Annotated in this window: 48 protein-coding genes (1 of these 48 cut by a window edge); 40 read left to right on the top strand and 8 right to left on the bottom strand. The window is 53.1% G+C overall.

What is annotated here, in order from left to right; translation table 11 throughout:
* The 15 genes from GWA01_RS09690 to GWA01_RS09760 all read left to right on the top strand — a co-directional run.
* On the top strand, positions 1-389 hold the final stretch of the coding sequence (locus GWA01_RS09690) for an efflux transporter outer membrane subunit (RefSeq protein WP_146797004.1). It extends 1,060 nt beyond the left edge of the window; only the last 389 of its 1,449 coding nucleotides appear in the window; its start codon lies beyond the left edge, outside the window; the stop codon is at positions 387-389.
* Positions 386-949 carry a metal-dependent hydrolase gene (locus GWA01_RS09695; RefSeq protein ID WP_146797007.1) on the top strand — a complete coding sequence of 188 codons (564 nt, stop codon included), beginning with the start codon at positions 386-388 and terminating at the stop codon, positions 947-949. The genes GWA01_RS09690 and GWA01_RS09695 overlap by 4 nt, the downstream gene beginning before the upstream one ends.
* Entirely contained in the window at positions 946-2,523 is a 1,578-nt protein-coding gene (purH, locus tag GWA01_RS09700; protein WP_146797010.1) for a bifunctional phosphoribosylaminoimidazolecarboxamide formyltransferase/IMP cyclohydrolase, read from the top strand. Before GWA01_RS09695 ends, purH begins: the two co-directional genes overlap by 4 nt.
* On the top strand, positions 2,520-2,891 hold the full coding sequence (locus GWA01_RS09705; protein ID WP_146797013.1) for a hypothetical protein: 372 nt from the start codon (positions 2,520-2,522) through the stop codon (positions 2,889-2,891). Before purH ends, GWA01_RS09705 begins: the two co-directional genes overlap by 4 nt.
* Positions 2,892-3,003: 112 nt before the next feature.
* The gene (locus tag GWA01_RS09710; RefSeq protein WP_146797016.1) at positions 3,004-4,320 is read left to right on the top strand and encodes a hypothetical protein; all 1,317 of its coding nucleotides are present in this window, start codon (positions 3,004-3,006) and stop codon (positions 4,318-4,320) included.
* Positions 4,321-4,332: 12 nt separating this feature from the next.
* Entirely contained in the window at positions 4,333-5,067 is a 735-nt protein-coding gene (locus GWA01_RS09715; RefSeq protein WP_146797018.1) for a flagellar hook assembly protein FlgD, read from the top strand.
* Positions 5,068-5,244: 177 nt separating this feature from the next.
* Positions 5,245-6,912: a flagellar basal-body MS-ring/collar protein FliF gene (fliF, locus tag GWA01_RS09720; RefSeq protein WP_146797019.1), complete on the top strand. Its 1,668-nt coding sequence runs from the start codon at positions 5,245-5,247 to the stop codon at positions 6,910-6,912.
* A gap of 2 nt (positions 6,913-6,914) precedes the next feature.
* Entirely contained in the window at positions 6,915-7,922 is a 1,008-nt protein-coding gene (locus GWA01_RS09725) for a flagellar motor switch protein FliG (RefSeq protein ID WP_371858438.1), read from the top strand.
* On the top strand, positions 7,919-8,584 hold the full coding sequence (locus GWA01_RS09730; protein WP_146797023.1) for a FliH/SctL family protein: 666 nt from the start codon (positions 7,919-7,921) through the stop codon (positions 8,582-8,584). Before GWA01_RS09725 ends, GWA01_RS09730 begins: the two co-directional genes overlap by 4 nt.
* Before the next feature lie 10 nt (positions 8,585-8,594).
* Complete coding sequence (gene fliN, locus GWA01_RS09735) at positions 8,595-8,930, top strand: flagellar motor switch protein FliN (RefSeq protein WP_146797026.1); 336 nt, start codon at positions 8,595-8,597, stop codon at positions 8,928-8,930.
* 164 nt (positions 8,931-9,094) lie between these two features.
* Positions 9,095-11,134 (top strand): flagellar biosynthesis protein FlhA, encoded by a 2,040-nt coding sequence (flhA, locus tag GWA01_RS09740; protein ID WP_146797799.1) that lies wholly within the window; start codon positions 9,095-9,097, stop codon positions 11,132-11,134.
* 31 nt (positions 11,135-11,165) lie between these two features.
* Positions 11,166-12,206 (top strand): flagellar biosynthesis protein FlhF, encoded by a 1,041-nt coding sequence (locus GWA01_RS09745; RefSeq protein WP_186819531.1) that lies wholly within the window; start codon positions 11,166-11,168, stop codon positions 12,204-12,206.
* Positions 12,199-13,065 (top strand): nucleotide-binding protein, encoded by an 867-nt coding sequence (locus GWA01_RS09750; RefSeq protein WP_186819532.1) that lies wholly within the window; start codon positions 12,199-12,201, stop codon positions 13,063-13,065. The genes GWA01_RS09745 and GWA01_RS09750 overlap by 8 nt, the downstream gene beginning before the upstream one ends.
* A 92-nt stretch (positions 13,066-13,157) precedes the next feature.
* Entirely contained in the window at positions 13,158-13,997 is an 840-nt protein-coding gene (locus tag GWA01_RS09755; RefSeq protein ID WP_146797032.1) for a carbon-nitrogen hydrolase family protein, read from the top strand.
* A 4-nt stretch (positions 13,998-14,001) separates the two neighbouring features.
* Positions 14,002-14,760 (top strand): NAD kinase, encoded by a 759-nt coding sequence (locus tag GWA01_RS09760; RefSeq protein WP_146797035.1) that lies wholly within the window; start codon positions 14,002-14,004, stop codon positions 14,758-14,760.
* A 3-nt stretch (positions 14,761-14,763) separates the two neighbouring features.
* Here the strand turns inward: GWA01_RS09760 and GWA01_RS09765 are convergent, their stop codons facing one another.
* From GWA01_RS09765 to GWA01_RS09775, 3 genes are read right to left on the bottom strand one after another with little or no spacing between them, the layout of a single operon-like run.
* Positions 14,764-15,699: a 2-hydroxyacid dehydrogenase gene (locus GWA01_RS09765; RefSeq protein WP_146797038.1), complete on the bottom strand. Its 936-nt coding sequence runs from the start codon at positions 15,697-15,699 to the stop codon at positions 14,764-14,766.
* A 23-nt stretch (positions 15,700-15,722) separates the two neighbouring features.
* Positions 15,723-16,193, bottom strand: a complete 471-nt coding sequence (locus GWA01_RS09770) for a low molecular weight protein-tyrosine-phosphatase (protein WP_146797040.1) — start codon at positions 16,191-16,193, stop codon at positions 15,723-15,725.
* Positions 16,190-17,170: an AEC family transporter gene (locus tag GWA01_RS09775; RefSeq protein WP_146797043.1), complete on the bottom strand. Its 981-nt coding sequence runs from the start codon at positions 17,168-17,170 to the stop codon at positions 16,190-16,192. Before GWA01_RS09775 ends, GWA01_RS09770 begins: the two co-directional genes overlap by 4 nt.
* Positions 17,171-17,325: 155 nt before the next feature.
* Here GWA01_RS09775 and GWA01_RS09780 point away from each other — a divergent pair, with 155 nt between their 5' ends.
* From GWA01_RS09780 to GWA01_RS09810, 7 genes are all read left to right on the top strand, one after another.
* Positions 17,326-17,637, top strand: coding sequence for a hypothetical protein (locus GWA01_RS09780; protein ID WP_146797045.1), 312 nt, complete (start codon positions 17,326-17,328; stop codon positions 17,635-17,637).
* 925 nt (positions 17,638-18,562) lie between these two features.
* Complete coding sequence (locus GWA01_RS09785) at positions 18,563-20,692, top strand: AfsR/SARP family transcriptional regulator (protein ID WP_146797048.1); 2,130 nt, start codon at positions 18,563-18,565, stop codon at positions 20,690-20,692.
* A 146-nt stretch (positions 20,693-20,838) separates the two neighbouring features.
* Positions 20,839-21,354: a DUF3576 domain-containing protein gene (locus tag GWA01_RS09790; protein ID WP_146797803.1), complete on the top strand. Its 516-nt coding sequence runs from the start codon at positions 20,839-20,841 to the stop codon at positions 21,352-21,354.
* Positions 21,355-21,365: 11 nt separating this feature from the next.
* The gene (gene leuS, locus GWA01_RS09795) at positions 21,366-23,969 is read left to right on the top strand and encodes a leucine--tRNA ligase (RefSeq protein WP_146797051.1); all 2,604 of its coding nucleotides are present in this window, start codon (positions 21,366-21,368) and stop codon (positions 23,967-23,969) included.
* 2 nt (positions 23,970-23,971) lie between these two features.
* On the top strand, positions 23,972-24,652 hold the full coding sequence (locus GWA01_RS09800) for a hypothetical protein (RefSeq protein WP_146797054.1): 681 nt from the start codon (positions 23,972-23,974) through the stop codon (positions 24,650-24,652).
* On the top strand, positions 24,652-25,653 hold the full coding sequence (holA, locus tag GWA01_RS09805; RefSeq protein WP_146797057.1) for a DNA polymerase III subunit delta: 1,002 nt from the start codon (positions 24,652-24,654) through the stop codon (positions 25,651-25,653). The genes GWA01_RS09800 and holA overlap by 1 nt, the downstream gene beginning before the upstream one ends.
* Positions 25,654-25,787: 134 nt before the next feature.
* Entirely contained in the window at positions 25,788-26,474 is a 687-nt protein-coding gene (locus GWA01_RS09810) for a Fe2+-dependent dioxygenase (protein WP_146797060.1), read from the top strand.
* 53 nt (positions 26,475-26,527) lie between these two features.
* Here the strand turns inward: GWA01_RS09810 and GWA01_RS09815 are convergent, their stop codons facing one another.
* Positions 26,528-29,035, bottom strand: a complete 2,508-nt coding sequence (locus tag GWA01_RS09815) for a TonB-dependent receptor plug domain-containing protein (RefSeq protein ID WP_146797063.1) — start codon at positions 29,033-29,035, stop codon at positions 26,528-26,530.
* A 185-nt stretch (positions 29,036-29,220) separates the two neighbouring features.
* Here GWA01_RS09815 and GWA01_RS09820 point away from each other — a divergent pair, with 185 nt between their 5' ends.
* Entirely contained in the window at positions 29,221-30,435 is a 1,215-nt protein-coding gene (locus tag GWA01_RS09820; RefSeq protein ID WP_146797066.1) for an SMP-30/gluconolactonase/LRE family protein, read from the top strand.
* 112 nt (positions 30,436-30,547) lie between these two features.
* Here GWA01_RS09820 and GWA01_RS09825 read toward each other — a convergent pair whose 3' ends face one another.
* The 4 genes from GWA01_RS09825 to minC all read right to left on the bottom strand — a co-directional run bounded on the left by GWA01_RS09825 (position 30,548) and on the right by minC (position 32,973).
* Complete coding sequence (locus GWA01_RS09825) at positions 30,548-30,904, bottom strand: YidB family protein (RefSeq protein ID WP_146797069.1); 357 nt, start codon at positions 30,902-30,904, stop codon at positions 30,548-30,550.
* A gap of 78 nt (positions 30,905-30,982) precedes the next feature.
* The gene (gene minE / locus GWA01_RS09830) at positions 30,983-31,279 is read right to left on the bottom strand and encodes a cell division topological specificity factor MinE (protein ID WP_146797072.1); all 297 of its coding nucleotides are present in this window, start codon (positions 31,277-31,279) and stop codon (positions 30,983-30,985) included.
* A complete protein-coding gene (minD, locus tag GWA01_RS09835; RefSeq protein ID WP_146797075.1) occupies positions 31,276-32,094 on the bottom strand; it encodes a septum site-determining protein MinD in 819 nt (272 codons plus the stop codon). Before minD ends, minE begins: the two co-directional genes overlap by 4 nt.
* Before the next feature lie 144 nt (positions 32,095-32,238).
* Positions 32,239-32,973, bottom strand: coding sequence for a septum site-determining protein MinC (minC, locus tag GWA01_RS09840; RefSeq protein WP_228118489.1), 735 nt, complete (start codon positions 32,971-32,973; stop codon positions 32,239-32,241).
* Between the two features lie 77 nt (positions 32,974-33,050).
* On the opposite strand from minC, the gene fzlA reads away from it, so the two are divergent.
* The 17 genes from fzlA to rpsG all read left to right on the top strand — a co-directional run bounded on the left by fzlA (position 33,051) and on the right by rpsG (position 57,670).
* The gene (gene fzlA / locus GWA01_RS09845) at positions 33,051-33,719 is read left to right on the top strand and encodes an FtsZ-binding protein FzlA (protein ID WP_146797078.1); all 669 of its coding nucleotides are present in this window, start codon (positions 33,051-33,053) and stop codon (positions 33,717-33,719) included.
* A gap of 10 nt (positions 33,720-33,729) precedes the next feature.
* Positions 33,730-34,905, top strand: coding sequence for a BaiN/RdsA family NAD(P)/FAD-dependent oxidoreductase (locus GWA01_RS09850; protein ID WP_146797082.1), 1,176 nt, complete (start codon positions 33,730-33,732; stop codon positions 34,903-34,905).
* Positions 34,906-35,039: 134 nt separating this feature from the next.
* Positions 35,040-35,285, top strand: coding sequence for a hypothetical protein (locus tag GWA01_RS09855; RefSeq protein ID WP_146797085.1), 246 nt, complete (start codon positions 35,040-35,042; stop codon positions 35,283-35,285).
* 58 nt (positions 35,286-35,343) lie between these two features.
* Complete coding sequence (locus GWA01_RS09860) at positions 35,344-36,579, top strand: DNA recombination protein RmuC (protein ID WP_146797088.1); 1,236 nt, start codon at positions 35,344-35,346, stop codon at positions 36,577-36,579.
* A gap of 160 nt (positions 36,580-36,739) precedes the next feature.
* A complete protein-coding gene (locus tag GWA01_RS09865) occupies positions 36,740-37,468 on the top strand; it encodes a response regulator transcription factor (protein ID WP_146797091.1) in 729 nt (242 codons plus the stop codon).
* A complete protein-coding gene (locus GWA01_RS09870; RefSeq protein ID WP_146797094.1) occupies positions 37,455-38,876 on the top strand; it encodes a sensor histidine kinase in 1,422 nt (473 codons plus the stop codon). Before GWA01_RS09865 ends, GWA01_RS09870 begins: the two co-directional genes overlap by 14 nt.
* Before the next feature lie 171 nt (positions 38,877-39,047).
* The gene (locus GWA01_RS09875; RefSeq protein ID WP_146797097.1) at positions 39,048-42,215 is read left to right on the top strand and encodes an efflux RND transporter permease subunit; all 3,168 of its coding nucleotides are present in this window, start codon (positions 39,048-39,050) and stop codon (positions 42,213-42,215) included.
* Between the two features lie 8 nt (positions 42,216-42,223).
* On the top strand, positions 42,224-43,498 hold the full coding sequence (locus GWA01_RS09880; RefSeq protein ID WP_146797807.1) for an efflux RND transporter periplasmic adaptor subunit: 1,275 nt from the start codon (positions 42,224-42,226) through the stop codon (positions 43,496-43,498).
* On the top strand, positions 43,498-45,120 hold the full coding sequence (locus tag GWA01_RS09885; protein WP_146797100.1) for an efflux transporter outer membrane subunit: 1,623 nt from the start codon (positions 43,498-43,500) through the stop codon (positions 45,118-45,120). The genes GWA01_RS09880 and GWA01_RS09885 overlap by 1 nt, the downstream gene beginning before the upstream one ends.
* A gap of 109 nt (positions 45,121-45,229) precedes the next feature.
* Positions 45,230-45,664, top strand: a complete 435-nt coding sequence (rplK, locus tag GWA01_RS09890; protein WP_146797103.1) for a 50S ribosomal protein L11 — start codon at positions 45,230-45,232, stop codon at positions 45,662-45,664.
* A gap of 4 nt (positions 45,665-45,668) precedes the next feature.
* The gene (gene rplA / locus GWA01_RS09895; protein ID WP_146797106.1) at positions 45,669-46,364 is read left to right on the top strand and encodes a 50S ribosomal protein L1; all 696 of its coding nucleotides are present in this window, start codon (positions 45,669-45,671) and stop codon (positions 46,362-46,364) included.
* Between the two features lie 312 nt (positions 46,365-46,676).
* Positions 46,677-47,201, top strand: coding sequence for a 50S ribosomal protein L10 (gene rplJ / locus GWA01_RS09900; RefSeq protein ID WP_146797109.1), 525 nt, complete (start codon positions 46,677-46,679; stop codon positions 47,199-47,201).
* A 61-nt stretch (positions 47,202-47,262) separates the two neighbouring features.
* On the top strand, positions 47,263-47,634 hold the full coding sequence (gene rplL, locus GWA01_RS09905; protein WP_146797112.1) for a 50S ribosomal protein L7/L12: 372 nt from the start codon (positions 47,263-47,265) through the stop codon (positions 47,632-47,634).
* Between the two features lie 246 nt (positions 47,635-47,880).
* On the top strand, positions 47,881-52,056 hold the full coding sequence (gene rpoB, locus GWA01_RS09910) for a DNA-directed RNA polymerase subunit beta (protein WP_146797115.1): 4,176 nt from the start codon (positions 47,881-47,883) through the stop codon (positions 52,054-52,056).
* A gap of 80 nt (positions 52,057-52,136) precedes the next feature.
* Positions 52,137-56,453 carry a DNA-directed RNA polymerase subunit beta' gene (rpoC, locus tag GWA01_RS09915; protein WP_146797118.1) on the top strand — a complete coding sequence of 1,439 codons (4,317 nt, stop codon included), beginning with the start codon at positions 52,137-52,139 and terminating at the stop codon, positions 56,451-56,453.
* A 356-nt stretch (positions 56,454-56,809) separates the two neighbouring features.
* Complete coding sequence (gene rpsL / locus GWA01_RS09920; RefSeq protein ID WP_010502158.1) at positions 56,810-57,181, top strand: 30S ribosomal protein S12; 372 nt, start codon at positions 56,810-56,812, stop codon at positions 57,179-57,181.
* 12 nt (positions 57,182-57,193) lie between these two features.
* Positions 57,194-57,670 carry a 30S ribosomal protein S7 gene (rpsG, locus tag GWA01_RS09925; protein ID WP_146797121.1) on the top strand — a complete coding sequence of 159 codons (477 nt, stop codon included), beginning with the start codon at positions 57,194-57,196 and terminating at the stop codon, positions 57,668-57,670.
* Position 57,671 lies beyond the last annotated feature (1 nt).

Consider the following 57,671-nt stretch of genomic DNA (forward strand, 5'->3'; position numbering starts at 1 on the left):
TCGAGGGTGGTCGTCTACGCGGAATGCTGCATCTCCGGCAAAACCAGCAAAAGGAAGCCGCACTGGCATACCGCCAGAGCGTCCTGAATGCATGGCGGGAAGTTGACGACGCAATGACGGCCTACGCTCAGGCACAGGATCGCTTCCAGCGTGTTTCTGAGGCCGTTGAACAGAACCATCAGGTGCTGACGGCAGCGCGTCAGCGCTATGTTGCGGGTGCGACGACGTTTCTTGAGGTAGATCAGGCGGAGGCTGCTGTCCTGTCGAGTGAGACGGCAAAGGCTGCCAGCCAAACCCAGATTGAAACCATTCTCGTATCGCTTTATCGCGCGCTCGGTGGCGGATGGCAGTTTGCGGAAACGTCCGTTCCGGACCATAAGGGCGCGTGACTGGACGCTCGCACCTTCTTATTGGCGGTTTTACAGTGCTTTGCGCGATGCGATGGCACTTTCTGACGCCTGAACCTTTTTCAGTTGTCGCCGCTCTTTTCGGCAGTGTTCTGCCAGACATTGATACCGAACGTTCTATCGTCGGCGCGCGCTGCAAGCCGCTGTCCCGCCTCATCGCCCGCACATTCGGGCACCGCGGAATGACACATTCCGGCGTGCTGCTGCTCGTGGTCGCTTTCGTTGTTGCGGAAATGATGGGTGAGGCCGCTTTGCGCGGGCCAATTGGTGCGCTTCTTTTAGGGGCAGCGACGCATATAGCGGCTGATCTGCCCACCGGAGGCTGTCAGTTCCTCGCGCCCCTCAGTCGTTCCCGACTTTCATTCTGGCCCTATGTACGCACTGGCGGCATGGGTGAGATGGTTCTCCTTCTGCCTGTGCTGCTCCTTCTGGGCTGGGCGGGAGTTTCTGGCCCTGGTCCCCATCGGGGCCGGGTCACAGCTGCCATGCATCACCAGCGGTTGCATGGACATGTTTTGAAGGATATTTCTCTTCCATCATGACCGATACCAGACTGCCCATCCGTCGCGCCCTGCTTTCCGTCTCTGATAAGGCCGGATTAATTGAACTGGGCCGCGCGCTCGCAGCGCATGGCGCTGAACTTCTCTCGACTGGCGGTTCAGCCAAAGCCCTGCGCGAAGCAGGTTTGGTGGTGAAAGACGTCTCGGAGCATACGGGATTTCCCGAAATTCTGGATGGCCGCGTCAAAACGCTGGTTCCCCAGGTGCATGGTGGAATTCTCGGGCGCCGGGACCTTCCCGAACATCTTTCACAGATGGAACAGCACGCAATCGCCCCGATAGATCTCGTTTGCGTCAACCTTTATCCGTTTGCGGCCACAGTTGCTTCCGGTGCCGGTGACGAAGACTGTATCGAGAATATCGATATCGGTGGCCCCGCCATGATCCGGGCGGCAGCAAAAAACTTTGACCATGTTGTCATCCTGACAGACCCTTCCCAGTATAAAGGCCTTGTTGAGGCTCTGACGGAAGGCGGTACTCTGAACCATCAGCGCCGGGCATATGCGGCGGCGGCATACGCGCATACCGGTGCCTATGACGGTATGATCGCACGCTGGTTTGCAGAAAAGGCTGGAGACATTCTGCCTCCGGTCCTGACCCTGAGCGGAACGCGCGGAGAGCTTCTGCGGTATGGTGAAAATCCGCATCAGAAGGCTGCATTTTACAGGGATGGCAGCACGCGCCCGGGCATTTCCACCGCGCGTCAGGTGCAGGGTAAAGCTCTCAGCTATAACAACCTCAACGACACGGATGCCGCATTCGAGGCGGTGGCTGAGCTTGAAGGCCCAAGTGTCGTCATCGTCAAGCACGCAAACCCGTGCGGTGTCGCCTCTGCTGCGACACTTGAGGAAGCTTGGGTTGCCGCCCTGCGCTGTGATCCGGTATCGGCATTCGGTGGCATCGTGGCCCTGAACGATACTCTCGATGCCGCAACGGCCGAGCGTATCGCCGCAATCTTTACGGAAGTGATCGTTGCGCCAGCCGCAGATGCTGATGCTCTGGAGATACTTTCACGCAAAAAGAACCTTCGTCTGCTCCTGACCGGTGCCCTGCCTGATCCGGCAGCAGATGGTTTGTCCTTTCGCTCTGTCGCCGGTGGCTTTTTGGCCCAGAGCCGGGATGCAGGACGTGTTACTGAAGCCGATCTGAAAGTCGTCACAAAACGTGCGCCAACTGCTTCAGAAATGCGCGATCTTCTCTTTGCATTCCGTGTCGCCAAGCATGTGAAGTCGAACGCCGTAATTTACGTCAAGGATGGCGCGACGGTGGGCATTGGTGCCGGTCAGATGTCGCGCGTTGACAGTGCGCGGATTGCTGCACGCAAAAGCGAAGATGCAGCTCAGGTTGCTGGAGAAAATGCGCCGCTGACAACAGGCTCTGTTGCTGCGTCAGATGCGTTTTTCCCCTTTGCGGATGGTCTTGAGAGCGTAGTGGCTGCGGGTGCTGTGGCGGTGATCCAGCCTGGCGGTTCCATTCGTGATCAAGAGGTGATCGATGCTGCAGATGCAGCTGGAATCGCCATGGTGTTCACGGGTATGAGGCATTTTCGGCATTGAAAACCATCGCAATCGCCAGCTTGATTCTGGCATTTTCCGTTCCCGTCGCAAAGGCAGCGCCTTGCACGTACGACATGTCTCCTCTCCCAGTGACCAAGGGCGTGGTTTCGCGCGTCGCGCCCTCAGGTGTTCTGCTGCGAGACGGCACGACAGTCATTTTGCCTGAAGAGCTTATGTCAGGGATTCGCGTAGGTCATACTCTTGCAGTTCGTGGGCTGCTGTCCCGACAGGGGCATACTGTGCGCGCTCTCGCACTGGATGGGGTACCTCCTGTCTGCCCTGCAGCAGAGGCGGAGGCGCGCGGCCCTTTTCCTGGTTCAGCGGGCTACGACCAGATCCGGAATGGTGTTTCAGAAAAGTCAGAATAAGCCATTAACGAGTGTAGGCCCGTTTCGTTAAACGGGCCTTAAACACTTTTTTCACTATTGGGATCCATACTGCTTCCAAGTGCCATCTTCTGAAGGTGGAGGAGAGGTGTGCGTGTCCCAGATTGCTGTCCCGTCGTTTTTATCATCCGGCGTTCAGACCGGTTCTGTCGCGACCATTTCCCAGCAGATCGCTACAGACGACCGGTTTAGGGACTTTCTCGCCAGCTACACGGAAAAAAAGCTCAAATCTCCGGCACCTGTTCCTCAGCCTGAAAAGACTACTGCGTCTGAGCAGAGGCCCAGTTCAGATTCTGTAGTAAAAAAAACAGCTGTCGCTGAGCGTTTACCAAGTTCAAAAGATCAAGGTGCTCATACGTCGTCCGTGAATGCACAATCGCAGGTTAAAGTTGCAACCACCACTGCAAGTGGCAAGAGCACGGCATCTCACTTTCCTTTGTCTTCTTCGGCTGGCCACGAAGAACTCAGTTCTGGGAGTTCGATAGGTGACAAAGCCGAGCAGATGCCAGCTTCCCAATTGCAGGAAGCGTCCCAGGAACCAGAAGAAAATCCTCTTTCATCTAAGAAAAACTCTCTTTCAGTATCTACTATTTCTGGAGATATGAAAACATCTGTTTTTGGTAACTCCGCCGATACAGGAAGTACTGTCTCAGTGCCTGTAGAGGAGGCGGGTTTTTCGAATTTATCGAAAATCGATATTGAGCCTTCTTATGATGAAAATAAAGAAATTTCATCAATAAACGTTTCTGATAAAATAAGTAAAGAAAATAATTCAGGATCTTCTTTTGTTGTTTTTGATGATACTTTAAATAATTCAAATTATTCTATTTTTGATTCTAGAAAAGAAACGGAAGAATTCAAAGCAACTGATTTTGATGATAATTTAAATCAGTCCAATGGCGCAGAAGATAAGGGTGTTCACGATCTAAAGGACGCACGCGCTCTCGATGAGAGTGCTGCGCGTTCAGACGGGCAGATAGAACTGAAACATCAGATCACGGACGCAGACGCTAAAACGCGTCTCGAGCTTGATCTGGGCTTGCAGGGCCGTCTTCATATTGAAGTGGCGCAGTCAGGAAGTGGGGAACGTCACATTCGTATCGATGCTGACAACTACCATGTTCTTGAAAGCATCAAAGACGATAGCAATACGCTCCTGTCGTCTCTTTCTCAGATGCAACAAATTCTCCCCGTTCAGCAAGCGCAGTCAGTGCCTCCGTATGATCTGCAGTTTGGCCTTATAGGATCCAATGTGGCTGGAGGTGGGAATGGCGATGCTCAACAGGGCTCGTCCAAAAATTCGGGTGGAGATCGCTCGCATACAGGGGAGGGTTTCTCATCTGACGATGGGGCGCCTCCAATTCGTTCGTCGCGCAGCATGATGCGCGGTGCCATTGATCTTACAGTTTAAGGTTTATCAGAAATGGTTTCTGCGACATCTTCAAGTTCGATATCCTCCTTATCCCTGCTGGCAAAGGCATCGGCTGCAGCCCAGAAGAGCGCGGCCGCGGCTGCGACGACATCCAGCAGCACGACAGCAAGCAGTGCCGCTGGGAGCGCTCTTTCTTCCCTTACGGGCAATTTTAATCAGTTTCTGACCTTGTTAACGGCACAACTACAGCATCAGGATCCCAGTAACCCGATGAGTACGGATAATTTCACAAGTGAAATTGCCCAATTCGCCGGTGTGCAGCAGCAGGTCCAGGCGAACACTAACCTGAGTACGCTAATTTCGGCGACGCAAAGCAGTCAGATGACGTCGGCTATCGGACTGATTGGTCAGACGACATCTGCGACGACATCGACATTGCCATTGCAGAACAGCACGGCATCCGTGTCGTTCAATGCTCCCGCGGCTGGTCCTATTGCAATTGCTGTCTCCAATTCCACGGGTACGGTGGTAAAGACCGCAACGCTTAATGCTGCTGCGGGTCTGAATACGTGGACCTGGAATGGCGTAACTGATGACGGCACTCAGATGAGCGACGGGCAATATAGTGTCGCCGTTCAGGCTGCGTCGGGAAGTGACAGTGTCGCGTTGGATACGACTGTAAGCGGCAAGGTTACCGGCATTTCCAAAACGGCATCGGGTATCGACGTAAATATGGGCGCTTCTGCTATCGATATCGACGACTTGACTGGTTTTTCTGGAAGTTGAGAATTTCCAAGATTTTTGAGGCTTTGTTAGCTGAATATTAATCTTTTTTGACCAAAACTACCTTTCCGGAGAGGCAAAAGCAGGAAGTGATGCGGTATTCATGAGGGAATTTCCTAATCCCACGAGACTGGCACCATTTTCTGAGGTCACTGCAATTTCCGAATGGGGAGGCGTCTGGTGAAGGCGGTGTTGGAGAACCTGCGGCAGTTAGGATTGCCCCGATTGGCCGCCTTGGGTGGTGTCGGAGTGGCTATGCTGCTGCTGTTGGGTGTTCTGGTGATGCACGGGGCCTCATCTGCGGACAGCTTGCTGTATCGAGATTTGGATGCGCATGAGGCAGGCGAAATTGTCGAACAGCTCACTAAATCGCATATCAGCTATTCACTGAAGGATCAGGGTAATACCATTCTTGTGTCGGAAGCTGATGTCGCGAGGGCGCGCCTCCTTCTCGCTAAGAGTGGTCTTCCATCTGGGGGATCAGTCGGCTACGAAATTTTCGATAAAGCCAATGGTTTTACCGCCACGCAGTTTGAGCAGACGATTAATGAAACCCGTGCAATGGAAGGCGAGTTAGAGCGCTCAATTCGTCTTATAAACGGGGTTCAAAACGCACGTGTGCACCTTGTATTAAGGCATAGAGAACTTTTCTCCACTGATGAGCAGGGTGCTCAAGCGAGCGTTTTACTCTCCATGAGAGGAGGGCGGCGGCTCGATGCCGAGAGCGTATCGGCTATTGTGAATCTTGTCTCTGCTGCAGTGCCTGGCCTTGAAGCCCGCAACATATCTCTTATCGATAATCACGGACACGTTCTTCTTAAAGAAGGTGCCGGGATGGCTGGTGGTGGTGAAAGCCTAGAAGAACAGCGTCAGGCGCTGGAACAGCGTGTCGCGCGATCCGTCGAAGACATTCTGGGATCATCAGTGGGTGCGGGTCATATTCGTGTGGAGGCGAATGTGGCCATGAATAATGATCATGTTCGCGAGACTCAGGAGCGATATGATCCAGACCAGCAAGTTCTGAGGTCTCAGCAGACGAAATCGGAAAAAAGCATCAATACGCAGGGTAATACGTCAACGACTGTTACTAATAATTTGCCAAATGCAAACGCTGGCCAAGCACAGAATGGCAGCCAGAGTACACGCCAAGAACAGACGGACAATTACGAAATTGGAAAAACCGTAAGAACTGTTCTTCAGGACCAACCGAAAATAGCTCGCCTCAGCGTTGCCGTAATGGTCGATGGCATTACGCAAGTCGATAATAAAGGCAAAGCAACGTGGGCACCGAGAGACGCTCAGGAGCTCGCTCGTCTCACGGATCTTACAAAGAGTGCGATAGGCTTCGATCAGTCGCGCGGAGATGTGGTAACGGTCATGTCGATGAAGTTTGTTGATGTGATTGAAGCCACACCTGCTGACGAGGCTAAAATTTTTGGTATAAAATTCAGTCATTCGGATGAAATGCAAGCAGCAAGACTAGGACTGTTTTCCTTATGCCTTTTACTCGTGCTGTTCTTTGTTGTCAGGCCACTGATGAAGCCGCCTTCCGATCGTGAAACATCAAAATTACTAGAGAAAAATAACGGAGTATTAGATAATAATTCCGATCAATTTCCATCAATATCGCGCCCTGTGATTAATAGTCCAGATGCTCTTCTGCCTGTGTCATATCAAGGTGATAATGCTCTTGTCGTATCTGAGCCAGAAACTGTCCATGTGAATGGAGTAGAAGGGCGAATTAAAGCATCTTCTGTTCAAAAAGTTATGGAATTAGTAGAAATGCATCCAAGCGAAAGCATTGCGATGATGCGCGGGTGGATGATGCCTGAGCAGGGTGTGCACTAAGCATGATGAAGTTAGCAATCACGGGAGCTCAAAAAGCTGCCATCCTTATGATGACTCTTGGGGAAGAGCATTGTGCGCGCCTCTTTGAGCAAATGCATGAGGAGGAAATTCGAGAAATTTCCAGCGCGATGTCTCAACTAGGTATGATTTCTGCAGATATTGTCGAGGGCGTCTGCCAAGAATTTAGTAAGGGTCTTGGCTCTGCAGAAATTTTAGTAGGTGATCTGGATACTACAGAGCGGCTGTTGAAGAATACTTTGCCTGCAGGTCGTGCTGTCGCAATCATGGAAGAAATTCGTGGTCCAGCCGGTCGTACGATGTGGGATAAGCTTGGAAATGTATCGGAAACAGTTCTTGCGAATTATCTTCGAAATGAATATCCGCAAACAGTAGCTGTTATTTTAAGCAAAATTAAAGCTAGTCATGCGGCAAAAGTTCTTGCTTTGTTGCCTGAAGATTTTTCACTAGAAGTCATGACAAGAATGTTGCGGACGGAAAATATTCAAAAGGGTGTCCTTAGAAGTGTAGAACAGACATTACGTTCTGAGTTTGTTTCTAATTTGCCGCGTGGATCATGGCGCGATAGTCATGAAATTCTCGCTGATATTTTCAATAATTTCGATCGACGTGTAGAAGCTCGCTTCATGACTGCTCTAGAAGAGCGGAGTCATGAAGATGCAGAACGTATTCGTGGCTTGATGTTTACATTTGATGAGCTTTCCAAGCTTTCTCGCGAAGGTATGGGAAATCTATTGGGGCAGATTAATAGGGAAAGCCTACCTATCGCGTTGAAGGGAGCGAGTGACACAGTCAGGCAAGCATTCCTTTCTGCAATGTCTGAAAGAGCGGGTAGGATTTTAGCCGAGGAAATTTCTTCCTTAGGGCCGGTACGCGTGAAAGATGTAGATATCGCTCAAAATGAAATTATCTTGGTAGCAAAAGATATGCTTGATCGAGGAGAGATTGATCTTCTTGATCAGCAACAGCCAGGTAACGAGATGATATTATGATTGGAGCTGGCTTTTCTAGAAATGGTCGCGTTGAGGGGGTATTATATGCTGAAGACTTTAGTATTGACAATAAAAATGAACATCAGGAATTAGAAACCGTAAATATTGAAGAAGAAATAGAAAAATGTATTTTTAATGAAGATGATTTACTCAAAGCTAGGCAACAAGGAATTTTAGAGGGATTAGAAAAATCTAAAATTTTGTTAGAAGAAGAAAGAAAAAAATGGGAAAGTTCTATAGAAAAAGAAACTTCTATTTTTTTAGAGAAAATTTCCCTTTCTGTTGAAAGTATTATTGGAGAAAATATAAAACATGTTTCATCTACAATAATTTCTTCGATTGTAGCTTTGTTTCCATCTCGCTTAAATGCGTATGGTACGATAGAAATTTCGAATTTAGTATCACATCTTATGCCAATATTAAAGCGTGCTACACATATTTCAGTTACTGCTGCTGAGAATGAAGTTGGACAAATTGAGAAATTTTGTCGTTCCTCAGGTGTAACTAACATAGAGTGTATATTACGTGAAGATATGGCTCCGGGGGATTTTCAAATATCGTGGCCTGATGGCATGGCTTTCAGGCTGGGTGAAGAATTATCAGCTGCGCTATTAAATTCTTTATTGCCATTACCCGTCCCAAAAAACTTACAACAAAGCTGAGGTAATAAATATGAGCGATCTTGAAAAAGATGAATTTACTACGAGCGAAGAGCAGAAAAAATCGGAGTTGAGCGTAGATTCGCCGCGTTTCGCGCATGATTTGGAAGCAATTTATGACATTCCTGTAACTGTAAGCGCCGTTTTGGGGCGAACAACGATGCAGGTCAGTCAACTATTAAAACTTGGCCGCGGTGCTGTTGTGGAGTTGGATAGAAAGATAGGAGATTCGATAGATATAATGGTTAATAATAGATTGATTGCTAGGGGGGAGGTTGTAATGGTTGACGATTCACGGCTTGGTGTAACAATGACGGAGATAATAAAGACAGAAAAAATAAATAATTGAATGATTGTATAGTAATATTTTAATTATAATTTTATCTTCCTTCTAGGAATAGGTTTGTGAACGAATTGCAAACTAAGCTCTCTACATTCCAAGGTGGAGCAGCAGTTTCTGGGGTATTGCAGAAAATAAATTTATCCCCTTGGGTAACAACGGGCCGTAAGTGGATGCCTGGATCTGATGTGGGGCTTGCCTTAGCTGTGGCGGCGCTCCTGTCGGTTTTGGTCTTGCCACTTCCCACTTTTATACTAGATGTTGGATTATCTTTATCAATAACTGCATCCGTTCTCGTTTTGATGGTTGCGCTTTTTCTTAAAAGACCTTTAGATTTTACGTCGTTTCCTACGCTTCTTCTTTTGACAACTTTACTTCGACTCTCATTAGAGGTTGCAACAACTCGTTTAATATTAAGTCATGGGTACGAGGGGATTTACGCAGCAGGCCATGTTGTCGCGGCTTTTGGCGGCTTCTTAATGGGAGGCGATGTCGTCATTGGAGCTATTCTATTTGCGATACTTTTGGTCGTGAATTTTATGGTTATTACCAAAGGATCTGGTCGTATCGCCGAGGTTGCGGCACGTTTCTCGTTGGATGCAATGCCAGGAAAGCAAATGGCAATTGACGCCGAACTGTCGTCTGGTGCGATTAATGATAAGGTCGCGAGAATTCGGCGTAAAGAACTGGAAGAAGAAAGTGGATTTTACGGTGCAATGGATGGCGCTGCTAAATTTGTACGCGGAGATGCCATTGCTAGTCTGATCATCACAGCCATAAACATTGTTGGTGGTTTGGCTATTGGAGTTGGCCGTCATGGGATGTCCGTAAGCGACGCTGCTGCGGCTTTTACGACGCTCACTATTGGTGATGGCTTGGTTTCTCAGATTCCAGCGCTTCTAGTTTCTACAGCATCCGGCATTGTGGTCACGAAGGGTGGAACAGAAGGAGCGGCGGACGTAACGCTGGTGCGTCAATTGGGAGGAAATCCTAAGCCTTTGGCTCTGGCGGCTGGGTCAGCGTTCGTATTGGCTTTAATGCCGGGTTTACCGCTATTGCCCTTTTTGGCTCTTTCTTTGCTTGCTGGCGCTGGGGCATGGGTGCGACACAAGTCACCTATTGTTAATGTCGATGATGAGGGCGATGCGGTTGCCCTTCCTGTTCAAACCAGTTCTGAGACGCCCATTTCAGAAAGTTTACGGGTAGATCTTTTGAAGTTGGAGTTAGGCTTTAACCTGCTTACAATTGCTAGCGGAGAGGAATCCCGCCTTACAGAGCAAATTAAAATTTTACGCCGGACTATTGCTAGTGAAATGGGCTTTATTCTGCCCCCTGTCCGCATTCAAGATAACCTTCAACTAGCCCCAGACCGATACTCGGTGCGAATACGGGAAATAGAAGTTGGGCAAGGTGATATCCAAGTCAATAAACTGTTGGCCATGGATCCTAGAGGTGGAGAGCCGGATCTTGTTGGGCAGAGTACTCAGGAGCCTGCGTTTGGCTTGCCCGCAAGATGGATAGACCAAGGTTTACGTGAGAGTGCGCTTGTCAAAGGATATACGGTCGTGGATCCGACTAGTGTGGTCGTAACTCATTTGACCGAACTTGTTAGAGAAAATATGTCGGAGCTTCTCTCCTATACGGAGACACAAAAGCTTTTGGATGAGATGCCGAGAGAGCAGCAAAAGCTAGTCTTGGATCTTGTGCCATCTCAAATATCTGTAAGTTCTTTGCAGAGAGTTCTTCAGGCGCTTCTTTCTGAGAGGATTTCCATACGAGATATTTCCAGTATTCTTGAAGCTTTGCAAGAAGCATGTGGGCAAGGAATTAAGAGTATTCCTTCTTTATATTCTCATGTTCGTGTGAGGTTGTGTAGGCAAATTAGTGCTTCCGTGAGTGGGCCGAATGGGTACATACCCATTATTACTCTTAGTCCAGAATGGGAGGTTTTATTTTCAGAAAATATGACTGGCCCTGCGGATGATCGTCAACCTGCGTTGCCTCCTTCAAAGTTGACTGAATTTGTTTCGAAACTTAAGCAGGCTATTGATAGTGCTATTTCTCAAGGAGAAACGCCTGTTTTGCTTGTAGCTGGAGGTTTGAGGCGTCCAGTTAGAGTAATAGTAGAACGCATTCGGGCTTCTACTATGGTTTTGGCTCAAGCAGAAATATCAACAAAATCTAAAGTCCGTACTATCGGAATAATACAATAAGATGCGTATAAAATTAATATGCGGCAAGACGATGCGGGCAGCTATGCTGGCGGTTAGTGAACAATTGGGTGAAGATGCTCTCATTCTTTCCACGCGCTCAATTGGCTCTCTTGGCTTTGAGATAACGGCTGCATTGGAAGTAGATGCATTAGATACTGAGATTTTATATCAAGATAGTGTTGCTTCTGAACTCCGAGAAGAAGATCATAATAATTTGTTTTCTTGGCATGGCGTTAAATTTCAAGATGAAAATTTGAGTCATTTGTCATTTTCAGACATATTGTTTCGCAATGTGGATATAAAGCCAAGTGATGGTCCGATAATAGTATGTGGTCCGCAAGGCGGTGGAAAGTCCGTCTATATTGCGAGATTAGCCGCTCGCATGGTTTTGGATGGTAAAAATCCCCTTATAATTACAGTGGATAACGAAAAGGCTGGCGCTGTAGAGCAGTTAGCCGTTTGCACTAGATTGTTAAAAATTGATTTAGTGGTAGCCGATACAACGGATCTCGTCTCTCACATTTGTAAAAAAAATTATGGGATTAGGGAGATATTGATAGATACTCCAGGTGTATCAAATTTTGATTTTAAGGGAATGAATAATCTTCTACATCTTAAAAATGCTTCTAAAGGAGAGTTGCTTCTCGTCCATCCAGCTGGTGGAGATGTAGATGACACGCGGGAGGCCATCAGACGATATCGAGAGTTGGGAGTTACCCGAATGGTTATCTCAAAGGTTGATGATGCACGACGTTTAGGTGGAGTTTTGCATGCAGCTATTGATGGGATAGCATTAGCGGAAGCCGGTATGAGTAATTCGATTATTAATGGCTCGATTCCGCTAAATGCTATCTCGCTTCATGAAATAATGTCGGATCGCCGTGACTTCTTCCCTCCTCAGGTGCCTAAAGATATCTCTCGTGAGGTGAAAGGGCCAGACAAAGATCTAAGTGATGAACCTAGGTCCTCGGTATTTTTGCGCCAAAATGGTGCATTCAAAAAAAATGTATCTGCGTCCGGTGCTGTGGCATTGACCAAGCATATTGCAGCTCAGGCTTTGCGAAATGAGTGATTTTACAATGTTTCAAAACCGTCCGATAACTTCAATTTCTGAGGAAATTACGCAAAAAAATAGTCTTTCCAGTGCATTTAAGACGCAGTTTATTGCTGTTGCGTCCGGAAAGGGCGGTGTTGGAAAAACTTGGTTTACTATTAGCCTTGCTCAACGTCTCGCACGGCAGGGACACAAAGTATTAATTTTCGATGGCGATTTCGGTCTGGCGAATGTCGACATTCAGTTAGGATTGATGCCTCAATATGATCTTGTCGATGTGCTCGGGCGCCGTATTGCACTTGGAGATGCAATTCAATCCTGTACTTTGGGGCAAGCAAAGTTTGACGTTTTACCAGGTAGGGCGGGTGTCCCGGCTGCGGCGGGTATCGATAGTGGTACCTTGAATGGCTTGCTAACGGCTCTGCGAAAAATGTCTAAATATGACGTGGTTTTGCTTGATTTATGTGCAGGAATTGACCCGGTAACGAGGCACCTTTCTGCAATGTCTGATATTCTTCTTGCTGTAACTACGGAAGAGCCGACGGCTTTGACGGATGTTTACGCAGTGATGAAGCTCTACGCTCGTGATCGTGTACGTCTAGGTGAGAAATCTACTGACTGCAGGTTGGTTATCAATCAGGTATCTACTCATCGAAGTGGTCAGCAGACTTTCGACAAACTAGCCCAGGCCTGTAAAAATTTTCTTGGCTGGACTCCTGTGCTTGCTGGAATGATCAGAAAAGATACTCGCGTTCCTGCAGCTATTCGAATGCAAAGCAGTATTCTGGTAACAACCCCCAATTCATTTGCGTCCGTTGATGTGGCACGGCTCGCTGATCGTTTGAATATTCCCGAGAATGCCAGTCTGGCATTCTGAATTTTCCTGCTTGCGGGTATCGGGGTGAGGCTTACATCTGATCATTGCTTCGCCTATCGTTCAATTCTCTCGCCTTTTCAGCAGGATTTACCATGCGCGTTGCTCTGATTCAGATGAACCCAACGGACGATCTTGAGAGAAATCTTCTCCAAGCGGAGCAGCTTGTCAGTAAAGCCGTTCAGGATGGCAAGGCAGAATTAGTAGTTTTACCAGAGATGTGGAGTTGTCTAGGGGGCGCTTCTCAGACAAAGCAAAAATGTGCTGAACTGCTACCTGAGGTAAATGCTATTGGAGGCAAGATTTATAGTGCTCTCCAGAGTATGGCCCGGAAACATAAGGTGTGGGTTCATGGAGGTTCGATAGGTGAGAAGACGTCGCTTCATGGTGGCCTTCTTGCGAATACTTCTCTTGTCTTTGACTATTCGGGGAACGAGCAGGGGCGCTATCGAAAGATCCATCTTTTTGACGTTGTGACGCCGAATGGTGAGGGCTATCGCGAGAGTGATAGTTACGCTCCCGGCAGTGAGACACTGGTCATCAATGTTGATGGTGTCAAAGCGGGTCTGGCGATTTGTTATGATCTTCGTTTTCCTGAGCTTTTCCTGGAGCTTCGAAAAAAAAATGCGGAGCTGATCTTTTTGCCTGCAGCATTTACGCAACAAACTGGCGAAGCTCATTGGGAGATCATGATCCGTGCACGAGCGATTGAAGCGCAGGCGTGGGTAGTGGCTTGTGGTACGACTGGGTGGCATGTGGATGCTCATGGCGAGCATCGCCAGACATACGGCAACTCCATGATCGTCAATCCATGGGGCGAAGTCGTGCTTAGAATGGGAGACGATCCAGGTTGGAGTGTTGCGGAACTGGATATGTCGATGGTGACGCGGGTGCGTGAGCGTATGCCGGTGCATGCAAACAGGCGTCTGGTCTAGTTTTATGAGAATAGCTTTTGCCGCTGCGGCAACAGATATCGCCCAGACTGCCTTACATATGCTGTCTGCGCGTTACGGAAATGTCGCATTCGAAACGGCAGACATTGTAGTTAGTCTTGGTGGTGATGGCTTCATGTTGGAAACCCTTCACCGGGTACTAGGTCATAACATTCCGGTTTACGGCATTAATTACGGAACAATCGGTTTCCTGATGAATGTGCAAACCGAGGATGACCTGCGAGACAGATTGAGTAAGGCGCAGGCAACAGTACTTCACCCGCTACATATGGTGGCTACCACCGTTGATGGCCAGGTTCGGGAGGGACTTGGTTTTAACGATGTATTCCTATTTCGTCAGACAAGGCAGACGTCTCGTATTCGCATTGAAGTTGACGGTAAAATTCGTATGGAAGAACTGATTTGCGATGGGGTTATCGTCGCGACCCCTGCTGGTTCGACCGCTTATAATCTGTCTGCACACGGTCCTATCGTGCCGTTGAGTGCAAACATATTGCCCCTGACACCCATATCGGCTTTTCGACCACGTCGTTGGAGAGGGGCCTTGTTGCCTTCTACTGCGGTTGTACGCCTTACTTTAATGGATACCGATAAGCGTCCAACTGCGGCGGTGGCCGATTTTATGGAAATCAGGGACGTGGCTGAGGTTGTGGTTCAGCAGGATCATCGCCGGGGTGCGACAATCCTGTTTGATCCGGACCATGGTCTATCGGAAAGAATTACAGCCGAGCAGTTTATCGGCTGATTTTCAGATAACGGGTGTTAGTAAAGGGCGCCCCGCGAAGTGGGCAAGAAGGTTCTCGACCACCAGATTGCCCATCGCTGAGCGCGTTTCCTGTGTCGCTGATGCCTGATGCGCCTGAAGAACGGTGTTCTCCAGTGTGAAGAATGCGTCGTTAATATTGGGCTCGTTTTGAAAGACGTCCAACCCGGCGCCAGCGATTGTTCCTTCGCGTAGGGCTGAAATCAGCGCGTCTTCATCAACCACGCTGCCTCGTGAAATATTGATGAGAACACCATGGGGACCAAGTGCTTCCAGAATTGGCGCATTGACCATATTAGCGGACCGTGGGCCACCCGAAACGGCTAGTATGAGAATGTCGCACCATGCTGCGAGATTCTCCAAATCCGGTTCAAAGCGAAAACTACTTTCAGTTCGCGGCCGTGAATTGAAATATGCAATCTCGGTATTGAATGCTGCCGCGCGCTGCGCGATTGCCTGTCCGATATGCCCAAAGCCTGCGATGCCAACTTTCTGCCCGCCTATGGTGTGGGAAAGTCTGACGGGTTTCTTGGCCCATTCGCCTGAGCGCACAAATCTGTCGTTCGTAACGATTTGACGCTTCACCGCCAGCATGAGGCCGATTGCCATGTCTGCGACATCATCAGACAAAAGTCCCGTCGTAGTCGCAACGCCAATTTTCCTACGACGCGCCTCATTCAGATCTATCTGGTCCGTCCCAACGCCATTTACGGAAATGACTTCAAGCTTTGGAAGCGCTGCCATAATATCCGGGGGGACACCAGGACCGCCTCCAGTTGTAACAGCACGTATTTTTTCTGCAATAGGCCTGAGAGATTCAAGGTTCTCGTAGCGATGTAGTGTGAAGGCGCTTGATAGACGCTGTATAACACTGTCGGGGAGCTGATCAATCAGCAGGATATCCGGGCGGTCACTGGTCATCAGAATTTCCTCTAATGAAGTTGTCAGTCTTGAATGTCGTCCAGCATCTGCTCGGCCATTTTTGCACAAGCGGCGCTAACATCCTGCCATGTCGTTTCAAAGCCTGCATCGGGGCCATAATATGGATCAACGACATCCTTTCGTCCGCTGTGTGGCAGGAAGTCCAACATCAGGCAAAGTTTTGCCTTGCTTTCTAAAGGCTTCATTTTCTTTAAAAAAGAAAGATGAGATCGGTCCATGGCAATAATGTGATCAAACCTTTGGAAATCATCCGGAGTGACCTGCCTTGCCCTCAATTGATCGACATTCAGCCCATGGCGAATTGCTGTCTTGCGGGCACGAGGGTCTGGTGGATCACCTGTATGCCAGCTTCCGGTTCCGGCGGAATCTATGTCGAGCAGTAAATTGCGCTGCTCCGCTTCATTGCGCATTGCAATTTCGGCCAAAGGAGAGCGGCAAATATTGCCTGTGCACACAAAAAGGAAGCTGCTCATGCGCCAGTAAGCCAGATGAAAAAGGACATGGTGACGATTGAACTCAAGGTGCCAAAGAACAGGACGGATGCAACATCGCGCTCAAGGACACGATAACGCATAGCCACAATAACATTAATGGAGGCACTTGGGATCGCCATCGTCAGAACACTTTCCTGTAAGGTCAGTGTTGGAAGGTGCCATGCACGGGCTAGGCCATAAATGATCAGTGGGATCACTACATTTCGAATGCCAACAATAACGGCGACCAGCGGACTAAGGCGAACCTGACGCGTAAACAAAACGACACCGGATGCGAAAAGAGCAGCGCCGCCAGTGGCTCGCCCGAGCAGTTGCAGTGAGCCGCGAAGAAAAACAGGGAGATGCGCGCCTACGCTTACCAGAGCGAGCGCCATCATTGGAACCCAGACAACTGGCTCACGGCAGGAGTGCAAAAGGTGGCCGAGAAGTTCACGAAGCTCGCTTTTTCTCTCTTGTGACAGATCGCGTGCGCGCTGGGTCCCCTGATCATGCCCCATTAAAATCAGGGTGAGTGGTAATTGGATCAGGTTCATGGCCAAGGATGCGATAGAAATCGGCACTGAGCTGGGGGGGCCGAAAATTTGACCAAGCACTGGAATGCCGATGAACGGCACGGAAGGGCCGGTAATGGTCATGGCGATCAGGGCAGCTTCGCTATTGCGGCGCTTGAAAACCAGGCGAACAATAAAGAAGATTATCGCGTAGCCACCGACCATCGCCAGCAGGATCAGGCTGGCCAGTGGCCCTGCTGAAAATACCTGCGCACGTGGTGTGCTGAGAATTGAAACCAGAAGTTCCAGTGGCAGCGCATAAAGCATGACGAGGCGGATTAGAACGCCAGCCTGCTGGGAATCAAAATCGCGACGGAACGCCGCAAAATAGCCAAAAGCCAGCGTCACGAGGATTGGCAGGATGGACTGAATGATCGTAAGCGTCAGTGCAGGGGTGCTCGTCATGATGAGCTCATCTAGGGAGGCCTCGCAGAAATTTCATCTATCTCTCGTAACGAGTGGCTCTCGATCCGTCCAGATGATCGTGAATCATCATCGAATAGCTTTCACGGAACCGCTTCTGAAGCTTATACGTCATTTATGTAGGAGAGGGTGTCTTTATGCAGTCTGTTTTCAATATCATATGTGGGTTTATTCTAGGGTTGTTGGGGATAATTCTGACAGGTTTCGTATTTATTGAAATGACGGCCCGCTCTCTTTTGACGAATGTCGGTATCCATGGTGCTGTTCAGACGATTGTACTTTCAGTCATTCTGCTTGGCCTGATCGTCGTATCGTTTCGTATTTTTGGAAGGCTTTTTGCCGTTCTATTGACCGCCGCGCTCCTGATTTTTCTGGTGCACGCAGTCATCGGGTTACCTCATTCCATCCAGATGCCTTTATCGGATTCAGGGGCGATAACATCTTTTTAAGACGGTTCTGCTGGCCGCTATTCGGGGCTAGGGCCCTCATGCTGTTCGACGTTTAGCAAGAGTGCATGTTGTGTGGTGTCCGCGGGGGGATTCGAACCCTCGACCCCAGGATTCATACCACTTCGGCTTTCGCCGCCAGGCCTCGTGAAAGGCGTGTTCGTGGTCTGGACTGTCTCTTCACCACAATCCGAAGATCAAGGTGTTGCCCGTACAGTCTCTACACCTTCTCTCCGCTATAGCGGAGGGCTTGGCTCGGGATTGGCACGGCTGCTGCCAGAGCGTTCCCCGAATTTGAGCAAATCCACCATGAAGTTTCCTGTCATGGCGCCCAATTAAACCTTAGGAATCCTGTGCTCTATCCTGCTGAGCTACGCGGACACAACGAGGCATTGATATCTCGGTTACGTCCGTACTGCAAGATGCAACAATACGTGCGTTGCGGCCTGTTAATTCCATGCAGTGGAAAATAAAGCGTCAGACGATCGAATGTGCCTGAAGTGCATTACAGGTTTGCTTGAGGTGCTACATTGACGGCTTTTTCACGAAGCTTCAAAAATATTCTTAGTTAATTTTTAGGTTGCTGCTGAAACCTCGCAGGCTTCCAAATGTTCAGAGAGAATTCGCCTTCCAATTTTGAATTTAAGGTGAAATGCTAATCATTATTTCGGATTTTCTTCTAATAATTAAGTCTGCGCTGGATTGTGGGTCGGGCGTAGATGAGTGCGGTCGGGAATGTTAAGCAGGTGGCTGGATTGAGTAAAGGTATCGGTTTCATTTTGCTATTGGGACCTTTTGAAAAATTTTCCCATTTTATCAGTGATTTGATGTTCGGTTTTTCGCAATTTCGAGCTCTGGTGTTGATTGGTTTCTGTGCTGTGTCCGCTCCATGCTTTCATGAACTTCGCTTTTTTGGGGGGGCACTGTAATGCTCGATATCGGTGTGCAGACTGCGCGGCAAGCGGACCCCACGCTTCTACGTCTTACGCTCTTCGGAAGAATGGAAGCGCGTACACTGACTGGTGAAAGTGTTCTTCCAATCGGTGGAAAAACGCGTGCGCTTCTGGCTATTCTGGCTCTCTCTGACCGGAAGCCAGTATTGCGTTCCCGCCTCTCTGAACTTTTATGGAGTCGGCGCCCCGAAGAAATGGCGCGTGCGTCCCTTCGGCAGGATATACATCGACTTTTGGATGCACTCAGCCCGTTGGGTGTGGACGTTATCGACGTTCAACGACATACCCTCTCGCTGAAACCGGCTTTGACGTCTGTGGATGCCGAGCGTGTGTTGACGGCGAACAGCCGTACACTGGGAGGCCTGCTTCCCCCGGATCTTCTGCTGCTTGGCGAGCTAAACGGTATAGATCCGGCTTTTGACGAGTGGATTGATCAGCAGCGAGAGCGGATCACCCTTCATATAAAAGGCGTGTGTGAAACTCGTCTTAGGGAACTGCGGGACCCGGATCAGATTGATACTGAGGCCGAGCGTCTTCTTTTGATGGATGAACTGAATGATACCGCCTGGAGAGCGCGCATTCAGGCAGCTTTATCCAGAGGCGATCACGCGCGCGCTGGCGCTATCGCCGAAAATCTTCTGAAAGCGTTTGAACGTCAGCCAGATCGTGTGCCGGCCGCTCAGACTCAAGCGCTGATTAACCGGGTTCTACTCCCACGAGAGCCAGGCGATGCTGCGGATGTGTTTCAAGAAGAAATGCTCCCAGGACAGTTTGTCGGTGGGGCGGATAGCTCGGCGAGCTATTCGTCTTTGGTTCACGATTTAGGGGGGGTAAATCAGCAGAAACAAGACGTACTCCTGATTGCGAACAAGAACGGAGCTGAATATTTTGCCAGCAGTCTTGCTTCCGTTCTGTTCCTGACTTTTGCTGCTGACGCAGAGTGTGTTGAACACGCAAGGGAACTGGCAGAAACCCTTGAATTATTACTTGTCGATCTGGGGTTGATCAGTGTTCTGACGACACCGTCAGGCTACACGCCAGATGCTATCAATCCCATGCAGTCTTATCAGGGGATGGGAGCTGATTATCTGGTGAGCGGCACCCTGCGTCCTGCGATGGGGGGCGCGAAGCCAAGGCTCGTGCTGCGAGTTCTGGATGTTCGCGAAAACGCTGCGATCATCTGGGGAACGCATTGCGAGATAGAAGTCGTGGATTTGGCGCATACGAGAGTGATGCTGTCCGCTGCAGCTCAGTCCATTAAGTGGGGAATTGTTCTGGCCGAGGCGCGCAGGAGCTGGAATCTGCCGAGGGGTAATCTGTCCCCGCTGGGATGTGGTGTTCGCGCATTTCTTCTCATGATGAACCGGGATGGTCGTACTTTTTCCGAGATCGAACAACTGCTTGAACATGCCCGCCGGAAGGATGGGCAACAGGCATTTATTCCAATGCTGCAGTCCTTGTTTTTTTACGGCCGATCTGTCTGTGACTGGAGCATAGAAGAGGATCGTTGCCAGCAGAATGCCTTGGATGCAGCACGAGCCGTCATTGCTCTCATGCCATATCAGAAAGTCTATCTGCCAATGCTGGCGGCTGCCCTTTATCTTAACCCGAAAACACAAGGGCAGGCTAAATCTGTTTTCGCGTCTTTCATGGAAGACGCCCCCTCTGACGAAGTTATTCTTTACACGATCGGTTATTATTTCTGCACGACAATGGAGTGCCTGCTTGCAGGACGGATGGCGGATGCGCTGCTGGAGATTGAGAAGGTTCGTCTGAGCCCGTGCCGCTCCCCGTTATACGCGCTCCTTGATCCTTTTTTCATGTTGATCAGTGTTCTGGCAGGGGAGGGGCGCAAGGTTGTTGAGAGCGGGCGTATGCTGGCCGGAATGTACCCTCATTCCTCCGGTTGTCTGGTTCCATACCTTGTCGCCCTGGTTACTGAAGGCGGGGATTCTGGCGAGATCGACGCCGTAAGGACACATCTCTTGTCGTTCTCGTCATCTTTGACGGTAGGGCGCGTGATGCGTCGGCTTGAATACCTGCCAAGCCCCCAGCGGGTGTTGATTGAAAACGCACTCCGGCAGGCTGGGCTTCCCGAAACCTGATATCGTCACGAGATGTATCTACGGAGACGCTTGGCCTTCCCGTGTGTGCAGGATATGTTATGGCACATGTTCATATCGCCGGTGTCAGGCCTCGCCAGTCTGCCTCCTTGCTCGTGATCGGCCCCGGCGCGGCCCGCAGGACCACCATGACCCTTCGTTCACAGACGTCAGTACCCTCTTCTTCCCGCCTTCTTCCGGCCCGGATTGCCCTCGGTGTGCTAGCTCTGGGCACAGTAGCGGCCTGCAGCAGCGGCCGTGATCCGAGCAGCCTGACGGCACCTCGCAATCACCTGATTGGTGTTGATCGTGGTGCAGAGGGCGGAAATGATCAGCTTCGAGGCGGGGTGAATGCCTATCTCTGGCGGGGCGCGATCGACACGCTCTCCTTTATGCCGCTGGCTTCTGCCGATGCCGTGGGTGGGGTTATCCTGACGGATTGGTACCAGCCGCCCGCTACACAGAACGAGCGTTTCAAAATCGCTGCTTATGTTCTGGACCGTCGCCTGCGTTCTGACGCCCTGCGTGTTTCTGTTTTCCGCCAGGTCCGTCAGGATGGCGAATGGCAGGATACTCCAGTTGCAGCAACAACCACTTCTGACATTACAACCCGCATCCTTGCCCGCGCCCGTCAGTTGCGCGCGGAAAATGGTGGCCGGGACTAATTGAAACGACCATGAGCGACACGACCTCTACGACACCCGCTTTCGACTTCCATACCCGTGAGCCTTTCTGGCAGGCAGAATGGAAAAGCCGGAATTCATTTTCCGTACCTGATGTTCCACCAGCTGACCGGCCAAAATACTACGTGCTGGAGATGTTCCCATATCCGTCGGGACAGCTTCACGTAGGGCATGTGCGCAACTACGCGTTGGGTGACGTTGTCGCGCGGTATAAGCGCGCGCAGGGCTTTTCCGTGCTGCATCCGATGGGCTGGGATGCGTTTGGCCTGCCCGCCGAGAACGCCGCACGCGAGCGCGGCGTGCATCCGGGCAAGTGGACGATGGAAAACATCGCGACCATGCGCGGAACACTTCAGCGGCTTGGATTTTCGCTGGACTGGGATCGTGAAATTGCGACCTGCCAGCCTGAATATTACGGTCAGCAGCAGAAGCTGTTTCTGGACATGCTTGCTGGTGGCCTGGTCGAGAGAAGGGATTCGTCGGTCAACTGGGATCCGGTTGATGAAACCGTCCTGGCTAACGAGCAGGTTGTTGATGGTCGTGGCTGGCGCTCCGGCGCGCTCATCGAAAAGAAGACACTTTCACAGTGGTTTCTGAAGATTTCCGAATTCGCCGAGCCTCTGCTCGCCAGCCTGAAAGATCTGGATCGCTGGCCGGAGCGCGTGCGGACTATGCAGGAGCGCTGGATTGGGCGCTCTGAAGGTGCACGCGTTCGTTTTCCGCTGCACAATCCTCCAGAGGGTTTTGACACGGATCTGGACGGCATCGAGGTTTTTACCACGCGTCCTGACACCCTGTTTGGTATGAGTTTTGTCGGTATTGCCGCAGACCATCCGGTTGCGTTGCATGTTGCCAAAAATAATCCGGAAGCTCTTGCCTTCATCGAAGAATGCCGTCGTCTTGGCACGTCCGAAGAAGTCATCGAGGCTGCTGAAAAAAGGGGCTTTGATACCGGACTCCGTGTTTCCAATCCTCTCGACCCTGAGACGAGTGTTCCTGTCTGGATCGCAAATTTCGTTCTGATGGATTATGGAACGGGTGCAGTTTTCGGTTGCCCATGTGGTGATCAGCGCGACCTTGATTTTGCGCGGAAATACGGTTTGCCCGTGCCTTCCGTCATTCTTCCTGTCGGAGAAGATGCAGACTCATTTGAAGTGGGCGCGAAAGCGGTCACGGGAGATGCAACACTTTACAACTCTGGTTTTCTGGACGGGCTCGATACGGCTTCTGCGAAGAAGGCATCGATAGAGCGTCTGGAAGGGTTGGGCGTTGGGCACAGCGTCGTCAATTGGCGCCTGCGTGATTGGGGAATTTCCCGACAGCGTTACTGGGGCTGCCCCATTCCGGTAGTGCATTGCCCATCATGCGGTGCCGTGCCTGTTCCGGATGATCAGTTGCCGGTTGTCCTGCCCGAGGACGTTACCTTTGACCGTACGGGCAACCCGCTGGATCACCACCCCACCTGGAAGCACGTTTCGTGTCCCAATTGTGGTACGGCTGCGACCCGGGAAACGGATACATTCGACACTTTCGTCGATAGTTCGTGGTATTTTGCCCGCTTCACCAGCCCACATGCCGCGAACCCTACGGTCCCGGCCGCTGCAGATGGCTGGCTTCCCGTCGATCAGTATATTGGCGGTATTGAGCACGCTATCCTTCATCTGCTCTACGCACGCTTCTTTACGCGTGCGATGCACGAAACCGGACATCTGGGAATTGATGAACCGTTCGCGGGTCTTTTCACGCAGGGGATGGTGACGCACGAAAGCTATCGTGACGAAAAAGGCTGGCTATACCCCGAAGAGGTAGAGCGTCGTGGTGAAGACGTCGTTCGGCGTGACAATGGTGCGACCGTCAAGGTTGGGCGTTCTGAAAAGATGTCCAAATCCAAGCGGAACACGGTGTCCCCGGTCGCGATTATCGAGAAATTTGGGGCGGATACAGCACGCTGGTTTGTTCTTTCAGACAGCCCTCCCGAGCGTGACATGGAGTGGACGGCATCTGGTGTGGCGGCTGCAGCCCGTTTCGGGCAGCGCGTCCATCGTCTTGTGTCTTCGGTGGCAGCGCGTGATGCTGTAGACGCCGGGCATGAGGCTGCCGGAGATGACCTTCGACGGGTTACGCACCGTACCATCGCGGCTGTCACTGAAGCGCTCGAGGCTTTTACGCCCAACGTAGCAGTTGCGCGTCTTCATGAACTGACATCCGCACTTGCAGATGCCGATCGCAAAAATGATACCGGGCTGGCAGCCGCAAGAAGAGAAGCTGCCACGGCATTGACGCTGCTTTGTGCACCGATGATGCCACACCTTGCCGAAGACCTTATGGCGCTGCTCGAGCCAGAAGGTGCTCTGGTTGTGGAGCGTGCCTGGCCTCAGGCGATTCCAGAATGGCTTGCCGTGCAAAGTGTTACGATCGGTGTGCAGGTTCTTGGCAAGCTGAGAGGTACCATTCAGATGGCTCCAGATGCACCCAAGGACGAAGTTCTGGCTGCTGCGAAGGCTGAGCCGAATGTCGCACGGGCTCTTGAAGGTAAACGCCTGGTCAAGGAAATCCATGTGCCGAACCGCATTGTAAACTTTGTGGTGGCGGGCTGATCATGACACGCATCCCCTGTCTTTCCCTGCTGGGGCTTTTGGGTCTTTCCGGTTGTGGATTTGCTCCTCTTTACGCTCAGGGAGGAGGGGGGCAGGTGGACGTCTCTCATGAACTGCAGAGGATCTACGTTCAGAACATTCCCAGCCGCTATGGCCAGGAAATGCGTCTGGCGCTGCAGAAAGATCTGGGCGGATCTGCTCCTGAGCAGCCGGATGGTTACACGCTGCAGGTAGGTGGAAGTGCTGCTCAGGAAGCCATCGACATTCACGGCGATAACACTGCCGGCCGTATGCGTATTTCTGGGTCAGCCCATTGGAGGCTGTTTACCGTCGAGCAGTTCCCAAAGCTGTTGGCCGAAGGAGATACGCGGGTACTGGACGGATATAATGCGACATTCGAGCAGTATTTTGCCCAGACCCTGAACAGTGAGAGTTCGACGGGACGTGTTGCGGAAGCTTTGGCCCAAAACATGACACAGCAGATTGGTGTCTGGTTCCGCTCTCACATTCAGCCCGGTCATGCGGCGGAGGCAGCGCTTCCGCGCTTTGCCGATCCGGATGCCATGCCGTCTGATCACGGAACTGTCTCGCATCAGGCTGGCGCGGATGGCTTCCCTGCTTCTGCTACGGGACGTCTGAACAACAGCACGTCAACAACGTCCGCTGCGGATCCGAACGACTGATGAAAATCGACGCTCGCAGTATTGTGCGGACGATCGAGGAGGCCGGTTCCTGGAGAGCAATTCTTCTCTACGGAGAGGATTCAGGCCTTATCCGGGAGCGGGCTTCGCGCGCTGTTGGTTTGGTAGCCGGGGCACTGGATGATCCGTTCCGTGTCGCGCAGCTCGATCGGGAGACCCATGAGCGTCTTGAGGAAGAAGCGACTGCATTTTCACTCATGGGTGGGCGACGTGTCGTCTGGGTGCGGGATGCGCAGGACAGTTTAACAGCGTCCCTGACCCGGTCACTGGAAACAGAAACCGACACACTGATCGTGATTGAAGCCCCAGGTCTGGCTTCACGGTCTAAGCTGAGAGCCCTGGCTGAAGGGCGGAAAAATGTTGCGTCGATTGCATGCTATCCGGAAGAGGGGCGGGCGCTCTCTCAAACAGTGACAGATGCCCTTTTGGCAGAGAATGTGCGTATCGACCGCGATGCTTTGGCGTGGCTTCTTGGCCGACTGGGCTCGGATAGAGGTGGCGTGCGTGGCGAGATTGAGAAGCTGATTCTCTACGCAGGATCCAACGGAAAACTTGATATCGACGCGGTTCAGGACTGCGTAGGGGATGCAGGCGGCAGTTCGCTGGAAGATGCGGTATATGCGGCACTCTCCGGGGACCGGGCGGGCGCCGATCGGGCGTTGGAACGAGCGCTTGCTGATGGTGCCAATCCTGTTGCAGTAGCGCGCGCTGCATTGGGTGTGCTGGTAAGGTTGCAGCGCGTAGCACTTGCTATACAGGCTGGTCAGTCTCGCGTGGAAGCGGTGCGTAACCTCAAACCACCCGTTTTTTTTAAACGCACGGATGCCTTCAACCGCGCATTAGAACGATGGTCAGTTGGGGCTCTCTCACGGGCCGCTGATGAGACGCAGGCTTATGAGCTTGCTTGCAAACAAAGTGGCACCCCCGACATGGCGTTATGTCGCCGCCATATTGCGTCTTTGTGCGTGGCTCGCAGAGCCTGATGCTGAAGCGATCGGCTCCCGGTTTAAATAGACACTTTAGTTGCAAATGATATCCAATCTCATTTATGGGACATCTTAACTAAGACTGCTCTCCGGCGCTGCTCTGCCGCTTTAAGGGCCTGAGGTATTTTATCATGCTGCTCCACATACCTTCCGTGCTTTCCCGTGACGATCTTTTGCACATTCGCAGTCAACTTCAGACTGGCGAATGGGTCGATGGGCGAGGAACGGCTGGTTCTCAATCTGCTCAGGCAAAGCGTAATTTGCAGATTGCACCCGAAAGCGAGTTGGGGCGCGAGCTCTCAACGTTCATTTTGCGAAAGCTCGGAACGAACCCGCTTTTTAACAGTGCCGTATTGCCATTGCGTGTCGTCCCTCCGCTTTTCAACCGGTACGACGTTGGCATGCGCTTTGGTGCGCATGTGGACAATGCGCTGCGGCCTATACCTTCCAGTGGGGGGCAACGTATCCGGACAGATGTCTCCAGTACGCTCTTCCTCAGCGGCCCGGATGAGTATGAGGGGGGTGAGCTCCTGATCCATGATTCGTCTGGAGAACAGGCGATAAAACTGCCTGCGGGGGACATGATTGTCTACCCAACGACCGCTTTGCATTCGATATCCGAAGTGACGCATGGAAGCCGGTGGGCCTCATTTTTCTGGACGCAGTCACTCATACGATCGCAGGAACAACGCACTGTCCTGTTCGATCTGGATCAGAGCATCATGGAGTTGAGTCGCCGAGTTGGGGCAGATGATCCGGACGTGCTGCGACTGACAAACGTGTATCACAATTTGCTGCGGATATGGTCCGAACTTTGATCAGTGCTATCTGCCCGCAGCGATAAAAGCAGCGGGCAGATATTGATTGAAAATCAGAAGCGGGCAGATACATCAAGGTAGTAATAGCCACCATTGATGCCAAGCTGTGATGTGCTCATATAGTATTTGGGCGCGCCGAGATAACGGTTGGCAACAGGAACAGCCGACGGGAATTTGGCGAAGATATTGTTTCCGCCAAGTGTCACACTCCAGTGGCGCGCAAAATTATACGTAACAGACGCATTCGTTGTCCATTTGGGCGAATTCTGGAATTGCAGGTACTTGGTTGTCGAGAACGCATTAGGGCCTGTGTAGTAAGTCAGCTGAGACGTTGTCTGACCATATCGGATTTCATGAACAGAGACCGACCATGCACGACCAGGAGAGTGCCAGAGGCCACCAAAAATAATCTTGCTGCGGGGGTAAGCCGTCGTCAGGTAAGCGATTGACTGGGTGTTCAGAAGGGGGCTTCCGTCCGTGCCATCTGCCTGATGGCGCAGGCGGGTGCGATTGAGGTTAATCGCAACGTCCCAGTCGACATGGCCATATTGACCAAACTCGCTCGGATAATTAGCCGTTAGATCCAGACCCTGGGTGCGCGTCGTTGCGACGTTGGCGAACCAGTGCGTGGACAACTGGCCCGACGTCCAGCTTTCAGAACCTGCGGGCAGCCCAAAGCCGTCTGCGCTCAGGGCGTTGTAGGCCTGCTGACCGTAAACGTTGCCACCGGGCATGATGCGGTCACGTAGATCAATCTGATAAACATCGACCGTCACATGGAGCTTATGGATCGGCTCGACGATAATGCCGCCTTCAGCGCTCGTGCTGTGTTCCGGCTTCAGGGCTGATGCACCGTTTGCCAGCGCGCCCGGCGAGTTTACGGCAATCAGGCCGCGTGCAGCAGTTGGGGAAATGGCAAGAGCTGAGTAGTGCTCTTGAGCCAGAGTAGGCGCGTGGAAGCCATTGCTGAACGTCCCGCGTATTGCGAAGCGCGGGCTGAAATCATAACGCGTGGAGACCTTGCCGGTCTGTGTGTTGCCGACATCCGTGTAGTGCTCCGCACGTCCGGCAAGATCCACCTGCCAGTGCTTCATCAGATGTGTCGAGATATCCAGATAGCCTGCTGCAACATCACGGCTGAAATTGCCTGCATTCCCGGCATTGGTGCCGGACAGGGCGTCTGAGCCGCTGCCATAAAGACTGTCTGCGGAGCCTGTTCCGATCGAATAGGCCTCATAACGGTAGGACGCGCCGCCAGCCACGTTGATTGCGTAAGGCCATACGGACGTATGAAAATTTCGACTGATATCAACGCTGTTGGTCCACTGGGTGCTGTTGTACCCCTGGGCATCGAAGTTTGTCGGGGTGCGGCCAGTCGCGCTGTTCAGCGAAAGGTTTGCTGAGTTGGCAACGCCAATATCGTTGAAGTCACGCCCATAAACGGATGAGACATCCCAGTGCCATCCTGCCAGCGTGCCCTTGAGACCAGCTGTCAGCTCATAGTCATTTTCATTAATCGTCTCGAGTGGGGAATAGCCCCACGGGTAAATCGCAGCGTAGCCCGGATATGCACTGAGTGAGCTTGGAACGCGGTAATTCTGATAGGATTGCGCGTAACGATGGGCGTAAGTGGCCGTCGCATAGGCCTGCACGTTGTCTGTGATATCGTAGCCCGCATTGATTGCAATGCTTTCACGGGTCTGTTCGGGCTGGCTGAGTACGTTATTGTCATACCGACCGGTACGGCTGTCGGCGCCTGATCGGTAAGTGTGATCCTGATGAACGAAATCTCCGCCGATATGAACGAAGCCCCGATTATGGATGTTGAAGCCACCATCAAGGAAGACGCCTTGCTGGAAGCCATCTCCCTCGCTCGTTATTCCGCTGTTGGAGCGCATCGTCAGGCCATTTGCCTGCTTCTTCAGGATGATGTTAACCACCCCGGCAACTGCATCCGAACCGTATTGAGCGGAGGCGCCGTCACGAAGAACTTCGATATGATCGATGGAGGCCATCGGGATCATGTCGATATCAACAGGCGTTGCACCCTGCATCGGGCCCGGATCTGCATAGATGTTGGCCGTGGTATGCCGACGTTTCCCGTCCACCAGCACCAGTGTCTCGTTCGGGTTCAGGCCGCGTAGGCTGATGGTGTCCGTGAGTGCGCCCGTATCAAAGCCGCCTGTTGGCGTGGTGACGGAGGGGAGCAGCAGCGCCATTGCATCGCGCAGTGTCGGCTGGCCTGTGGCGGTAAGCTGGCGGCTGGTCACGACATCAACTGGCGATACGGAATCGCGTGCTTTTTTGCCGAATTCACGCGTTCCCGTAACGATAACTGCCTCGCTTCCGCCTGAAACGTCGGTGATGGCCGGGCGGGTTTTTGCAGCAGTCACGGGTCGGTGAATGGGGGCTGGCGGCACAGACTTTACATGCCGTGGCGCGTGCGTTGTCTGTTCGGAAGTAGTTGCTGCGCATGCTTCACCTGCGGCAACCAAAAAGGAGGAGCCGAGCAGGGAAGTGCCGAGAAGGGCCGCGTGGCGACGAGAAAACCGAACAGTCACAGTAAACTTCTTTTTTCTATAGTGAAATAGGAATTAGCCATCCTGCATTCGTGTTGTTGCATGGTCAACATAATTTTCTTCATACGGAACGTTCAAAACACGCATTTTTTCGTGTTGGAAAAAGCATTTCTGGTTCTGTCGCGTTGTCGCAATATGACACGTGCATCTCTATGGGAGTTCTAGACTTGAAACGACGTCATTTCCTTCGCTCTGCGTCTGTGGCGCCAATTTCTCTTGCTGCTCCCTTTGCCATTTCAGCAGCGAAAGCTGAGGGAAATCAGGACAACGGCACTGAGCCTTATGGAAGCTTTGAGGAGGTGGCGCGGTTTGAAGGTCCCGGGCCTTCGGGTATTGCTGTCTTGCCAAATGGTCGTATTTTTGTTGGTTTTCCGCGGCATGCAGTCGATCATAAGGGCGCGACTCTTGGTGAACTGGTGGGGGGGGAAGTGGTTCCTTACCCCTCGGCAGGGATCAGTCTTCCAAGCACCGCATCACCCGCAGAATGTTTGGTTTCCGTTCACGGCATGACAGTGGACCGGCAGGGGCGGCTGTGGCTGATTGATGACGGTAAGCGGGCAGGGCACCCTTTGCAGCCAGGTGCAGCAAAGGTGGTTTGTATTGATCCTGCAACCAATACGATTGTTCATAATGTGGTTCTTAAGGTGCCCGCCCTGTTGCCAGATAGTCACATGAATGACCTCCGGGTCAGTCTGTCGCATGGGTCCGAGGGGACGGTGTTCGTAACTGATTCTTCTTTCGGCACGAAGCCCGGGCTGGTGGTGGTGGATGTTGGCTCAGGGAAGGCCCGGCGTGTTCTTACACAAAGCTCTGCCATACTTCCCGAAGCGGGTTTCCTGGCAATCGTGGAAGGTGTCCCGCGCCAGTACCTGCCAAAGCATCCGCAGCTTGTTTCCGGGGGCGTCGACGGCATCGCAATAACGAAAGATGAGAAAACGCTCTATTTTGCGCCGCTGACGAGCCGGAAACTTTACAGCATCCCAGTAGATATCCTGTCTGATCCGACGTCTGACGACAAAAAGCTTGAGGCCGCCATTCGATATGAGGGCGAGAAAGGTGTCGCGGATGGTCTGGATTTCGACTCTCATGATCGTCTGTACACAACAAATTACGAGCATGACTGCATTCTGCGCCGGAATGTAGATGGCTCTTTTGAACTGATGCTCCGCGATCCAAGGGCGCTGTCGCCAGATGGAATTTTTGCTGCCTCAGACTATGTTTATTGTACATTCGGGCAATGGAACCGTCTCGCATCCTTCAACGAGGGGCATGATATGCGCGTCCCGCCGTACCTGCTTGTCCGCTTCCCCATTGAAGCTCCGCAGCCCTACAACGCCTTGCCGGAGAGTGCCGAAGAGAAGCCGGGCATCCCAAGAGACTGAGGTTTATGCCGAAATAGGGCACCACTCCTGACTTTTTCAAAGATGAGATCATAAAAAAGCCCCGCAGCTGAATTTGCTGCGGGGCTTTTTTTTATACTGGTAAAGCAAAAAATCAGGCGGTGTGATCTGGTGCCGCGTCCTGTGTGTGGCTGTCGACTGCAGATGGCAGAAGCTGCGCAAGGGCAGGAAGCACTGCAGATGCAGGTAGGCCAGTCTTGGAAACCAGCATCTGAACCTGCTGGTCTGTCAGCAGATTGCGCAGTTCGTCTGCTGTAATCGGAAGGTTTTCGCCACTGCCGATCCAGGAACGAATTTTGTCTTCCAGGCCAGCATTTTTCGCTTGGGAGATCAGCATGTTCAGGCCTTCGCCTTTCAACATATCGCCGAAACTGCCGCCTAGTTTGTCTCCGAGCTGGCCGCCAAGTGCGCCCATTGCGGAATTCATGATGTTGCCAAAGAAACCGCTCATCTGCGTGCCCCTGAAAAATACGAAACATGCAGCCAGCGAAGAGAGGAGGCTGCATCATTGGAAGACGTGGAAACGGATTTAGGCCCGCTGACGTTCCCCGCCGGATTTCTTTAAAAGCTCCTGAGGAACTTCCACGTCAATTTCCAGCATGGAGCAACCGCTTGTGCGATCCACCTTGATCTGGACCTTGTCCTGATCAACCGCGATGTGACGCGCAATAACTGCCATGATTTCCTTGTGCAGCTTTTGAATCAGCTCGGAATCACCGCTTTCACCCGCCCCACGTTCGTGGGCAAGCAGGATCTGGAGGCGATCACGGGCGACCGCACTGCTGGACTGCTGGCGTTTGGCAAACAGGTTTCCGAGAAAGCTCATGCGACCCTCTTCTTGTTGAAGAGCCAGTCAAAGATCCCACGCTTCTCGACTGGAACCGAAACGTCGATCTTTTCACCGGCCAGGCGACGGGCGGCTTCGAAATAGGCGCGGGCAGGCATGCTGTCGGGAGCTGCGAGCGTAACTGGTGCACCGACATTCGAAGATTTCAGGACGTCCTCGCTCTCCGGCACAATGCCTAGAAGCGGAATAGAAAGAATTTCGAGTACGTCTTCAACGCTCAGCATTTCCTTGCGAGCGGCGCGGGCCGGATCGTAGCGCGTGAGGAGGAGATGCTTCTCCATGTGCTCACCACGCTCGGCGCGTGCAGTTTTGCTGTCCAGCATTCCAATGATGCGATCCGAATCACGAACCGAGCTGACCTCCGGGTTCGTGACGATCACGGCCTGGTCTGCATGGTACATTGCAAGCTGCGCGCCGCGTTCGATACCAGCCGGGCTGTCACACAGGACCCAGTCGAACTTTTCGCGAAGTTCGTCCATGACGCGTGCCACACCCTCGGGGGTCAGTGCGTCTTTGTCCCGGGTCTGGGACGCGGGCAGAATGGACAGGGTTTCGCAACGTTTGTCACGGATTAGTGCTTGTGAGAGCCGTGCATCACCCTGAACGACATTGATGAGGTCGAACACAACGCGGCGTTCCGCACCCATGACCAGATCAAGGTTTCGAAGCCCGACGTCAAAATCCACGACGGCCACGTTCTGGCCGCTCTGCGCGAGAGCAGCACCGAGGGCGGCGGTAGATGTTGTCTTGCCGACGCCACCCTTGCCGGAGGTGACAACCAGGACCTTCGCCATGAATACTCCAAAAACTCTGTTACGGCCCTGTCTGGCCGTCTGTCGCGCGGACTGCGCTTATGCGTTCAGTCTATGGAAACCTTATAGGGTCCGGCAACAGGTGAATAAAGGCGGTTCCGAGGCAACCATGGAAAAAAGCTGTTTTTAGGACAAAAGTGGAATGACGCTCACGCGGTCTTCATCGAGTACTGCCTGAGCGGGACGTCCGGAAAGAGAGGCGTCGATGTCCTCGAAGACGGCGTAATAGCCATCGATCGCCAGAAGCTCTGCTTCAAGGCGGGATGCAAATATCCGAACCTTTGAATTGCCGCCAACGCCTGCAATCGCGCGGCCCCGCAGTGTCCCGTAAATGTGGATTGATCCCGCGGCCACTATCTCAGCGCCGGACGAGACGGATCCAAGTACGACGATGTCACCATGCAGATGCTGAATGGACTGCCCGGAGCGGATCGCCCCATTCAGAATGAGAGTTTCCGCGGGCGTAGCGGGGAGAGCGGTAGGGGTAGCAGCAGCATCGTCCGGTATCTCGACGGCACCTGAGGCCCGACCACCATCAAAACTTTCCGGCCACTCCCAGTTGGCAAGTGCGGGCCAGCTGCGATCTCCACCCTCAATGCCAATCAGTCGTACTCCGCGGCTTCTGAGTTCATCCAGCAGGCTTGCAAGGCCGGGCTCTCTGGCGCCCAGAAGGCCCAGGTCCAGAATAACCGGTTTACCGCTGAAGAAAGAGCCGGATCGGGCGATCTGCTGATCGAGACCATCAAGCCACTGTGCGAGAGGGGCCTCCGGTGAAAGGACCAGTGCAAGAAATGACCGTCCGCGTGCACGGATTCGCATTGGTGCGCTTTGTGAAGAGACGGAAGCGGAGGGATCGATCATGGAAAATTCGCTGGACCTGTACCGGATAGCCCGATGTGCTCTTGTTGCACGGGCCTTGGCTGACATAGAAAGTGAGGATGCGTATCCTGCATCACCTTCCACTGTCTCCGCAATGCCGACAGGTCCGTCTCGTGCTCGGCGAGAAGCGACTGCCCTATGAACCTGTGATCGAACGGGTGTGGGAGCGGCGCGAGGAATTCCTTCATCTTAACCCTTCGGGTGAGGTTCCTGTCCTTGTCGAGGAAAATGGTCTCGCGATCCCCGAAGGGCGTGTGATCTGCGAATATCTAGACGAAGCCTATCCGGACACCCCGCTTATGGGCCGCACTCTTGCAGAGCGCGTCGAGACCCGCCGCCTGATGGCGTGGTTCGATACGAAATTTGCAGCCGAGGTCACGCGCAATCTTGTAGGTGAAAAGGTGGATAAGCGTCAGTTCGGACGAGGCCATCCTGACGGCAATGCTCTTCGTGCGGGTTACGCGAATATGCGTTTCCACATGGATTATATCGGCTGGCTGGCCGAAACACGGACCTGGCTTGCTGGGCCCGCGCTCTCCATGGCTGATTTCGCAGCGGCTGCACATCTTTCGGCTCTGGATTTTATCGGGGACGTGGACTGGTCCAAGGCTCCGGCTGCGAAAGACTGGTATGCACGGGTAAAATCCCGCCCCTGTTTCCGCAGTCTTCTTAATGATCGTGTCAGCGGGTTCAATCCTCCCGAACACTACGCAAATCTCGATTTCTGAGGAAACTGGCATGATCTGGGATGTTGTCGTTCTCGGCGCGGGCGCGGCGGGCCTTATGGCCGCAGCTACTGCCGGGCAGGGTGGTGCACGCGTGCTGGTTCTGGACCATGGCCCAGAGCCAGGGCGCAAAATCCTCATATCTGGCGGGGGGCGCTGCAACTTCACGCACATGGACACCAGCCCGAACTGTTTTTTGTCCCAGAACCGTCACTTCGCACGCTCAGCGCTTGCCCGTTATACGCCCAAGAACTTTCTGGAGCTTGTAGAGCGTCACCGGATCGCTTGGCACGAAAAAGCCAAAGGACAGCTTTTCTGTGACGGTTCTGCGAGACAGATCGTCGAAATGCTCGTCTCTGAAGCACATGATGCGGGCTGTACGCTCTGGATGGACACCCGGATCACGGATGTTGAGCGTGAGGGGGAAGAGTTCCGGGTCGTGACGGACCATGCGGAAATCAGAACCCGGAAAGTCATTCTGGCAACGGGCGGTCTGTCTATTCCCAAACTCGGGGCGTCGGATCTGTCGCTTCGTCTGGCAAAGCGCTTTGGCCTGAAACTTGTCGAGACTGCTCCTGCTCTTGTGCCCCTGATTCTGGCAGATGCTGACCCCTCACTTGCGGGTGTTTCCCTCAATGTTGCTGCTCGTGGTCATGGTAAGGCCGCACGCTTCGAAGACGGAATGGTCTTTACGCATCGGGGGCTCTCGGGGCCGGCTATCTTGCAGGCTTCATCATATATGGAAGCCGGAAAGCCCGTCGAAATTGATCTTTTGCCGGGACGTGACGTGTTTCAGATGCTGCTCGATATCAAAAAAGCGCGTCCCAAAGCTCTGCCGCCATCCCTTCTTGAAGCGCTTCCGTCCCGGCTGGCAAAAGAGCTGGCTTCGGATCTTGGAGATGTGATGTTGGCCAATCAGCCGGATCGTCAGTTGAAGGCGCTTGCCGAGCGGGTATCGCGCTGGACCTTTCTGCCCGCGGGAACAGAAGGGTATGCAAAGGCCGAGGTCATGCGTGGGGGAATCGATACGCGTGGTTTGTCTTCGCAGACAATGGAAGCCCGCGATGTGCCAGGTCTTTATGCAATCGGTGAGGCTGTTGATGTAACGGGCTGGCTTGGTGGCCATAATTTCCAATGGGCTTGGGCGAGTGGAGTTGCGGCTGGTAAAGCAGCTGCGGGCGTCGTCTGAATTTCTGAATCCGTTCGGGCGTCACGATCTGGACATGTCGCCAGGATAGGCTTGATGGGCGCGATAGAACTTCGGTCCCTGTCAGTCGTTTCCGTTGCCGCACTATCTCTTACTGTTTTCATGGGGAAGCAATCATGTCCCGTTCCATTCTTCGGACTACTCTGAGCGCCGCTGCCGGTCTGTCGTTCCTTGGCCTTGGAGCCTGTGTCGGAACTGCCGCTCCGGGGCCTGTGGCGCCGGGCACTCCGGTTGCCGGGTATGGCTATACCTGCAAGGCGGGCATTTACACGTGCAAGATGCCGACCCAGGTTCCGCTGGGTGCGCCATGTTCGTGCCCCGGTCTCGGCGCTGCCAGCTATGGAAATATCCATCAGCCCTGATCTGCTAATCTCTACGCGTCCGTTGGCCGTTGCGTAATGGGCGCGTAGAAGAGTTGTCATGCAGGACGGATCATTTGGTTTAGTGCAGTTTTTACCATGGCTCATCGCGATATTGTCCATGGGGATCGCCGCTGTTGCGCTCTTGCGTGGCGGTGGAGGCCATGGTGTTACAAGGCTTCTGGAGCGGGAAGCACGTGATCGCGCGCAGGATGCTGAATATCAGCGTGCTCATCTCGCCGATGTGGAGCGCGTTATTGCGGGGCGTCTGGAGCAATTGCGCCTTGAAACCAGCGAGCGACTTGGGACGCTGACGCAGCGCATAGGGCATGATCAGGCAGAGGCAAGGCTCCTGATTTCCGATGCATTGCGAGAGATGAGCCAGAGCCAAAGCGAGCAGATTGAACGTATCCGCATCACCGTGAATGAACAGCTTCACGGGGCCGTTGAAAAGCAGATGCAGAGCAGCTTTCAACGTGTAGTCGAGCAGTTCAGCGCCATGCAGAAAGCGCTGGGCGAGGTCACCAGCGTTACGGCGCAGATTGGCGATTTGAAACGACTCTTTTCCAACGTCAAAACACGTGGTGGATGGGGAGAGGCACAGTGTCGCGCTATTCTCGACGATATCCTGCCTGAGGGAAGTTACGATACGAATTTCCGTCTTGGGGCAAGCGGGAGTGAGGTTGTCGAATTTGCCGTGAAGATGCCTGTCCGTGGGGAAAACGCTCCCCGCCTCGCCATTGATAGCAAGTTTCCGACGGAGGCCTATGAACGCCTGCTGAATGCGTCCGAAATCAGCGATGTCGATGCAGAACGTGCGGCGCGAAAATCGCTTGAAACGTCCATCAAGTTTGAAGCTCGCAAGATTGCGTCCAAATATATTGTTCCTCCTGTGACGGTAGAATTTGCTGTTCTCTATCTTCCGACGGATGGCCTGTATGCCGAGATAGCGAGAATGCCCGGGGTTATTGATGAAATCGGACGATTATATCGTGTCATCATCATGGGGCCTTCACTTTTGCCAGCAATGCTTCGAACGGTGCATCTGGGCTATGTAACGTTGTCCCTTGAAGAGCGGACGGAAGCTATCGCCACCCTTCTGGGAGCAACGCGGCAGGAGATGCTGCGGATGGATCAGGTGCTGGAGCGTCTGCAGCGCAATGCCGGGACCATAGGAAATACCATTGAGGAAGCACGCCGCCGTTCCCGCGTTCTGGGGCGCCGCCTGAGAGCATTGGATGGTGTAGAGCCGTCGGAAGAAATTTCTGATGCAGGCCCTGCTGAGGAACTGCTCTGACGGCAAAGTGTTGTTGCCTTAGAACTATGATTGATCTGGCAGAACCGCTGCCAGATCAATGTCGTATGCTTTAAGTGAGTTCAGTTGCCAATTATTCATTTGTCCAAGGTTTAAAGCGATTTTAATGGGATGACAGACACTCTTCCCGCATGTGAGGATCATGAGCATGACGCCTGCACATGAACACGGGGCTGCCCGCCCTACCGATCCGATCGCACGGATTCTGTTGATCGAAGATGACGCGAGTATCGCGGCTGAAGTAGTCGACGAATTGAAAACCCGTGGATATGACGTTCGTCACGAAAATACGGGGCGCAAAGGGCTCGATGAAGGGCGCTCGCGGAAATACGATCTGATGATCGTGGATCGCATGCTTCCTGAGCTTGATGGCCTGAGCGTTATCGAGGCGCTGCGAGAGCAGAACATCACTGTTCCCGTTCTCGTTCTTTCTGCGCTGTCGGCGGTCGATGATCGCGTGAGTGGTCTCAAAGCGGGGGGCGATGATTACCTGACCAAACCTTTCGCGATGGAAGAGCTTGCTGCCCGTCTGGAGGCGCTGATGCGTCGCCCGAACGATAGCAGGGCGACAATGATTCATGTTGGTCCGCTATCGATGGATCTGATTGAGCGACGTGTTACCCGCGATGGCCGGGATGTGGAGCTTCTTCCTAGAGAGTTTCGTCTTCTGGAATACATGATGCGTAGGCCGGGCACCGTCCTGACGCGTACCATGCTTTTGGAGGATGTGTGGAATTATCGTTTTATCCCGCAGACTAACCTTGTGGACGTTCATATCGGGAAGCTCCGCCGAAAGGTTGACGGGCCGGGGGAGGCGCCTCTGATACACAGCATTCGTGGAGCAGGATTTAGTCTCCGTGTTCCAGGCTGATTTATTTCGGACGGCCACTTTCCGCCTGACACTTGCGTTTGTTGTGGCGATTATTTCGGGGATGCTGCTGCAGTTTGCGCTCGTATACGTCCAGATGAATGGATACGAGCTTGAGCGCTCCAACGACCTGCTGCAACGCGAAGCTGCCCTTCTGGTCCGAGAGACGCCTGAACAGCTTGAATATGAGGTGCGGGAGCGTAGCAAGACCGATTTGAGGGTTATTCTGAACGGCGCGGCTCTATTCGATCTCGATCATAATATGATTGTGGGTGATATAAAAACCTGGCCGCAGGGACTCACCTTGGCTTCGCGGCCGCAGCGGGTATGGATCGATCCGCCGGGCGATCGGGCGTACGAAATGCGCTTTCTTGCAATGGAGGTGCTAGGACCGCCTGGCAGTGACCATCGGATTCTGGTGCTCGCACGCTCCATGCATATGGCAGATGAGCTCCGCTATATCACAAAGCGTGCTGCCCTCATTTCTGTCGTTCCGATTGTCGTCTTTGCGTTGCTGGCGGGCATCTTCCTGAGCCATCGCGCTCTTGGCCGCGTGAAGGAAATGCATGAGGCCATAGACCTCATCATGGACGGCGATGTTCATGAACGCCTCCCTGCTGGTCGGGAGCAGGACGACCTCGAGCGGCTGGCGGGTTCAGTCAACCGGATGCTGGACAGACTCGAACATCTGCTTGATGAAATTCGAAATGTTGGCAACGATATCGCTCATGATCTGCGCACGCCACTCGCCCGTGTTCGTGCGAGGCTGGAGCGTGCTGCCGCTACGCCGCACGACGCGGAATATCTGAATGCGACGATCGCTCAGGCGACACTCGATCTTGATCAGTGTTTTTCGATCATCACGGCGCTGCTCAGGATTGGAGAAATCGAGAACGGTCGCCGTCGGGCAGGGTTCGCTCAGATGGATCTGAGTGCCCTGATTGCCGATATCGCGGATCTATACGAGCCGATTGCCGAGACTGAGGGTATTTCCCTTGCTGTGCATGGGATCAATCAGCCCATCACGCTTTATGGGGATGTTGATCTGCTTAATGAAGTGTTGGCTAACCTGATCGATAACGCCATTAAGTTCACGCCTGCGGGGGGAAGTGTCTCGGTCGCTGCAGGGGCACATGACGATGGGAAAATCTGGCTGAAAGTAACGGATACGGGGATCGGTATTCCGGAAGATGAACGAGAGGCCGTGGTCGGTCGCTTCTATCGTTCTGACAAAAGTCGGCATGTTCCCGGTAGTGGGTTGGGCCTGAGCCTGGTCTCGGCAATCCTCCGGTTACACGGTGCGACGTTACAGATTATGGCCAATCGTGAAGATATGAAAATGCCCGGTTCCGTATTTAGTGTGCTTTTCCCGGCGGTCTCTCACAATGACATTTCTGTGACATTTGGCTGAATTTTCACGTTTTTTGGCGTTCAGGATGTTTTTTAAACTCTAATTTGCTTGTTGTTGAGGGCATGTCCGATATGACTGACCCCGATTCAAAAGGGGATACCCGTTGAGACTCACAGGAACCGAGATCGCGAAACATTTGCGAGCTGGCCACGCTGAAGGCGCATACAGTTCATGAATGCTATCGTCGTTACCGCACTTAAGCGGCCATATACGTTTGTTGTTTTGTCCATTCTGATTCTGATCTTTGGAATCAGGGCTGCGATCTTTACGCCGACAGACGTTTTCCCAGACATCAAGATCCCGATTGTCGCCGCCGTCTGGTCCTATACCGGACTGATGCCGGAAGACATGTCAGGGCGTATCGTTTATTATTACGAGCGCTCTCTGACTGCGACTGTCAGCAACATCGAGCATATTGAAAGCTCATCCTATTACGGCCGCGGCATTGTGAAGATATTCTTCCAGCCGGGTACGGATACGGCAGTTGCGCAGACCCAGATCACATCGGTTTCGCAGACAGTCATCAAGCAGATGCCGACAGGGACGACGCCGCCCCTGATCCTCACTCTTGACGCTTCGTCGGTTCCTGTTCTGACACTCCAGGTCAATAATCCGACCATGTCAGGCTCAGACATCTACAATATGGCGTCGAACCTGATCCGTCCTGAGCTTGTCTCGGTCGCGGGTGCAGCCATTCCAAATCCCTATGGTGGTCTTGCGCCGGACATCATGGTGGACATCGACCCCATCAAGCTTCTCGCGCATCGTCTCTCTCCAGAGGACGTAGCGAATGCTCTGAACCGGCAGAATATTGTTCTTCCAGCAGGTGATCAGAAAGTTGGTCAGCTCGACTGGATGGTAAAGACCAACTCTGCACCCATCGACCTTGCGGTATTTAACCGGATGCCGATCAAGCAGGTTGGCAACTCGGTCGTGTATCTGCGTGATGTTGCGTGGGTCCACAGGGGCGGCCCACCGCAGATCAACGCCGTTCTGGTCAAGGGGCAGCAGGCCGTCCTTATTGTCATTCTCAAAAGTGGCAATGCCTCAACGCTTTCCGTGGTTTCCGGCATCAAGAAGCTGTTGCCTCAGATTGAAGCTACGTTGCCTGCAGGCAGTAGTGTGAATGTCCTTACGGATGCTTCCAGCTTCGTGAAGGATTCCGTGTTCGACGTGCTGCGCGAAATGGTTACCGCCGCTATTCTGACCAGTCTTACGGTGTTGCTCTTCTTGGGGTCGTGGCGTTCAACGGTCATCGTGGCCACATCGATTCCGTTGGCCATTCTCTGCGCAATTATTGGTCTGAGTATTTCGGGTCAGTCCATCAACGTGATGACGCTCGGCGGCCTTGCTCTTGCGGTCGGTATTCTTGTTGATGACGCGACCGTCATGATCGAAAATATCGATGCTCATCTTGAAATGGGCAAAGAGCTGGAAACGGCGATCATCGACGCTGCGAACCAGATCGTGATTCCGACATTCGTGTCCACGACCTGTATCTGCATTGTGTGGTTGCCGCTGTTTGAACTGACAGGTATCTCCGGCTGGCTGTTTATGCCGATGGCTGAAGCAATCATTTACGCAATGATCGCGTCTTTCATTCTGTCTCGTACGCTAGTCCCCACGATGGCGAACTGGCTGCTGGCGGCACAGGTGCGAATGCATCGTGACCCTGAATGGCACCATCGCAAAAAGAATATCTTCGGGCGCTTTCAGTCAGGCTTTGAGGCACGATTCACAGCGTTTCGTGAAGCCTATCAGCACGTCCTCGTTTCGCTGATCACCATCCGCGGCAGATTTGTTGGTCTGTTCATGTTGGCTGCTGTTGCCTCCATGTCTCTTCTGTTCTTCGTCGGGCAGGATTTCTTCCCGGAAATCAAATCCGGAACCATCCAGATGCACATGCGTGCGCCTGTTGGTACGCGTATCGAAGAGACCGGAAAAATCAGTGGGCTCGTCGAGAAGCGCATTCGTCAACTCCTACCGGGAGAAGTCGAAAACGTTGTGAACAACTGCGGCCTGCCATTCAGTCAGCTGAATCAGGCGATGGTGCCGTCCCCGACAACCGGATCTCAGGATTGCGACATCACGATTCAGTTGCATAACGACGAGAGTCCGATCCCGCAGTTCCGTCGCAAGCTGCGTAAGGGGCTGACCAATTCATTTCCGGGAACAATATTCACGTTCCAGCCAGGCGATCTGACGGCGAAGATCCTGAATTTTGGTCTACCATCTCCGCTCGATGTGCAGGTGGTTGGACGTAACCTTCATGGTAACTACGCGTTTGCAACTGGGCTGGCCCAGAAGCTGCGTCATATTCCGGGTATTGCGGACGTAACTGTCCAGCAGCCCATGACGCAGCCAACAATTCTGGTGAATAACCGTCGTAGCTATGCGCTGGGCACGGGGATCACCGAACAGGACGTCGCTTTCAACGCACTCGTGACGCTTTCAGGAAGTGCTCAGGTCGGGCAGACTTACTATCTAAACTCTCAGGGTACGTCTCAGCTGATCGATGTGCAGACGCCTGCTAACTTCCTTCAGACAATGAACGACCTAGAAATCGTTCCGATCGACAAGGGAGACGGCAATCCGTCTAACCAGAACCCACAGATTCTGGGGGCTCTGAGTGAGCTTGTTCAGACGGGTACACCTGCTGAAATCGCGCATTACAACATCATGCCCGTCTTTGACATCTACGCGTCCACTGAATCCATGGACCTTGGGACAGTGTCGCGGGCTGTCGAGCGTATTGTCGACAAGCAACGTCAATATCTCCCCCATGGTTCAACGATGGTCGTGCGCGGTCAGGCTGTGACCATGAACGACGCCTATGTGCAGCTTATTGGCGGCCTCGCGATGTCGATCGTCCTTGTTTATCTGATCATCGTTGTGAATTTTCAGTCCTGGCTGGATCCGTTTGTTATCATCACGGCGCTGCCGGGCGCTCTGGGGGGTATCTCCTGGAGCCTGTTCCTGACGCATACGCCGCTTTCGGTTCCGGCGCTGACAGGTGCCATCATGTGCATGGGTACAGCGACGGCGAATGCCATTCTCGTTGTTTCTTTTGCCAGAGAGCGGCTTGATCACCATGGTGACGTGCTGCTGGCAGCTCGGGAAGCTGGCTACGAACGTATTAGACCGGTCCTGATGACCGCACTTGCGATGATGATCGGCATGATTCCCATGTCCATCAGCAACTCTGACAACGCCCCCCTGGGTAAAGCGGTGATCGGCGGTCTGCTGATCGCAACGGTGGCAACACTGCTGTTCGTGCCCTGTGTTTTCGCCCTGATGCATTACAAGCGGCCTGCTGGGCCGGAAGGAGACCGCGCGTGAACCACCCGATGGAGCAGGGGAACGGACCCCACGTTAACAGCCCCAAAAGTGGAAGTGCCCGCGGAAAGCTGGTGCTGCTGGTGGTGGTTCTGATTGCGATATTTCTGGCGGCCTGGGGTATCATCCAAAGGGGCGTGCATTATCACTCCCTTACGGCCCGCACGGAAGATGCTGCCATTCCACCCGTTACGCTGATCACTCCGCAGCCGGGTCCTGCAATACGCCAGGTGGATCTGCCAGCTAATCTTGCTGCATGGTATGAGGCCCCGATCTACGCTCAGGTCTCTGGCTATGTGAAAATGTGGTACAAGGATTATGGCGCGCACGTTAAGCGTAACGACGTCCTGGCCGAGATCAACACGCCGAGCCTTGACGCTCAGTATGCGGCCGCAAAGGCGCATTATGATGTGATCATGGCGCGTTATCGCCTTGCGATGATCACAACGGAGCGTTGGACTGCGCTGAAGGGCACACAGGCCGTCTCACGCCAGGAAGTTGATGTTCAGGCCGCCAACGCAGCGGCCCAGAAGGCAGAGCTTGAAGCGGCAGAACATGAAGTCGATCGTTTTGAAGCGCTGGAAAACTTCAAGAAGATCGTTGCTCCATTTGATGGTATCGTGACCTCCCGTCTTGTGAACGTCGGTGACTACGTGAACGCAGGGGGAGGGAACGTCACGTCACGTGGAGCTGCTTCTGAACTGTTCTCGGTGGCCGATGTGCATCGGATGCGTGTTTTCGTTTCTGTTCCACAGGATTTCGCGAGTGTCATTTCGCCTAAGATTACGGCTGATCTGACTGTCCCTCAGTACCCGGGCAAGAAATTCACAGCGACGTTCCTCGCCACGGCCCGTGCTTTCAATGCTGCTACCCGGACGGTGACGACTGAGTTGACGCTGGGGAATGAAGATGGCCTGCTCTGGCCCAATTCATATGCGACCGCGCATATTTCCGCTCCAGGTAACCCGGACATCATGATCCTTCCAACGGGTGCATTGATTTTTCGTGCGGAGGGGATGCAGGTTGCGAAGGTCGTCAACAATCATGTTCATCTGCTGAATGTGAAGGTTGGCATCAACTTTGGAACGACTTGTCAGATTTTGAGTGGCGTCAGCAAGGATGATCAGCTTGTCGCCAATCCGACAGCAGATCTTCTTGAAGGTGACGAGGTGAAGGTTGTGCCAACGACTGCTGGCTACAATGCGAAAACCAAGGCACAGCAGGCAGAGGATCAAAAGACTCTGCATGAACATGATGCCAATCCTGCGGAGGCCGGATCCCGCTGATGAAAATTCATAATCAGGCGCCGCGTCGGCGCTCATGGCGCCATGTTTCCACAGCGTTGGTTGGCGTCATGTCTATCGGCCTGGCGTCCTGCGACCTGTCTCCAGACTATCATGCTCCTACGTATCTCTATCCCAATGGCTGGGAAGGGAAGGGTGTGATGACAGATGCTCATCCGGCAGACGGAGCAGTGCGTGGCGATTGGTGGACGATGCTGAACGATCCGATCCTGAATGGATTGGAAACGCGCATGCTCGGAGTTAATGCCGATCTGCAAGCTGCAGCAGAAGCATTCACCCAGGCCCGGGATGTAGCGAGAGAGGCGGAAAGTCAGCTTTATCCGCAGCTGACCGGCGCTGCTGGCATGAGCAAGAATAAAGGCTCCCTAGGTCGCCTGTTCAACAATCGTCGAACCAGTACGTCGCCTGTTTATGAATCCAATGAGGCTTACAGCGGAGCTGCAACCTGGGAGCCTGATTTTTGGGATGCCATCCGCAATACTACGAGGATGCAGAAAAATCTGGCTCAGGCTACCGCGGCAGAATATGCAGTGGCGCGCTTGAGCCTTGAGGCAGAGCTCGCTTCAGATTATGTGGCGCTACGCGGTATAGACGCTCAGAACGCTGTCTATGATGATTCCATCAGGTACTTTAAAACTGCCGTTGAAATCACGCGTCTGCGTCAGGCTGGGGCTATCGGAGCGGGCCTTGATGTTTCCCGTGCCGAAAATCAGCTTTACGCAGCCATGGCCGCACAGAGTGCTCTGACGGCCCGAAGGCAAGTCATGGAGCACGCCATTGCCGCGTTGCTGAACACCGTACCTGCAGGATTTCATCTGGCGCCGGTTCATGACGTTCACATGCATTTCGGTACGGTTAAGGTCAACTCCGGCTTGCCCTCAAGTCTGCTGGAGCGTCGTCCTGACATTGCGGTTGCAGAACGCCAGATGGCTGCTGCCGCCCGTGGAATCGGGGTGTCTCGCGCTGCGTTCTATCCACGTGTCACTTTCAGTGCGGCGGGTGGCTTTGAAGATGCAGGGTTCGATCTTGCAAGCCTTTCCAATGCCTTCTGGAAAATTGCAGTCCAAGCGGTTGAACCTGCATTCACGGGTGGTCTGAGACGGGCTGCTTTGCAACGATCATGGTCTCAGTATCGGCAAACGGCCGACAACTATCGTTCGACGGTTATCTCGGCGTTTCAGGACGTAGAAGACGGGTTGAGCCAGACAGGACTTTATAAAGTCGAGCTTGATCAGCAGCATCAGGCTGTTGAAGCAGCGCTTCGGACGCAAAGCATGACGATGGCTCTCTATACCGGCGGGCTGTCGAATTATCTTGATGCACTTGTGGCCCAGCAGGATGCTCTTCAGGCACGCCTTCTTGAAGTTCAGGCGCAGACGGCTCAGGTCCAGGCTACAGTGCGTCTTGTGCGTGCTCTTGGAGGCGGGTGGAGTGCTTCCGCATTGCCGACGGTCAAGCAGATCGATCCTTTCTCCCCACTACAGTATCAGGGGCTTCATAACCCACGCCCGGTAGGAGATGTCGATACGCATCAATCTCCTGTTGCGACCGATCTGAGCGGAGATTATACGAGCCCCGTTCCCAATAAGGGCTTGACGCACTAACTGAAACCGGTCTACGGGACCGCCTCAATTCGAACGCGGGAGGAATCGGTTTCGATCGATTCCACTGGAACCGCGGTTCGGGAACGACACAGAGTAAGGAGTCCCGGATATGGCCAAAAAAGTTGTTGGCTACATCAAGCTTCAGATCCCGGCTGGTAAAGCCAATCCATCTCCTCCGGTTGGTCCGGCCCTCGGTCAGCGCGGCCTGAACATCATGCAGTTCTGCAAAGAGTTCAACGCAAAGACCCAAGGTCTTGAGCCCGGTATGCCAATTCCCGTGGTTATCACGGCGTTTGCTGACCGTACGTTCACGTTCATCACCAAGACACCGCCAAACACATACTTCCTTCTCAAGGCAGCCAAGATTTCCAAGGGCAGCCAGACAGTTGGTAAGTCTGCAGCAGTGGGTTCTGTGACGACTTCCCAGCTTCGCGAGATTGCTGAGACGAAGTTCAAGGATATGAACGCCAACGATCTCGATGGCGCCGTGCGCATGCTCGCCGGCTCTGCGAAGTCGATGGGCCTGAACGTGGTGGAGGGCTGATATCATGGCCAAGAACAAGCGTCTGAATGCTGCGCAGGCTACTGTCGAGCGCAACAAGCCATATGTGCTCAGCGAAGCTGTTGCTCTGGTAAAGAGCAATGCGAAGGCAAAGTTCGATGAGACCATTGAAATTTCGCTGAACCTCGGTATCGATCCGCGTCACGCTGACCAGATGGTCCGTGGTCTGATTTCCCTGCCGAATGGCACGGGTAAGACGCTGCGCGTTGGTGTGTTTGCTCGTGGTGCGAAGGCTGAGGAAGCAATCGCAGCTGGTGCAGAAGTTGTTGGTGCGGAAGATCTGGCCGAAAAGATTCAGGCTGGCGAGATCGACTTCGATCGCTGCATTGCAACGCCTGACATGATGGCTCTCGTTGGTCGTCTTGGTAAGATCCTCGGTCCTCGTGGTCTGATGCCGAACCCACGTCTCGGCACGGTGACCATGGACGTTAAGGGTGCCATCACGGCAGCTAAGTCTGGTCAGGTCGAATATCGTGCTGAGAAGGCTGGTATTATTCATGCTGGCGTCGGCAAGGCGTCCTTCGATGAAGCAAAGCTGATTGAAAACATCAACGCGCTCGTCGATGCCGTTCAGAAGGCTCGTCCGTCGGGCGCCAAGGGTACCTATTTGAAGAAGGCTGGTCTTTCTTCCACGATGGGCCCAGGTGTACGTCTCGACGTTTCGAGCTTCACGGCCGTTTGAGTTTTCTGGGCTGCTCCGTTATGGAGTGGCCCACAAGAATGACGCCATCTTCTTCTGAATGTGGCGGCGCAGGGGTGCAGCACGTTGTGTCGCATTTCCGATCCTGTCCAAGACCGCACGTGAAGTCTTTCTCGGCTTCTTAAGGATCTTTAGAGATCGCGGGCGTCAGACGGTGCGCCAGTGTTTTGTGTTTAGCGCGATGCACTGGGTTGGTCACTTCTGAGGACAGGCGAGCGGGCTTTTTCCTGGATAAGGGGATGGCCTTTGGGTAACTTGGTCCGAAGGTTTTTCGGGCCGACGAGGAGACAGGTTTTGGACCGTACGGAAAAGCGGGCCTTTGTCGAATTCCTCGCCGATGTGTTTGGCAGCACGTCCATGGTTGTCGTCACCCAGAATAAGGGTCTGACGGTTGCTGATGTGACGGAGCTTCGTCGACGCATTCGTGCGGCGGGTGCGACATACAAGGTTGCGAAGAACCGGCTGGCCAGCCGCGCTCTGGATGGGACCCAATTCGACGGCATTTCGTCGCTGCTGAAGGGGCCGACCGCGCTTGCGTGGGCTGAAGATCCCGTAGCAGTGGCAAAAGTGATCGTTGAGTTCGCCAAGACGAACGACAAGCTGGTTGTTCTTGGTGGTGCACTTGGTAATCAGACGCTTGATGCGGATGGTGTCAAGGTGCTCGCCGAGCTGCCGTCTCTGGATGAGCTGCGTGCAAAGCTGGTTGGTATGATCAATACCCCGGCAACGCGTATCGCAGGTATCACCCAGGCTCCGGCAGGACAGCTTGCTCGCGTCTTTGGTGCCTATGCCAAGACCGGCGAAGCAGAAGCCGCCTGAGAGTTTACGCTGCGGCGTAATCTTGAATCCCATCTAACAGTGCATCACTTAGGATAATATCATGGCCGACCTGGCAAAGATTGTTGAAGAGCTGTCCGCTCTTACCGTTCTCGAAGCTGCTGAGCTTTCCAAGCTTCTCGAAGAGAAGTGGGGCGTTTCTGCTGCTGCTCCTGTAGCTGCTGCTGCTGCTCCGGCTGCTGCTGCTGCTGCTGCTGAAGAGCAGACCGAGTTCACTGTTGTTCTTGCCGCTGCTGGCGACAAGAAGATCAACGTGATCAAGGAAATCCGTGGCATCACGGGCCTGGGTCTGAAGGAAGCTAAGGACCTGGTTGAGGGTGCACCGAAGACCGTCAAGGAAGGTGTTTCCAAGGACGAAGCTGCCAAGATCAAGAAGACCCTTGAAGACAACGGCGCATCCGTCGAAATCAAGTAATCACTTGATTTCAGGTTGCTATTCCTTAAGGGGTAGCAATCTCTGCCGAGCAGACAGATTAGGGCGGGGATCGCATGCGGTTCCCGCCCGATTTGCCGTTGGTAGATATAAGAGTATACTGCGCGGCTCGCTACGTAGTGAAATATTTGAAAAGCCGGTCGTTCCGGTCGCCCGAGGAGTTCGGAAGCCTTATTCCGGTCACGCTCTACGGACGACTCGAAGGTCTGGTGCAGAGGGCAGGGATAGATGAACGCGATCACGAAATCGTTCACGGGACGCAAGAGGATCCGCAAAAGCTTCGGGCGCATTCCCGAAATTGCGCCGATGCCCAATCTGATTGATGTGCAGCGCGCCTCTTATGAGGCGTTTCTGCAGATGAACGTCAGCCCTGATAGCCGCCAGCAGGCGGGTCTTCAGGAGGTCTTTCGGTCGGTTTTCCCGATTAATGACTTCGCCGGCCGCGGTCGTCTGGACTTTCAGTCCTACGAATTCGAAGAGCCGAAATATGACGTTGAAGAGTGCATTCAGCGAGGCCTGACGTATGCAGCGCCCCTGAAGGTCATTCTTCGTCTCACGACGTGGGACATCGATGAAGATACGGGCTCGCGCTCAATTCACGATCTGAAGGAGCAGCCGGTTTACATGGGCGATATGCCGCTCATGACCGATAACGGTACCTTTATTATTAATGGTACAGAGCGCGTCATCGTTTCCCAGATGCATCGCAGCCCTGGTGTTTTCTTTGATCACGACAAGGGCAAGACGCATTCCTCAGGTAAATATCTTTTTGCCGCGCGTGTTATTCCATACCGTGGATCTTGGCTCGACTTTGAGTTCGATGCCAAGGATCTGATTTACGTTCGTATTGATCGTAAGCGCAAGCTGCCTGTCACGACACTGCTATATGCGCTTGAAGGCGCCAACTTTATTGCTGCTCGTGAAGCGAAGCTGGCAGAAGGGGGCGATGTAGAGAGCTTGGATATTCAGGGAATGGATCAGGACGAAATCCTGAACTATTTCTATGACACCGTTACCTTTACCCGGATGGGCGAAGAGTGGGCGCGTTCCTTCGACGCGGATGCATTCCGTGGCAAGAAGCTCCTCAGTCCTCTTGTTGATGCCGACACCGGTGAAGTCGTTGCAGAAGCAGACGCCAAGCTGACCGCACGTATGGTGCGGAAGATTGCTGAAAACACGCGTGTGGTTCAGGTCGGTCGTCCAGACGTCCTCGGTTGCTTCCTTGCTCATGATCTCGTCAATGAGAACACGGGCGAAATTTATGGTGAAGCTGGCGAAGAGCTGACTGAGGACCGTCTCGTCGCTCTCGAAGAAATTGGCATTACAGAACTTCCGACGTTGTCCGTCGATGGTGCTCACGGCCCCTGGATACGTAACACACTTGCTGTCGACAAGAATGCGTCCCGTGACGAGGCCTTGATCGATATCTATCGTATTATGCGCCCTGGTGAGCCGCCGACCAAAGAGACGGCTGAGACCATGTTCCGTGGCCTGTTCTTTGATCAGGACCGCTATGACCTCTCCTCCGTTGGTCGCGTGAAGATGAACATGCGTCTTGATGTTGACGCTCCGGATACTTTGCGCGTTCTGCGTAAGGAAGATATCCTGCGTACCATCAAGATCATGTGCGATCTGAAGGATGGCCGCGGTCAGATCGACGACATTGATAACCTCGGTAACCGTCGCGTTCGCTCAGTTGGCGAATTGATGGAAAATCAATATCGCATTGGTCTGCTGCGCATGGAGCGCGCCATTCGTGAGCGCATGGGATCGGTTGATATTGATACGGTCATGCCTCATGACCTCATTAACGCCAAGCCTGCTGCCGCTGCTGTGCGCGAGTTCTTCGGATCGTCGCAGCTCAGCCAGTTCATGGATCAGACAAACCCTCTTTCCGAAGTTACGCATAAGCGCCGTCTCTCGGCGCTTGGCCCAGGGGGGCTGACGCGTGAGCGTGCAGGCTTCGAAGTCCGTGACGTTCATCCGACGCATTACGGTCGTATCTGTCCGATTGAGACGCCGGAAGGTCCAAACATTGGTCTGATCAATTCCCTTTCGACCTATGCTAAGGTGAATAAATACGGTTTCATCGAAACGCCGTATCGCCTCGTCAAGGACGGTATCCTGCAGGATGGCTGGAAGTATCTCTCCGCGATGGAAGAGGACAAGCTGGTCGTCGCGCAGGCTGACGCAAAGCAGGATCCGGCTACTCATGCTCTGACGGATGAGTTGGTTTCAGTGCGTCGTGCAGGCGATTTCCGTCTTGTTCCGCCTGAGCAGGTCACGGCATGTGACGTTTCTCCGAAGCAGCTTGTTTCTGTTGCTGCAGCGCTCATTCCATTCCTTGAAAACGATGACGCTAACCGTGCGCTGATGGGCTCGAACATGCAGCGTCAGGCGGTGCCGTTGGTGAAAGCCGATGCGCCGCTGGTTGGGACGGGAATGGAAGCCGCAGTTGCGCACGATTCAGGTGCGACAATTGTTGCGAAGCGCCGCGGTGTCGTTGATCAGATCGATGGCGCGCGTATCGTGGTCCGTTCGACTGATGAGGACGGTGCAACGCAAGGCGTAGATATCTATCGTCTCCGCAAGTACATGCGTTCCAACCAGTCAACCTGCATTAATCAGCGTCCGCTGGTGAAGGTGGGCGACACGGTTCACGCCGGCGACATCATTGCTGACGGTCCGTCCACTGAGCTTGGCGAACTGGCTCTTGGCCGTAACGTGCTTGTCGCGTTCATGCCTTGGAACGGTTACAACTTTGAAGATTCGATTCTGATTTCCGAGCGCATTGCTCGCGATGACGTCTTCACTTCGATTCACATCGAAGAGTTTGAAGTTATGGCGCGTGATACGAAGCTAGGTCAGGAAGAAATCACCCGCGATATTCCGAATGTTGGTGAGGAATCTCTTCGTAATCTTGACGAAGCAGGCATTGTCTATGTCGGAGCTGAAGTGAACCCTGGCGACATTCTGGTCGGCAAGGTTACTCCGAAGGGTGAGAGCCCGATGACGCCTGAAGAGAAGCTTCTTCGTGCGATCTTCGGTGAGAAGGCATCAGACGTTCGTGATACCTCTCTGAAGTTGCCTCCTGGAACAAGTGGTACGATCGTCGATGTCCGCGTTTTCTCACGGCGCGGCGTGGATAAAGATGAACGCGCGATGGCTATCGAGCGTTCGGAAATTGAGCGTCTTACGAAGGATCGTGATGACGAACGTTCTATCCAGGAGCGTAGCTTCCATAACCGTCTGCGTGAGCGTTTGGTTGGTCAGGTAGCTGGTGCGGGCTTCAAGGGTATTCGCTCTGGCACGCCCATCACTGTTGAAGTTCTTGATGAGCATCCAAGGGGAGCCTGGCGCAATATTACCGTCAGCTCAGATGAACTGACTGCAGAGCTGGAAACGCTTCGTCGTGAGTTTGATGAGGCTGTCCGTCGGATCAATGCGCGTTTCGACAGTAAGGTTGAAAAGCTGCAGCGTGGTGACGAGCTTCCTCCCGGTGTGATGAAGATGGTTAAGGTTTTTGTCGCGGTGAAGCGTAAGCTTCAGCCGGGTGATAAAATGGCTGGCCGTCACGGTAACAAGGGTGTCGTTTCTCGGGTTGTACCTGTTGAGGATATGCCCTTCCTTGAGAACGGTCAGCCTGTCGACCTTCTGCTGAATCCGCTGGGTGTGCCGTCCCGAATGAATGTCGGACAGATCCTTGAAACCCATCTCGGCTGGGCATGTGCCAATATTGGTGCTGGCATTGGCGAAATGGTGGACGAGTATCAGCGTAACGGGGAGCGCAAGCAGGAACTCTTGGATCGTCTGAAGGAAATTTATGGTGACGAAATCTATGACATGGATATCGCCACACTTCCGAACGAACAGCTGATCGAACTCGCAAATAACCTGCGTAAAGGTGTTCCGATTGCTACCCCTGTGTTCGATGGTGCTTCCATTCCGGACATTGAGGATATGTTGCTCAAGGCGGGTGTTAATAAGTCGGGTCAATCCCAGCTTATTGATGGTCGTACAGGTGAGAAGTTCGAGCGTCAGACGACTGTTGGCTACATCTATATGCTGAAGCTGCATCATCTCGTCGACGACAAGATCCATGCCCGATCCATTGGTCCTTACTCTCTTGTTACCCAGCAGCCGCTGGGTGGTAAGGCTCAGTTTGGCGGTCAGCGCTTCGGTGAGATGGAAGTTTGGGCTCTCGAGGCATATGGCGCAGCGTACACCTTGCAGGAAATGCTGACGGTGAAGTCGGATGACGTTTCCGGCCGCACCAAGGTCTATGAGGCGATTGTACGTGAACAGGATGACTTCGAAGCAGGTATTCCCGAGAGCTTCAACGTTCTTATCAAGGAACTGAAGTCGCTTGGCTTGAATGTCGACCTCGAGCAGGGCGCCGCGTAAGCGGTGCTCATGTCTCTCTCTTCGCGATTCATTTTTGACGTGCCGGCGGGACGCCGCCTGGCATTTTGGGGTTTCGGCGCATGAACGAACTCATGAAAATTCTGGGTCAGACCGGCCAGTCGGTGACCTTCGACCAGATTAAGATCCAACTCGCATCCAGCGAGCAGATCCGTTCGTGGTCTTACGGCGAAATCAAGAAGCCGGAAACCATTAACTACCGTACGTTCAAGCCAGAACGTGACGGCCTCTTCTGTGCTCGTATTTTTGGTCCGATCAAGGATTATGAATGCCTTTGCGGTAAATACAAGCGGATGAAGTTCCGTGGTATTGTCTGCGAAAAATGCGGTGTTGAAGTCACGCTCGCAAAGGTACGTCGCGAGCGTATGGGGCATATCGAACTGGCATCGCCGGTCGCCCATATTTGGTTTCTCAAGTCGCTTCCGAGCCGTATCGCCACGATGCTCGATCTGCCTTTGAAAGATGTCGAGCCAGTCTTATATTTCGAGAAGTTTCTCGTTCTCGATAAGGGTATCTGTGAATCTGATCAGGTAGATTCCTACAAAAACGGCAAAAAGCGTGACCAGTACCTGCTGGACGAAATGCGTTGTGAAGATATTCTTGATGAATATCCGGATGCAGGCATCGACGTTGGAATTGGTGCAGAAGCGATTAAGCGTGCTCTTTCCAGCTACGACTGGGGTATTCCGAACGCACAGGAACGCGAGCTGAGCCTTTCTGCAAAGTCCAAGGGACTGCAGGATCCGTTTGACTATGACGCAGAAGTCATGGAAGGCGATTCCGAAAAGACCATGATGCGCAAGAAGCTGCGCAAGGCCACTTCGGAAGCAGCTCGTAAAAAGCTCGTCAAACGTCTGAAGCTTGTCGAGGCATTTGTTGAGAGTGGCTCGCGCCCTGACTGGATGATCATGGATATCATTCCAGTCATCCCGCCTGAGCTGCGTCCGCTTGTGCCGCTTGATGGCGGCCGCTTTGCGACGTCAGACTTGAATGATCTTTATCGCCGGGTCATTAACCGTAACAATCGCCTTAAGCGCCTTATTGAGCTCCGTGCGCCTGATATCATCGTCCGTAACGAAAAACGGATGCTTCAGGAAGCTGTGGATGCATTGTTCGATAACGGACGTCGTGGCCGCGCGATTACGGGTGCGAACAAGCGTCCGCTAAAATCCCTTTCAGACATGCTGAAGGGTAAGCAAGGACGCTTCCGTCAAAACCTCCTTGGTAAGCGCGTTGATTACTCGGGCCGTTCGGTTATCGTCGTGGGCCCAGAGTTGAAGTTGCATCAGTGTGGTCTTCCGAAGAAGATGGCGCTTGAGCTTTTCAAGCCGTTTATCTATTCGAAGCTTGAGAAATACGGTCACGCGACAACCATCAAAGCTGCAAAACGCATGGTGGAGAAAGAGCGCCCGGAAGTTTGGGATATCCTCGAAGAGGTAATCCGCGAACATCCGGTCATGCTGAACCGTGCACCTACGCTCCATCGTCTGGGTATCCAAGCTTTTGAGCCGATCCTTATTGAAGGTAAGGCAATTCAGCTGCACCCACTGGTCTGCACAGCATTCAACGCCGACTTCGACGGCGACCAGATGGCTGTGCATGTGCCGCTATCGCTGGAAGCGCAGCTTGAAGCGCGCGTGCTGATGATGTCCACTAACAACATCCTCAGCCCCGCAAATGGTAAGCCGATCATTGTTCCTTCGCAGGATATCGTTCTGGGACTCTACTATCTCAGTCTCGAAATCCCTGAGTACCGCGCCACACCTGATGAAGCGGTTATCAAGGACAACAAAGTCATCACCGCTGCTCCCCCGGCATTTTCGTCGGTGGCAGAAATCGAATGTGCAATGGCATCAGGTTCCCTGAAGCTGCACGACAAAATCCGTCTACGTCTTGAGACTAAGGCAGAAGACGGCCAGACCGTTCGTCAGGTACTGCTGACAACGCCTGGGCGTGCGCTTATTGCGCAGATTTTGCCTAGACATGCTGCAATTCCGTTTAGCCTCGTTAACAAGCAGCTGACGAAGAAGAACGTTTCCGACGTCATTGATTCTGTCTATCGTCATTGCGGCCAGAAGGAAGCAGTGATTTTCTGTGACCGTCTGATGGGTTTGGGTTTTCGTCACGCTGCACGTGCAGGCATTTCCTTCGGCAAGGATGACATGATCATTCCGGCCGAGAAAACTGTGCTGGTTGATCGTACGGCAGCCGAGGTTAAAGAGTTCGAGCAGCAGTATCAGGACGGTCTGATTACGGCTGGTGAGCGCTATAACAAGGTGGTTGATGCGTGGTCGCGATGCACGGATGAAGTGCAGGCCGCTATGCTCAAGGAAATTTCGAAGCAGGTTATCGGAAAGCCCACCAATTCGGTGTGGATGATGAGCCATTCCGGTGCTCGTGGTTCGCCAGCTCAGATGAAGCAGCTTGCGGGTATGCGTGGTCTGATGGTGAAGCCTTCAGGCGAGATTATTGAGCAGCCGATCATTGCCAACTTTAAAGAAGGCCTTTCGGTTCTCGATTATTTCACATCGACCCATGGTGCTCGTAAGGGTCTTGCAGACACGGCTCTAAAAACCGCAAACTCGGGTTATCTGACGCGCCGTCTTGTGGATGTTGCGCAGGACTGCATCATCGTCGAAGTTGATTGTGGTACTGAGCGTGGCCTGACTGTACGTGCGGTCATGGATAGCGGTGAAGTAGTTGCGTCTCTGTCAGAGCGTATTCTTGGCCGTACAGTGTCGAAGGATATTCTTCATCCTGTTACGGGTGAGATTGTTGCGGCTCGCAACGTTCTGATTGAAGAGGCTACGGCCGAGGCAATCGAGAAGGCTGGCGTTGAAAGCGTTGAGATCCGCTCGGTATTGACATGCGACAGCCGCGTTGGAATTTGTGGCCATTGCTACGGACGTGATCTTGCACGTGGTACGCCTGTTAACATTGGTGAAGCTGTTGGCGTTATTGCTGCCCAGTCCATTGGTGAGCCGGGCACGCAGCTCACAATGCGTACGTTCCATATTGGTGGTGCCGCTACACGTGGTGCAGAGCAGTCAATGGTTGAGGCGCTGCGCGATGGTGTTGTGACCATTCGCAACCGCAATGTCGTTGAAAATTCGCAGAGAATTCCCATCGTCATGTCCCGTAACTGTGAGATTCTTCTCACAGATGAAAACGGAACAGAGCGTGCGAAATATCGTGTGCCGTATGGTGCGCGCCTGATGGTCAACGAAGGTGAGGCGGTAGTCCGAAACCAGAAAATGGCCGAGTGGGACCCGTATACCCTGCCGATCATCACCGAGCAGTCAGGTACCATTGAATATCTCGACCTGATCGACAGCATCACGCTTGTCGAGCGCATGGATGAGGTCACGGGTCTGACGTCAAAGGTGGTCGTTGATTACAAGCAGGCAGCAAAGGGTGTGGATCTACGTCCACGTCTGCAGCTGAAGGATAGCAACGGCAACGTCGTCAAGTTGTCTAACGGCAATGAAGCACGTTACTTCCTCTCGCCAGACAGTATTCTTTCTGTTGAGAACGGCGCTACGGTCCATGCAGGTGATGCGCTCGCACGCATTCCTCGCGAAGGATCGAAAACACGTGACATTACCGGTGGTCTGCCGCGTGTTGCCGAGCTTTTTGAAGCACGACGCCCCAAGGACCATGCGATTATCGCAGAAGGCGATGGCCGTATTGAATTTGGTAAGGATTACAAATCCAAGCGCTGTGTCATCGTCAAAAATGATGAGACAGGCGAGCAAACAGATTATTTGATTCCCAAGGGCAAGCACGTTTCCGTTCAGGAAGGCGACTTTGTTCAGAAAGGTGATCCGCTCGTCGATGGTCCGCGTGTTCCTCATGACATTTTGAAAGTCATGGGTGTCGAAGCTCTATCTGATTATCTTGTTAACGAGATTCAGGATGTTTACCGCCTGCAAGGCGTGAAGATCAATGACAAGCACATCGAGGTCATTGTTCGTCAGATGCTGCAGAAGGTTGAAATCCTTGAGCCTGGTGACTCGACATATCTGATTGGCGAAACGGTTGATCGAATCGAGTTCGAGACGGAAAATCAGGAACTGCTTTCGAAGGGCCATACTGTAGCGCGCGGAATGCCGGTACTACAGGGTATTACAAAGGCCTCACTGCAGACGCAGTCCTTCATCTCGGCTGCCTCCTTCCAGGAGACAACGAGAGTACTCACGGACGCTGCGACCTCTGGCAAGGTTGATACGCTGAACGGTCTGAAGGAAAACGTCATCGTTGGTCGTCTGATCCCTGCAGGAACAGGTAGCGTAATGAATCGTTTGCGTGGTATCGCAGCGGGTCAAGATCGCCAGCGGGTTGGTGGTTCTGCTGCTGAACTCGGGGATGCAGCAGAATAGCGATTGCTAACGAAGAATGCCTAAGCCCGATTCTGTGATGATTCATCAGAATCGGGCTCATTTTAGGCAGAACACTTGACTTAAAGCGGAAGCCCTCGTAGGGTCCGCGCCCTCGGCTACAACTGCCTTAACAGGCGAAAAAGCTGATGTAGAATATAGAATCGCGCGTAGTACTGCTTCGGTCGTTATCGACATAAAGCTAAGGCTACGGGCCATGATCCGAGGAAATGGCTTCTGCTGTTTCCTCGGAAGTTGTGCGAAGACAGGCGGTTCAGCCGCGTGTCGGTTTGGACGAATGTCGTGGCGGCTACTTTTGTGGTGGCTGCCTGGAATTGGACAAGGATTGGGAAGGGCGCATGCCGACCATCAACCAGTTGATCGCGAACGGCCGTGAGCCGGCCGCAAAGCGGAATAAGGTCCCCGCGCTGCAGGGCTGCCCGCAGAAGCGTGGCGTCTGCACGCGCGTTTATACTGTAACGCCGAAGAAGCCGAACTCCGCTCTGCGTAAGGTCGCCAAGGTGCGTCTGACCAACGGGTATGAAGTCGTGAGCTACATTCCGGGTGAAGGTCATAACCTTCAGGAGCACAGCGTTGTTCTTATCCGTGGTGGCCGCGTGAAGGATCTTCCCGGTGTGCGTTATCACATCCTGCGCGGCGTGCTTGACACGCAGGGCATCGCTAAGCGTCGTCAGCGTCGTTCGCTGTATGGCGCGAAGCGGCCGAAGTAAGAGGTATTTGGAATGAGTCGCCGTCACCGCGCTGTAAAGCGTGAGATCCTTCCTGATCCGAAATTCGGAGACGTTGTCATTACGCGCTTTATGAATGCGCTGATGTATGACGGAAAAAAATCCACCGCTGAAGGCATCGTTTACGGTGCTCTTGAGGTTCTGCGTCGTCGAGGCGGTTCTGCCGCTGATCCGGTTGCGATGTTCCACTCGGCTCTGGATAACGTGAAGCCAGCCGTTGAGGTTCGTTCCCGTCGAGTTGGTGGTGCAACGTACCAGGTGCCGGTTGAGGTGCGTGCAGAGCGTCGTCAGGCGCTCGCAATTCGCTGGCTGATCGACGCCTCGCGCAAGCGCGGTGAGAACACCATGCAGGATCGCCTTTCTAACGAGCTGATGGACGCGGTGAACAATCGTGGTTCGGCTGTTAAGAAGCGCGAAGACACGCACCGTATGGCTGAAGCTAATAAGGCATTCAGCCACTATCGCTGGTAAT

Source organism: Gluconobacter wancherniae NBRC 103581, from assembly GCF_007988885.1.
In the GTDB taxonomy this organism is placed as follows: Bacteria; Pseudomonadota; Alphaproteobacteria; order Acetobacterales; family Acetobacteraceae; genus Gluconobacter; species Gluconobacter wancherniae.

What these genes read in the sequence shown, in the direction of transcription:
- purH (WP_146797010.1), top strand. Translation starts at nt 946, where the DNA reads ATGACCGATACCAGACTGCCCATCCGTCGCGCCCTGCTTTCCGTCTCT.
- GWA01_RS09715 (WP_146797018.1), top strand. Translation starts at nt 4,333, where the DNA reads ATGGTTTCTGCGACATCTTCAAGTTCGATATCCTCCTTATCCCTGCTG.
- GWA01_RS09725 (WP_371858438.1), top strand. Translation starts at nt 6,915, where the DNA reads ATGATGAAGTTAGCAATCACGGGAGCTCAAAAAGCTGCCATCCTTATG.
- GWA01_RS09730 (WP_146797023.1), top strand. Translation starts at nt 7,919, where the DNA reads ATGATTGGAGCTGGCTTTTCTAGAAATGGTCGCGTTGAGGGGGTATTA.
- fliN (WP_146797026.1), top strand. Translation starts at nt 8,595, where the DNA reads ATGAGCGATCTTGAAAAAGATGAATTTACTACGAGCGAAGAGCAGAAA.
- flhA (WP_146797799.1), top strand. Translation starts at nt 9,095, where the DNA reads ATGCCTGGATCTGATGTGGGGCTTGCCTTAGCTGTGGCGGCGCTCCTG.
- GWA01_RS09745 (WP_186819531.1), top strand. Translation starts at nt 11,166, where the DNA reads ATGCGGGCAGCTATGCTGGCGGTTAGTGAACAATTGGGTGAAGATGCT.
- GWA01_RS09750 (WP_186819532.1), top strand. Translation starts at nt 12,199, where the DNA reads ATGAGTGATTTTACAATGTTTCAAAACCGTCCGATAACTTCAATTTCT.
- GWA01_RS09755 (WP_146797032.1), top strand. Translation starts at nt 13,158, where the DNA reads ATGCGCGTTGCTCTGATTCAGATGAACCCAACGGACGATCTTGAGAGA.
- GWA01_RS09760 (WP_146797035.1), top strand. Translation starts at nt 14,002, where the DNA reads ATGAGAATAGCTTTTGCCGCTGCGGCAACAGATATCGCCCAGACTGCC.
- GWA01_RS09765 (WP_146797038.1), bottom strand. Translation starts at nt 15,699, where the DNA reads ATGACCAGTGACCGCCCGGATATCCTGCTGATTGATCAGCTCCCCGAC.
- GWA01_RS09770 (WP_146797040.1), bottom strand. Translation starts at nt 16,193, where the DNA reads ATGAGCAGCTTCCTTTTTGTGTGCACAGGCAATATTTGCCGCTCTCCT.
- GWA01_RS09775 (WP_146797043.1), bottom strand. Translation starts at nt 17,170, where the DNA reads ATGACGAGCACCCCTGCACTGACGCTTACGATCATTCAGTCCATCCTG.
- GWA01_RS09780 (WP_146797045.1), top strand. Translation starts at nt 17,326, where the DNA reads ATGCAGTCTGTTTTCAATATCATATGTGGGTTTATTCTAGGGTTGTTG.
- GWA01_RS09785 (WP_146797048.1), top strand. Translation starts at nt 18,563, where the DNA reads ATGCTCGATATCGGTGTGCAGACTGCGCGGCAAGCGGACCCCACGCTT.
- GWA01_RS09790 (WP_146797803.1), top strand. Translation starts at nt 20,839, where the DNA reads ATGACCCTTCGTTCACAGACGTCAGTACCCTCTTCTTCCCGCCTTCTT.
- leuS (WP_146797051.1), top strand. Translation starts at nt 21,366, where the DNA reads ATGAGCGACACGACCTCTACGACACCCGCTTTCGACTTCCATACCCGT.
- GWA01_RS09800 (WP_146797054.1), top strand. Translation starts at nt 23,972, where the DNA reads ATGACACGCATCCCCTGTCTTTCCCTGCTGGGGCTTTTGGGTCTTTCC.
- holA (WP_146797057.1), top strand. Translation starts at nt 24,652, where the DNA reads ATGAAAATCGACGCTCGCAGTATTGTGCGGACGATCGAGGAGGCCGGT.
- GWA01_RS09810 (WP_146797060.1), top strand. Translation starts at nt 25,788, where the DNA reads ATGCTGCTCCACATACCTTCCGTGCTTTCCCGTGACGATCTTTTGCAC.
- GWA01_RS09825 (WP_146797069.1), bottom strand. Translation starts at nt 30,904, where the DNA reads ATGAGCGGTTTCTTTGGCAACATCATGAATTCCGCAATGGGCGCACTT.
- minE (WP_146797072.1), bottom strand. Translation starts at nt 31,279, where the DNA reads ATGAGCTTTCTCGGAAACCTGTTTGCCAAACGCCAGCAGTCCAGCAGT.
- minD (WP_146797075.1), bottom strand. Translation starts at nt 32,094, where the DNA reads ATGGCGAAGGTCCTGGTTGTCACCTCCGGCAAGGGTGGCGTCGGCAAG.
- minC (WP_228118489.1), bottom strand. Translation starts at nt 32,973, where the DNA reads ATGATCGATCCCTCCGCTTCCGTCTCTTCACAAAGCGCACCAATGCGA.
- fzlA (WP_146797078.1), top strand. Translation starts at nt 33,051, where the DNA reads ATGCGTATCCTGCATCACCTTCCACTGTCTCCGCAATGCCGACAGGTC.
- GWA01_RS09850 (WP_146797082.1), top strand. Translation starts at nt 33,730, where the DNA reads ATGATCTGGGATGTTGTCGTTCTCGGCGCGGGCGCGGCGGGCCTTATG.
- GWA01_RS09855 (WP_146797085.1), top strand. Translation starts at nt 35,040, where the DNA reads ATGTCCCGTTCCATTCTTCGGACTACTCTGAGCGCCGCTGCCGGTCTG.
- GWA01_RS09860 (WP_146797088.1), top strand. Translation starts at nt 35,344, where the DNA reads ATGCAGGACGGATCATTTGGTTTAGTGCAGTTTTTACCATGGCTCATC.
- GWA01_RS09865 (WP_146797091.1), top strand. Translation starts at nt 36,740, where the DNA reads ATGAGCATGACGCCTGCACATGAACACGGGGCTGCCCGCCCTACCGAT.
- GWA01_RS09875 (WP_146797097.1), top strand. Translation starts at nt 39,048, where the DNA reads ATGAATGCTATCGTCGTTACCGCACTTAAGCGGCCATATACGTTTGTT.
- GWA01_RS09880 (WP_146797807.1), top strand. Translation starts at nt 42,224, where the DNA reads ATGGAGCAGGGGAACGGACCCCACGTTAACAGCCCCAAAAGTGGAAGT.
- GWA01_RS09885 (WP_146797100.1), top strand. Translation starts at nt 43,498, where the DNA reads ATGAAAATTCATAATCAGGCGCCGCGTCGGCGCTCATGGCGCCATGTT.
- rplK (WP_146797103.1), top strand. Translation starts at nt 45,230, where the DNA reads ATGGCCAAAAAAGTTGTTGGCTACATCAAGCTTCAGATCCCGGCTGGT.
- rplA (WP_146797106.1), top strand. Translation starts at nt 45,669, where the DNA reads ATGGCCAAGAACAAGCGTCTGAATGCTGCGCAGGCTACTGTCGAGCGC.
- rplL (WP_146797112.1), top strand. Translation starts at nt 47,263, where the DNA reads ATGGCCGACCTGGCAAAGATTGTTGAAGAGCTGTCCGCTCTTACCGTT.
- rpoB (WP_146797115.1), top strand. Translation starts at nt 47,881, where the DNA reads ATGAACGCGATCACGAAATCGTTCACGGGACGCAAGAGGATCCGCAAA.
- rpoC (WP_146797118.1), top strand. Translation starts at nt 52,137, where the DNA reads ATGAACGAACTCATGAAAATTCTGGGTCAGACCGGCCAGTCGGTGACC.
- rpsL (WP_010502158.1), top strand. Translation starts at nt 56,810, where the DNA reads ATGCCGACCATCAACCAGTTGATCGCGAACGGCCGTGAGCCGGCCGCA.
- rpsG (WP_146797121.1), top strand. Translation starts at nt 57,194, where the DNA reads ATGAGTCGCCGTCACCGCGCTGTAAAGCGTGAGATCCTTCCTGATCCG.